This window comes from Roseovarius sp. THAF8 (assembly GCF_009363735.1).
Classification (GTDB): Bacteria; Pseudomonadota; Alphaproteobacteria; order Rhodobacterales; family Rhodobacteraceae; genus Roseovarius.
Window position 1 is genome coordinate 1 of sequence record NZ_CP045414.1, and the last position, 51,921, is coordinate 51,921.

At 51.4% G+C, this 51,921-nt stretch carries 49 protein-coding genes and 4 pseudogenes; 31 read left to right on the plus strand and 22 right to left on the minus strand.

Features of this window, described 5'->3' with window-relative positions; all coding sequences use genetic code 11:
- Nucleotides 1-318: 318 nt before the first annotated feature.
- From FIU85_RS21550 to FIU85_RS21560, 3 genes are all read left to right on the plus strand, one after another.
- Nucleotides 319-1,302 (plus strand): site-specific integrase, encoded by a 984-nt coding sequence (locus FIU85_RS21550; RefSeq protein ID WP_172978965.1) that lies wholly within the window; start codon nt 319-321, stop codon nt 1,300-1,302.
- 53 nt (nt 1,303-1,355) lie between these two features.
- Nucleotides 1,356-1,724: a hypothetical protein gene (locus tag FIU85_RS21555; protein ID WP_152498456.1), complete on the plus strand. Its 369-nt coding sequence runs from the start codon at nt 1,356-1,358 to the stop codon at nt 1,722-1,724.
- Between the two features lie 236 nt (nt 1,725-1,960).
- Nucleotides 1,961-2,380, plus strand: coding sequence for a hypothetical protein (locus FIU85_RS21560; protein ID WP_152498457.1), 420 nt, complete (start codon nt 1,961-1,963; stop codon nt 2,378-2,380).
- Here the strand turns inward: FIU85_RS21560 and FIU85_RS21565 are convergent.
- The 7 genes from FIU85_RS21565 to FIU85_RS22180 all read right to left on the minus strand — a co-directional run bounded on the left by FIU85_RS21565 (nt 2,343) and on the right by FIU85_RS22180 (nt 7,221).
- The gene (locus FIU85_RS21565) at nt 2,343-2,804 is read right to left on the minus strand and encodes a type II toxin-antitoxin system YhaV family toxin (protein WP_254703096.1); all 462 of its coding nucleotides are present in this window, start codon (nt 2,802-2,804) and stop codon (nt 2,343-2,345) included. The genes FIU85_RS21560 and FIU85_RS21565 overlap by 38 nt on opposite strands.
- Entirely contained in the window at nt 2,801-3,130 is a 330-nt protein-coding gene (locus FIU85_RS21570; RefSeq protein WP_152498458.1) for a type II toxin-antitoxin system PrlF family antitoxin, read from the minus strand. The genes FIU85_RS21565 and FIU85_RS21570 overlap by 4 nt, the downstream gene beginning before the upstream one ends.
- 109 nt (nt 3,131-3,239) lie before the next feature.
- Complete coding sequence (locus tag FIU85_RS21575) at nt 3,240-3,551, minus strand: nucleotidyltransferase domain-containing protein (RefSeq protein ID WP_152498459.1); 312 nt, start codon at nt 3,549-3,551, stop codon at nt 3,240-3,242.
- A complete protein-coding gene (locus FIU85_RS21580; protein ID WP_152498460.1) occupies nt 3,544-4,491 on the minus strand; it encodes a hypothetical protein in 948 nt (315 codons plus the stop codon). The genes FIU85_RS21575 and FIU85_RS21580 overlap by 8 nt, the downstream gene beginning before the upstream one ends.
- 372 nt (nt 4,492-4,863) lie before the next feature.
- On the minus strand, nt 4,864-6,006 hold the full coding sequence (locus tag FIU85_RS21585; RefSeq protein ID WP_172978966.1) for a helix-turn-helix domain-containing protein: 1,143 nt from the start codon (nt 6,004-6,006) through the stop codon (nt 4,864-4,866).
- A gap of 173 nt (nt 6,007-6,179) precedes the next feature.
- Entirely contained in the window at nt 6,180-6,563 is a 384-nt protein-coding gene (locus tag FIU85_RS21590; protein WP_172978967.1) for a hypothetical protein, read from the minus strand.
- A gap of 238 nt (nt 6,564-6,801) precedes the next feature.
- Nucleotides 6,802-7,221, minus strand: a complete 420-nt coding sequence (locus FIU85_RS22180) for a hypothetical protein (protein ID WP_172978968.1) — start codon at nt 7,219-7,221, stop codon at nt 6,802-6,804.
- A 378-nt stretch (nt 7,222-7,599) separates the two neighbouring features.
- Between FIU85_RS22180 and FIU85_RS22185 the strand changes: the two genes are divergently transcribed.
- The 6 genes from FIU85_RS22185 (at nt 7,600) to FIU85_RS21615 (ending at nt 11,276) form a co-directional block, all read left to right on the plus strand.
- The gene (locus FIU85_RS22185; protein ID WP_172978969.1) at nt 7,600-7,764 is read left to right on the plus strand and encodes a hypothetical protein; all 165 of its coding nucleotides are present in this window, start codon (nt 7,600-7,602) and stop codon (nt 7,762-7,764) included.
- Between the two features lie 27 nt (nt 7,765-7,791).
- On the plus strand, nt 7,792-7,977 hold the full coding sequence (locus FIU85_RS21595; protein WP_152498463.1) for a hypothetical protein: 186 nt from the start codon (nt 7,792-7,794) through the stop codon (nt 7,975-7,977).
- Between the two features lie 70 nt (nt 7,978-8,047).
- On the plus strand, nt 8,048-8,827 hold the full coding sequence (locus FIU85_RS21600) for a hypothetical protein (RefSeq protein ID WP_152498464.1): 780 nt from the start codon (nt 8,048-8,050) through the stop codon (nt 8,825-8,827).
- Nucleotides 8,828-8,875: 48 nt separating this feature from the next.
- Nucleotides 8,876-9,274 carry a hypothetical protein gene (locus tag FIU85_RS21605; RefSeq protein WP_152498465.1) on the plus strand — a complete coding sequence of 133 codons (399 nt, stop codon included), beginning with the start codon at nt 8,876-8,878 and terminating at the stop codon, nt 9,272-9,274.
- 335 nt (nt 9,275-9,609) lie between these two features.
- On the plus strand, nt 9,610-9,957 hold the full coding sequence (locus FIU85_RS21610) for a helix-turn-helix domain-containing protein (RefSeq protein WP_152498466.1): 348 nt from the start codon (nt 9,610-9,612) through the stop codon (nt 9,955-9,957).
- Nucleotides 9,957-11,276, plus strand: coding sequence for a type II toxin-antitoxin system HipA family toxin (locus FIU85_RS21615; RefSeq protein ID WP_152498467.1), 1,320 nt, complete (start codon nt 9,957-9,959; stop codon nt 11,274-11,276). The genes FIU85_RS21610 and FIU85_RS21615 overlap by 1 nt, the downstream gene beginning before the upstream one ends.
- Before the next feature lie 632 nt (nt 11,277-11,908).
- On the opposite strand, the gene FIU85_RS21620 is transcribed toward FIU85_RS21615, so the two are convergent.
- Complete coding sequence (locus FIU85_RS21620; RefSeq protein WP_152498468.1) at nt 11,909-12,352, minus strand: hypothetical protein; 444 nt, start codon at nt 12,350-12,352, stop codon at nt 11,909-11,911.
- Between the two features lie 222 nt (nt 12,353-12,574).
- Here FIU85_RS21620 and FIU85_RS21625 point away from each other — a divergent pair, with 222 nt between their 5' ends.
- The 3 genes from FIU85_RS21625 to FIU85_RS21635 all read left to right on the plus strand — a co-directional run bounded on the left by FIU85_RS21625 (nt 12,575) and on the right by FIU85_RS21635 (nt 15,654).
- Nucleotides 12,575-13,492 carry a MobA/MobL family protein gene (locus tag FIU85_RS21625; protein WP_172978970.1) on the plus strand — a complete coding sequence of 306 codons (918 nt, stop codon included), beginning with the start codon at nt 12,575-12,577 and terminating at the stop codon, nt 13,490-13,492.
- 1,061 nt (nt 13,493-14,553) lie between these two features.
- On the plus strand, nt 14,554-15,240 hold the full coding sequence (locus FIU85_RS21630) for a ParA family protein (RefSeq protein ID WP_152498470.1): 687 nt from the start codon (nt 14,554-14,556) through the stop codon (nt 15,238-15,240).
- A complete protein-coding gene (locus tag FIU85_RS21635) occupies nt 15,241-15,654 on the plus strand; it encodes a hypothetical protein (protein WP_152498471.1) in 414 nt (137 codons plus the stop codon).
- Between the two features lie 699 nt (nt 15,655-16,353).
- Here the strand turns inward: FIU85_RS21635 and FIU85_RS21640 are convergent.
- The gene (locus FIU85_RS21640) at nt 16,354-16,680 is read right to left on the minus strand and encodes a helix-turn-helix transcriptional regulator (protein ID WP_152498472.1); all 327 of its coding nucleotides are present in this window, start codon (nt 16,678-16,680) and stop codon (nt 16,354-16,356) included.
- A 60-nt stretch (nt 16,681-16,740) separates the two neighbouring features.
- Here FIU85_RS21640 and FIU85_RS21645 point away from each other — a divergent pair, with 60 nt between their 5' ends.
- Complete coding sequence (locus tag FIU85_RS21645) at nt 16,741-17,067, plus strand: nucleotidyltransferase domain-containing protein (RefSeq protein ID WP_152498473.1); 327 nt, start codon at nt 16,741-16,743, stop codon at nt 17,065-17,067.
- 74 nt (nt 17,068-17,141) lie between these two features.
- On the opposite strand, the gene FIU85_RS21650 is transcribed toward FIU85_RS21645, so the two are convergent.
- The gene (locus FIU85_RS21650; RefSeq protein WP_172978971.1) at nt 17,142-17,669 is read right to left on the minus strand and encodes a hypothetical protein; all 528 of its coding nucleotides are present in this window, start codon (nt 17,667-17,669) and stop codon (nt 17,142-17,144) included.
- Here FIU85_RS21650 and FIU85_RS21655 point away from each other — a divergent pair.
- Nucleotides 17,650-21,240, plus strand: a complete 3,591-nt coding sequence (locus FIU85_RS21655) for an ATP-binding protein (RefSeq protein ID WP_152498475.1) — start codon at nt 17,650-17,652, stop codon at nt 21,238-21,240. The genes FIU85_RS21650 and FIU85_RS21655 overlap by 20 nt on opposite strands.
- A gap of 104 nt (nt 21,241-21,344) precedes the next feature.
- On the opposite strand, the gene FIU85_RS21660 is transcribed toward FIU85_RS21655, so the two are convergent.
- Nucleotides 21,345-22,172, minus strand: coding sequence for a hypothetical protein (locus tag FIU85_RS21660; RefSeq protein WP_152498476.1), 828 nt, complete (start codon nt 22,170-22,172; stop codon nt 21,345-21,347).
- A gap of 246 nt (nt 22,173-22,418) precedes the next feature.
- Between FIU85_RS21660 and FIU85_RS21665 the strand changes: the two genes are divergently transcribed.
- On the plus strand, nt 22,419-22,988 hold the full coding sequence (locus FIU85_RS21665; RefSeq protein ID WP_152498477.1) for a gamma carbonic anhydrase family protein: 570 nt from the start codon (nt 22,419-22,421) through the stop codon (nt 22,986-22,988).
- Nucleotides 22,989-23,124: 136 nt separating this feature from the next.
- Here FIU85_RS21665 and FIU85_RS21670 read toward each other — a convergent pair whose 3' ends face one another.
- Nucleotides 23,125-24,021, minus strand: coding sequence for a LysR substrate-binding domain-containing protein (locus FIU85_RS21670; RefSeq protein ID WP_152498478.1), 897 nt, complete (start codon nt 24,019-24,021; stop codon nt 23,125-23,127).
- 143 nt (nt 24,022-24,164) lie between these two features.
- On the opposite strand from FIU85_RS21670, the gene FIU85_RS21675 reads away from it, so the two are divergent.
- From FIU85_RS21675 to FIU85_RS21695, 5 genes are all read left to right on the plus strand, one after another.
- On the plus strand, nt 24,165-25,772 hold the full coding sequence (locus FIU85_RS21675; protein WP_172978972.1) for an FAD-binding oxidoreductase: 1,608 nt from the start codon (nt 24,165-24,167) through the stop codon (nt 25,770-25,772).
- Nucleotides 25,769-26,986 (plus strand): CaiB/BaiF CoA-transferase family protein, encoded by a 1,218-nt coding sequence (locus tag FIU85_RS21680; RefSeq protein ID WP_152498479.1) that lies wholly within the window; start codon nt 25,769-25,771, stop codon nt 26,984-26,986. Before FIU85_RS21675 ends, FIU85_RS21680 begins: the two co-directional genes overlap by 4 nt.
- A 259-nt stretch (nt 26,987-27,245) precedes the next feature.
- Entirely contained in the window at nt 27,246-28,226 is a 981-nt protein-coding gene (locus tag FIU85_RS21685) for a tripartite tricarboxylate transporter substrate binding protein (RefSeq protein WP_152498480.1), read from the plus strand.
- A gap of 105 nt (nt 28,227-28,331) precedes the next feature.
- On the plus strand, nt 28,332-28,880 hold the full coding sequence (locus FIU85_RS21690) for a tripartite tricarboxylate transporter TctB family protein (protein WP_172978973.1): 549 nt from the start codon (nt 28,332-28,334) through the stop codon (nt 28,878-28,880).
- Nucleotides 28,880-30,412 (plus strand): tripartite tricarboxylate transporter permease, encoded by a 1,533-nt coding sequence (locus FIU85_RS21695; protein ID WP_152498500.1) that lies wholly within the window; start codon nt 28,880-28,882, stop codon nt 30,410-30,412. The genes FIU85_RS21690 and FIU85_RS21695 overlap by 1 nt, the downstream gene beginning before the upstream one ends.
- A 102-nt stretch (nt 30,413-30,514) precedes the next feature.
- Here the strand turns inward: FIU85_RS21695 and FIU85_RS21700 are convergent.
- Both FIU85_RS21700 and FIU85_RS21705 read right to left on the minus strand, forming a co-directional pair.
- A pseudogene (locus FIU85_RS21700) lies at nt 30,515-31,222 on the minus strand (helix-turn-helix domain-containing protein); the annotation flags it as partial.
- Between the two features lie 49 nt (nt 31,223-31,271).
- Nucleotides 31,272-32,401 (minus strand): IS3 family transposase gene (locus FIU85_RS21705; protein ID WP_152498482.1). Its coding sequence is split into 2 segments (ribosomal slippage): nt 31,272-32,158 and nt 32,158-32,401, totalling 1,131 coding nucleotides; the frame shifts between segments, so codons are not numbered across the junction.
- A gap of 763 nt (nt 32,402-33,164) precedes the next feature.
- On the opposite strand from FIU85_RS21705, the gene FIU85_RS21710 reads away from it, so the two are divergent.
- The 3 genes from FIU85_RS21710 (at nt 33,165) to FIU85_RS21720 (ending at nt 34,989) form a co-directional block, all read left to right on the plus strand.
- Nucleotides 33,165-33,812 carry a hypothetical protein gene (locus tag FIU85_RS21710; protein ID WP_172978974.1) on the plus strand — a complete coding sequence of 216 codons (648 nt, stop codon included), beginning with the start codon at nt 33,165-33,167 and terminating at the stop codon, nt 33,810-33,812.
- 150 nt (nt 33,813-33,962) lie between these two features.
- Nucleotides 33,963-34,355: an H-NS family nucleoid-associated regulatory protein gene (locus FIU85_RS21715; RefSeq protein WP_152498484.1), complete on the plus strand. Its 393-nt coding sequence runs from the start codon at nt 33,963-33,965 to the stop codon at nt 34,353-34,355.
- A gap of 256 nt (nt 34,356-34,611) precedes the next feature.
- Complete coding sequence (locus tag FIU85_RS21720) at nt 34,612-34,989, plus strand: YqaA family protein (RefSeq protein ID WP_152498501.1); 378 nt, start codon at nt 34,612-34,614, stop codon at nt 34,987-34,989.
- Nucleotides 34,990-35,018: 29 nt separating this feature from the next.
- Here FIU85_RS21720 and FIU85_RS21725 read toward each other — a convergent pair whose 3' ends face one another.
- Nucleotides 35,019-36,338 carry an MFS transporter gene (locus FIU85_RS21725; RefSeq protein WP_152498485.1) on the minus strand — a complete coding sequence of 440 codons (1,320 nt, stop codon included), beginning with the start codon at nt 36,336-36,338 and terminating at the stop codon, nt 35,019-35,021.
- A 7-nt stretch (nt 36,339-36,345) separates the two neighbouring features.
- Nucleotides 36,346-36,603: a metal-sensing transcriptional repressor gene (locus tag FIU85_RS21730; RefSeq protein WP_152498486.1), complete on the minus strand. Its 258-nt coding sequence runs from the start codon at nt 36,601-36,603 to the stop codon at nt 36,346-36,348.
- Nucleotides 36,604-37,103: 500 nt separating this feature from the next.
- Here FIU85_RS21730 and FIU85_RS21735 point away from each other — a divergent pair, with 500 nt between their 5' ends.
- From FIU85_RS21735 to FIU85_RS21745, 3 genes and pseudogenes are all read left to right on the plus strand, one after another.
- Entirely contained in the window at nt 37,104-37,829 is a 726-nt protein-coding gene (locus FIU85_RS21735) for a HupE/UreJ family protein (protein ID WP_152498487.1), read from the plus strand.
- Between the two features lie 16 nt (nt 37,830-37,845).
- Nucleotides 37,846-38,484 carry a transmembrane anchor protein gene (locus FIU85_RS21740; RefSeq protein WP_152498488.1) on the plus strand — a complete coding sequence of 213 codons (639 nt, stop codon included), beginning with the start codon at nt 37,846-37,848 and terminating at the stop codon, nt 38,482-38,484.
- Nucleotides 38,485-38,836: 352 nt separating this feature from the next.
- Nucleotides 38,837-38,974, plus strand: a pseudogene (locus FIU85_RS21745) (proline racemase family protein); the annotation flags it as partial.
- Between the two features lie 447 nt (nt 38,975-39,421).
- Here the strand turns inward: FIU85_RS21745 and FIU85_RS21750 are convergent.
- From FIU85_RS21750 to FIU85_RS21765, 4 genes and pseudogenes are all read right to left on the minus strand, one after another.
- Nucleotides 39,422-39,682, minus strand: coding sequence for a hypothetical protein (locus tag FIU85_RS21750; protein WP_152498489.1), 261 nt, complete (start codon nt 39,680-39,682; stop codon nt 39,422-39,424).
- A gap of 256 nt (nt 39,683-39,938) precedes the next feature.
- Nucleotides 39,939-40,967: pseudogene (locus FIU85_RS21755) on the minus strand (IS30 family transposase).
- A 142-nt stretch (nt 40,968-41,109) separates the two neighbouring features.
- Entirely contained in the window at nt 41,110-41,901 is a 792-nt protein-coding gene (locus FIU85_RS21760; protein WP_152498490.1) for a hypothetical protein, read from the minus strand.
- Between the two features lie 361 nt (nt 41,902-42,262).
- Entirely contained in the window at nt 42,263-42,883 is a 621-nt protein-coding gene (locus tag FIU85_RS21765) for an IclR family transcriptional regulator (protein WP_152498491.1), read from the minus strand.
- A gap of 339 nt (nt 42,884-43,222) precedes the next feature.
- On the opposite strand from FIU85_RS21765, the gene FIU85_RS21770 reads away from it, so the two are divergent.
- The 4 genes and pseudogenes from FIU85_RS21770 to FIU85_RS21785 all read left to right on the plus strand — a co-directional run bounded on the left by FIU85_RS21770 (nt 43,223) and on the right by FIU85_RS21785 (nt 47,131).
- On the plus strand, nt 43,223-43,852 hold the full coding sequence (locus FIU85_RS21770) for a hypothetical protein (RefSeq protein WP_152498492.1): 630 nt from the start codon (nt 43,223-43,225) through the stop codon (nt 43,850-43,852).
- Nucleotides 43,851-44,285 (plus strand): annotated as a pseudogene (locus FIU85_RS21775) (IS5/IS1182 family transposase); the annotation flags it as partial. The gene FIU85_RS21770 and the pseudogene FIU85_RS21775, both read left to right, overlap by 2 nt.
- A 1,127-nt stretch (nt 44,286-45,412) precedes the next feature.
- Nucleotides 45,413-46,225: a GSU2403 family nucleotidyltransferase fold protein gene (locus FIU85_RS21780; RefSeq protein ID WP_172978975.1), complete on the plus strand. Its 813-nt coding sequence runs from the start codon at nt 45,413-45,415 to the stop codon at nt 46,223-46,225.
- 273 nt (nt 46,226-46,498) lie between these two features.
- Entirely contained in the window at nt 46,499-47,131 is a 633-nt protein-coding gene (locus tag FIU85_RS21785) for a metallophosphoesterase (protein WP_254703095.1), read from the plus strand.
- A gap of 55 nt (nt 47,132-47,186) precedes the next feature.
- On the opposite strand, the gene FIU85_RS21790 is transcribed toward FIU85_RS21785, so the two are convergent.
- The gene (locus FIU85_RS21790) at nt 47,187-48,254 is read right to left on the minus strand and encodes a hypothetical protein (protein WP_152498495.1); all 1,068 of its coding nucleotides are present in this window, start codon (nt 48,252-48,254) and stop codon (nt 47,187-47,189) included.
- A gap of 229 nt (nt 48,255-48,483) precedes the next feature.
- On the minus strand, nt 48,484-48,708 hold the full coding sequence (locus FIU85_RS22640) for a nucleotidyltransferase domain-containing protein (protein ID WP_152498496.1): 225 nt from the start codon (nt 48,706-48,708) through the stop codon (nt 48,484-48,486).
- An 801-nt stretch (nt 48,709-49,509) separates the two neighbouring features.
- On the opposite strand from FIU85_RS22640, the gene FIU85_RS21800 reads away from it, so the two are divergent.
- The gene (locus FIU85_RS21800; protein WP_152498497.1) at nt 49,510-51,417 is read left to right on the plus strand and encodes a hypothetical protein; all 1,908 of its coding nucleotides are present in this window, start codon (nt 49,510-49,512) and stop codon (nt 51,415-51,417) included.
- Nucleotides 51,418-51,921: the final 504 nt, after the last annotated feature.

The window sequence follows — 51,921 nt, forward strand, 5'->3', positions numbered from 1 at the left end:
CCAGAGGGCGCAGGAACGGCGAGGCCGGCCAACGGCGAGAAGAACACGTCATCAAACAAACGTCGAATTCCTGCATCCGCCCCAGGTCCAAGATTCAGAGGCCATTTCCGTCTGACGAGACTTCAGAGAGCTTGAAAAGCCCCCTGCCCTACTGAATCTCGGGGGTTTCTGCATACATGAGAACTTAAATCTCAGAAGTATAAAATTGTTCTGATAAATAAAGTAAACTTCGTTTTTCAATCTACATATTACCTAAGAGACAAGATATTTGAGTTTTACCGGATGTTGTGTACACTCAATATAAAAAATAGAGGCAGCATGACCACGATCAGCGATACAAAAAACGAAATCATCCCGGCGGCTCCCGCACACCTTGCAGATCTTCATGTACAGGCAACGGAATATGTTGCCTCCTCTCAATCTCCCTCAACGATCCGCGCATACGCGTCTGACTGGAGGATTTTCGAGCAGTTTTGCGCTGCCAGGAAGCTTAAGAGCATGCCTGCTTCGGTTGACACGGTAGTATATTTTATCACCCACGAAGCCCAGTCCGGTCGCAAGGTAAAGACTATAGAAAGGCGGCTGTCTGCTATCTCGGATTATCACCTGAAGATGTCAGAAATACCGCCGACCCGCCAGAAAGACGCGCGTGCACTGCAGGCAGCAATGAAAGGGATAAAACGCACTCTCGGCGTGGCGGTAGAGAAGAAGCACCCTGCCACCGATGATCTCATTCTCCAAATGCTCTCGAAGATCCCAGGTGTCAATCTCATAGACATTCGCGACCGAGCCCTGATCAGCTTCGGTTTTGCCTCTGCAATGAGGCGCTCGGAGCTTTCCGACCTCACCTTCAATGACCTAGAGTTCAACGACAAAGGCGTCGTCGTACGGATCCGGAAGTCAAAAGGCGATCAGGATGGCGCAGGTCAGACAATTACCGTTCCGAAAGGTCGTATCATTAAACCAGTCAGGGCTTTAACCGATTGGCTAGAAGCTGCGGGTATCGAGGAGGGACCGGTCTTTCGCCCAATCGTCAAAGGAGCGAAGCGCTGCCGCGAGATGAAGCTTTCGGGCGATGCGATGGCTCGGATCATCAAGAACCGAGCGTGTGATGCACAGCTCGATCCAAAGCTGTTTTCCGGCCATTCCCTGAGGAGCGGTTTTGTCACGACAGCAGGTATGAACGATGCGCCTATCAACTCGATTATGGACCAAACCCGGCACAAAGACGTGAATACCGTTCGTGAATACTTCGCTGATCATGAGAAATTTAAGAACCACGCGGGATCAAGCTTTCTATAAGGAGAGCCTAAAAAGCTCAGTTTTTATTTATTATTCTTTTTTTGGAAAATATAATGTATAATATGTATGTTATTTCGCATCGGAAGACCGGTTTTTTTACGCAGAAACCATCACCAACGTGGAAGTCTTCCTTTAACGCTCAGGTCAACACCGCCTTGATCTGCGAGAAGCTTGTTTCACGGAGCGCGAAGGCGCTGCGTGAGCACGTTGTACTGCAAGACCATAATTTTCAGAACTATCCGCATTTTCATTCGGCAAACCCGGATCTCGATGAACTTGCGCTTCCTCGCCTCAGTCAGGTGAAACAGGCTTATGATCGACGCATGGCAGTCTTCGATGACGCGAAGAACTTCAAGCCGCAGAACTATCCAACGGAATCCGAGACACCGGTTAAATCTTCCCTTATCCCGAAGCTGAAGTAAAATACACTTTGAATTATTTCAAAGCGATAATTTCTCAGAGAAATATTATTTTTCGAGTGAAAAATGAGAAAAAATATAGTATTGACTTGGGCTTGCAATATACAATATATGATCTACCCAATGAGCGTAGGCGCTCAGGTTTAAAAGACGTTTGCACAAAAGGGTCAGGTTCTTGCCTGGCCCTTTTATTCCGTGAAGTGTGTCACTTGTTAACAACCGTAACCAAAGAGATTTAGTTGTCTATTTCCGTCTTTAAGCTCAACCGGATCGATATCTCAACGTCTTCGGGTTTCCAGGAGCTCGATGCTTTGGCCGAGGAAGCTTTTCCCGAAGATCCTGACCGGGAGATGTTCCCGGTTCTGATGTGTCGCCTGGCATTTACCTTCCATGTCGCATGCGATTTGGCCGAGGGCGTTAGAACCCTGGATATCCTGCCCCGCTTTGGCAAATTCGTCTCCGATCCGAGCCGGACCCCTGGGAAAGCAGGCATGCGCATCAAAAACCTCCCCAAGGAGCATCAAGACAACGTTCACCTCCGACGTCAGTGCAGTCTTCTACAGAAGATCGATAGCCAGGAGCTCGTAGATCAGATGCAGTCAGTCATTGCTGATCAGGGGTTCACTCAGGAGGTTTCCAGCCGTCCTTGCACGCCTTAAACAGGTCGTCCAAGCTGTCAGGTGGCTCTTCTGATTCAAGCATCTTTCGGAAGACAACGTATGGATCGTTCCTGTCGCCCCTTTTGCGCATGCCTTTCTCGTCATTCATCCAGACGATTGCGATCAGCTTGTCCTTCTCGGAGTACCGGAAATAGAGGCGGAAGCGATTGCCGCCGAATTTGGCCCGTCTCCAGTGCTTGTAGAGAGGACCCATAGTCTTTCCCTGGCGGAACTCTGGGCCAGCTGGATCGGTAGGGATCCTCTCCATGATCAGCTTCGAGACCTGGTTGAAAAGTTTGACGTTCGTGTTGCCTGGATTGTCTGGAAGCGCCTTCTGAGCCGCTGCATCGAGCGTGATCATCTGACCGATGAAGAGCGGATGGAAGAGCAGCCGCCATCCGTTCACGATGGTCGGCTTACTCAAATTGCGACGTCGCCTTCGATTTCCTCATCCAGATCAACGTCTTCCTGGGCAGCGGCCTCCATTCGAGATGCGATACCCCTCGGCATGTCGAAGAGAGTGCCGTTCGATGTGATGTCCTTGCTGACAAGTCCCAGGAACTGACCAAGAACAGGATCATCACCCATTGCTTGCAGGTGGGCTTCCACGACCTTCACACGGAGCTCACCGCCTTTGATTTTGCAGACGAGCTTGGTCCCTTTCGCAATACCCAGCGCGTCGCGAAACTCTTGAGGCACGGTGATTTGCCCCTTTGAGGAGGCTGTCGTAATTTTCTCAATATCAGCCATAGCTCGCGCTCTCCCGATAGCGAGTGTGGAACATCAGTGCTCCTAGAAGTAAGGCTGAAATCTTACTTTGTCAATTTCTCAAGACAAAGCTCTGATCTTGAGAGAACCCTCAAACCAACCGAACGCCCTCCCTCCAGGCGATATAACTCAAGGTGTTCACAACACCCTTGCAGCCGTCGAAATCGCTCTTTCTGCATGGAAAGAGATCACCAGGAACGCCTGATCTCCGTTTAAGCTCCCAGAGAGTCTTCAGGTTTTCATGCTCTGCCTGAGCGTCATCATTCAGCACGATGAGGAGATCCCAATCTGAATTCTCCCGGTGATCGCCTCGGGCACGGCTGCCGAAGAGCCAGATCTCCGCCACATCCAGCTCCTGCACGACGAGATCGAGAAGGGGCTGGCACTCGGAATAATCAGTCATCTTGCTGATACCGTTTCCTCAGATCATCCGCTCGAACTCTCCAAAGATTACACTTGGACAGGATCAAGAACCTTGCGACGTGCTGTGTATTATAGACTTCGTAAGGACCAAGACGCGACGTCGAACTAGAGAACGCATGTGCGGTCATCGTGTTGCGTAGGTACTCACAGAAATTAATGGCATCAGGTACGGGAACTTCCCGGTCGCGGATTTCGAGACCATCCGAATATTCGCACAGAGTGTCGATTATTTCATAGATCGGGACTTCGGTCTTATCACCTCGTGTCACCCAATCGACGGTCGCTGAGCGGCTTATTCCTGCTTGTTCCAATCGCTCCTTAAAGGGCTCCAAGACTTCCGGATTCCAGGCAAATCTATATTTTCCCGATCCCTTGAGAGATCGCGGTTTCTCGCTGCTTGCTTGGACTGTGAGGCGGAGTTCTTCGATGGACGAGTATGCGAGGTTGATCGCTACTGATGTTCCGACATGGGATGCGAAATCTTCGGTGTGTTTCTCGAACACTTGCCCCTTCCAGGGGTGCATTGACCAGGGTGTCACATGCTCGATTTCGTAACTCATTGCAAGCTTATGGATTGCGTACACAAGCGCCCTATCGTCCCACGCCGCTGCCGCCATCGCGACAGCAATTGGAAGGGGATCGCGATGCGTAAATTGCTTAAAATAGGGATCTTTTTGGAAGACAGACTCGAAAACTTCTCCGCGTGTGGAAGGATCGCTTGAAAGAGGAAAAGCGTGTGTTGGCAGGCCCTTCTGATCAAGGCAGCCTTCTAGGACAATGCAGGCTGCACTGATCAATTGAACGATATTTTTTGCCTGCTCCTGCTCTTCGGTTTCAAGAACGAGTAACTGCCCGTATTCCTCTCCGTCACGCAAGTATTCAAAGTCCTGAAGCGCATTAGCGCGAGAAACTTCGGACATTCCAGTTTCCGTGAATTTATACCTGTGCGAAGGGTCGGTAATAGCACTGGCAGACCAGTTCGCCTTTCGGCAAATGGCTTGGACAAGTTCGATCTCCTCCGGCGGAAACACAAAGAAACTACAGAATTCAGGCATGACACCTCTCGAAGAGGTTAAGGGCGGCACCGGATGGAGAAAGGTTCTTGTCTTGGTTCGGGTGAAGGTGTGGTCCGCCGACCCTTAGGACCGACGGGCCACTCAATCCACTCACTTCCGGGCTCATTCCCGGCGAACCGGCCTTCTGACTGTGTTCGTCAGGAGCGTCAAACAGAAAAATATTAGTTCTGAATGACTTGAATATCACCGAGTGAAGAGGTTTCTCGATCAGCTGGTTCATACCGCCACCACCTCCCTCTGCTCTGCGCCTGCCAGATCCGGCCTCCGACGAAGACAGACATCGAGCAGCCCCTGGAGCATCCGGATTCGCCCAGCATCTGAGCTCCCCTGAGCAGCGGGGGAATTGGTCCCTGCATCGATGATGCTTTGAAGCGAAGGCGCGTTTCGCCAGTAGGGCTGCCAGCCCGCTTTGATCTTCTGGCAAGCTACCTGGAACTGCGCAGGGGTAAGCTTCTCGACCAGGCCATTGGCCAACCCGTGAGCTGCTTCCGGTGATAGCTTGCGAAGGCCCTTCTCCGACCAGAACCGTTCGATCCAGGCCTCGACGTCATCTGCATCCAACTTCTCAGGTGTCGTATCCAAGCCCGCGTACTTCGCTAGCAGCTCCTTCGCCACATGAATGGCCTGCCGATCCGGGTTTTGGATATTTCCTCCAAAATGATGGTTCAACAAGGAGATCATCTCACGATCTTCCTTCGAGATCTCCTCGATCCTCGGCTTTGAAGGGATCCATCTTTTCCTGGTGAGAGGTAGGTGGTGGACTGTTGCCCCCTGCCCTGCCGTGTCGGATTGCTGGTGAACCGGCTCGGGCTTGGCTTCCTGATCTTCTGAGAAAATATCGATTTCTCTCTCTCCCTGCTCGGCATCGAGATCGCCGGTCTGGGGGATAGAGGGGGAATCTAAGTTAACTTGGGTAAGTTCTCTGTCCATTGATTGAACACCTGGATCACAATGATTGGACACCTGATCTGCCGACGTGTCCAATTGCTGAACACCTGAAGATGCCTTTGATGTCCATTTACTGGACACCTGGTCTTGCGGGTTGCCCTGCTCGGCATTGCCCAAGAGAACAGTATACGTATTCACCGATTTTCTGGTCTTTCCCGAGTGAATTCGGATGTACCCGAGGCGTTCCAAGGTATTTAAATGCTTCAGCAGCGTGGTCCGAGATTTGATACGAGTTTCTTTCGAAAGCGTCTCAAGAGACGGGAAGCATTCACCCGTCTGGTTGTTGATAAACTCCAGAAGGATAAAGAAAAGAGTAATCGGGCCCTGCTCTGTTAGGCGCTCGTCTCTCCTCAGCTTCCTTCTGATTAAGTATGTTGTCGGCCTTTTCGCCGGTTCTTGAATACTGCTCACTGCTCTGTCCTCATTTATATTATGAGCAGGCAAGCCTCCCTCGATGCGAAAATTGTATTTTTTCGCTTGTTCTGATTCTGGGAGGCTGGTAATCTCAACTTGCGACAGATGAGATTTATCGGCCCGCTGGGTTGATTAAGGCCCTCGGAGTTTCTCCGGGGGCTTCTCTTATTCTAGGCGTCTGTCTGGGTTACCTCCTTCTCCTGTTTTAGTGGAATTCTGTATGACACCTGGTCATCGTTAATCGTGACCTCGATCCAGCCAGAGTCTTTCAACAGGCTCAATTGCTTCATCGCGTCTTCAGAAGACTTTATCTTCGCTACCTTCTTGAACTCGCCGAGCGACAGGCTGTGCTTCATCACATCTCGGTCTGCATCGTGCTGAGAAGCTCCAATCATAAATATGAAGCTTCCGCGCACATGTACCGGCAAGCTTTTGTCTCCTACCACGGACATCTTTGTCGTAGAGATCCTCGCGATCAGGCTCTGGTCTGTGATGTCGTGGTATTTGACTGCCATGTAGTCTGCCTTTCCGACTCTAGATTCGACTTCCTGCATTGTCGCTTGTGCCAGCTTTCCTGCAAAGCCCCTTATCTGTCCCAAACCGGCCTATTTTGGTGATTTTGAATGCCTGAACACCATCAATAGTATGTTTTCTGTATTTTCTCAGATTTCTACAGGTCACACCTTTCGGAGCGAAAAAATGACTTTTCGCTTGATTCCGGTCTTTGTAGGTGGGAAGCTTCTCGGGAATTGTTGTTGAGGGCTTCCCACCGGGAACATCTTCTAAGGACCTTCAGAGTTGGCGCTCTGGGGGTCCTTCTCGTTTCAGGCTTATGTCATCGCTCGATCCTCTCCGATTCTGGCGCTCGGTATCTTGGCATTGTCGCTTGCCGGTGTGCTCAGGCCAAGGGCCGTCCTGTGCTTTCGTTGAAATCTGGTGATTTTCGCCTGGCCGAACACCATTTCTGGTATTCTTGCCGCCCGAACACTCAGGAAGAAAAACAAAGGATACCTGTGACGAAAACAGCAGTTTTCGCTTGCTTTGTCTTTTCCGGTGAGTATCCTGATTGGGAAACCGCAGGACTACTTCACTGTAGATCTCATGGAAGCTCGGGAGTTCCAGCTCCTGGGCTTTCTTCGTTTTGGGAAGCTGCTCGTTACCACCTCCATTTATTTGTTCTCGTTGGAAGTGATAATCACGAAGTTGACGCATTTCTGCAAGAGATTCCCGTAACTTACAGAGATTGCTCTTTCTTAAGTCAAATTTTCCAGAGACTTACATGCCGAAGCTGTGGTGGTCTCTCACGGCACGGTTTAGACTAAATGCAGTCCGGTAAATACTGTGATTACAATGGCTTCCGGAGCAGTCTTCAGATGCGATCACCGAAATAGGCCTTATTCGAACCTGCGTTTGAGGTAGAATCGGTGGCGGAAATGTTGTGAGTTTTGTGAGCTGGTTGGATGACAAATCGGGGTGATATCATGAATGAAGGGGAATGCTCTGTGAGAAGTTTTTTTGGTGGCGAGTATGTGTTTTATCGGGCTCCCTGCGCTGGCGGATCCAGTGCCGATCACGGTGCGAGGGTTGAACATGGATTCCACTCCTCGGGAAATCGAAGCGATCCTCGGGATGTGCAGCGAGATCGATAAACCGGGAGAAATCGGCTGTGAGAAGGATGGTGTCCCCTCTGGCGGGTACAAGATCGAAGAGAATGGCCAGATCTCCGGGATTCTCTTCAATTGTCACATGATCTGAGGCTGCGACTACAGTCCGAAAGAGATCATGGAGAAGCTCATGGAGACCAGGCAATTGGAAATCAATTGGGCCGATGAGATCTCAGGCAGCTATATCCTTGATGGTCCAGCTGGCGACCAGGTTCTGATCGCTGCCGTCGATGGAAGGTTCCACAAGCTCCAGCTCTGGCGTGAAGACTACGAAAAAAGCAGGCCCGAGCTTCTCCTGGATTAAATTTATTTACGTAGAAGACCGTTGCGGAAGCGGGATGGAGCCGCCATCGCTTTAGGTAGATTGAGGAACAATGGCAATCGAGACAATTTCAACGCGTAACAGTCGGGAAATTCTAAAGTTGATTGAACCCCGGCGACCTGAGGATGTCGTTCTCGGCGAAATGTCCCTTAGTAGCCTTGGTAATCTCCTCGAAAAACTTATGAAAATGCTTCATGGGTCTAGAGGCATGCCAAGATTTCCGGACCCTAAGCTGCGGGGATTGAAGATCCGTTATTATGAGGAGTTGGATGAAAATCCTCGCTTAGCCGTCTATCAGGCGTCAATGAAGTTAGAAGGCCAGCCTGTATGGGATCTCATAGTCAGGTATCATGAGACGGACGAGTTGAGTGCGGACTTCGTTCGGGTGAGCGACGTCATCAAGGCAACAGCTTACAAGAGCCCTAGTAAGGTTGGGACAAGGAAGACCTTTTTAGGCGCATCCGGCTTCTATCACGACGAAATCGAAAAACGTCTTGGAGAGAATGCGGCCTCGGACCTTATTCACATCGAGACGCTCTTGGATCACCTCAGCAGCGTTAGCTCTTCGCTGGACGACTGGGTTACCTCTGGCATGAACATGATGGCGTTCTGCGCCCAGTGCAAGCGAACTGGAACGATCACCAAGGCCCGCCTAAGGCGGATCCTCCAGTCAGGCAAAGACTTGGAAACGCTGAAGCAGGATCTCGTTTGCGAGGGATGCAGACAGAAAACAGACGAGGACTGCATTATGTGCACTTTTGAAGACTGGCCCAACGGGTGTCCCTACTGTCTTGGCAAGGCCTCGAACATGGTTCGTCCGGACCCGGCTTAGACATCAGGAATGATGATCCATCATGTCGCGAAGAGGAGGTCGTCCACAATGAACTGGAAGACTGGTTTTTTAAGGCTCTGGATCGTGGCATCTGCGATCTGGCTAGTGTTCGTCTTCGTAATGGAGCGTCCTGACAAGGAAGTTGTCCTCTGGTTCCGCCTCGATAAAGCGACGGCACAGATGACGGACTTGCTGAAGTCAACGGATGGCGACAGGATCTACATCCCGAGCAAGGATACGACCTACAGCCGGGAAAAGGTTCGAGGAGATCACGTAAGGGTCTGGGCTGAAAAGAAAGCGACTTGGGAGAAGGCTGAGAACAAGCTCGTAATCTTTTTCGCGGCAACGGGCATACCAATTTTCGGCAGCCTGCTTCTCGGCTTGGCCGGGCTCTGGATCATCCGTGGCTTTCGAAGACCAGCCGAAGCGGGCGAAGAGCAACAGTAACCGTTCATAGGAAAAGCCCCGTTCTTGGCAGGTCCTCTTCACTTTCAACCTTATTGAGTGATTAATCGCGCATGCTGCGGAATTCTGCGGTCCTGCGAAAGTAGGTTTCCTTCGATAATCCCCACGCTGCCTGGATTTCCTTTCGCGTCAGTCCTCGAACTTCGAGCTCTCCAATAATCTCTGCCGTGGCGAAGTACTGAACCGGTTGGTTCTTGGTGAGGCCTCCTTAAGAGACGCCTCCTGGGTAGAGAGCAAATTGAAAAGTTTTATCCTGTAAGATAAATTTTGCCTGTTTAGGCAAGGAAACAGGGCCTTTTTATCCTGCGCGATAAAATATGATTGATTTTGCCCGAATGAGCCCTTATTTATCCTGCATGATAAAGGAGAGCGGCGTGAAACAGTCGGCGGAAACACTGAAATGGGCAGAAAAGATCGGAGCAAGTATCCGAATCCGGCGAAAGGATCTGGGTCTCAGCCTGGAAGACCTGTCGCGCCTGTCCGGGTCAACGATTCCGACCCTATCGCACATCGAGCGCGGTACACGGGATCTCAAGCTGTCTACTCTTGTGTCCTTGTCGCGCGCTCTGAGAACCGAGCTTCCATCTCTTTTCCAGACTCAAACTCTCTCCTCTGAGACCTTTCCTGACACGGAGCAGGACGGCTACGACCTGGATGATGATTGATGGCCGAAGGCGAAACAATTACGGTCTTCTACGGAAAGTTTGCCGTCGGGAACCTTCATCTGTCCCCAGGCGGCGATCTTTCCTTCGAGTACGATCCAAAGTGGCTCGGGACACGAAACAACTTCCCGCTCTCTTTAACACTCCCCCTTCAGCGTGGCTCATTCCCTGACGAAATCATCACACCTTGGCTTTCGAACCTGCTTCCCGAAGAAGATCAACTGATCTCTTTGTCACGTGCTCTCGGGCTTTCGAGTTCCGATGCGCTCGCCATCCTGCGCGAAATCGGCGGAGATACCGCAGGCGCAATCTCGATTGGTGAGCCCAGCATCCGGGATGACTGGAGCTACGAAAGTTTGCAGGATTACTATGGTAAGGCGTCTGAGAGCGCGGCTCTGGCCCGACATTTTGACGACCTTGGCAAGCGGCCCTTCCTGGTTGGTGAAGACGGGGTGCGGCTATCGCTTGCAGGTGGTCAGAAGAAGACCGCGCTGGCCGTTATCGACGAGGAAGGGAGGCCAAGGCTTGGGTTACCACAAACAGGTGATCGGCTCGCTGTTCCGAAGAACGGTGCGCCTTCTACCATCATCATAAAGCCTGACAATCCTCGCTTGCCCGGCATCGTTGAGAATGAGGCATATTGCCTGACGCTTGCGGGCCTGATCGGGTTACCAGTTGCCGAATGTACCATCATGGAAGCGGAAGACCGGACCGCCCTGGCCGTCGCGCGGTATGATCGTACTCAGCGCAAAGACGGCACTCTTCGCCGTCTACACCAGGAAGATTTCGCGCAAGCGAACGGTATCTATCCTGGCCAGAAATATGAACAGGGGACCGTTACGGGCCTCGATATGACGCGCCTCCTGCTGACCGGTGATCACCTGCCGCCAGCGGACGCTCTCGCCCTTCATGATCAGCTGATCTTCAATATTCTTTGTGCGAATACTGATGCGCATGCCAAGAACTATTCAATTCTCCTGCGCAGCGGGACATCGATGGCCCCGCTTTATGACGTCTCAACAGTACTCTCATGGGATCATGTAAATCAGTATCATGCACAGAAGATCGCTGGCAAGAAACGCAAGCCCGTCGATATCGCGCCGCGTCACTGGGATGCGATTGCCGAGAGTGCCGGATTGAACGCCCCTTCCCTACGCCGTCGTGTCGCCGAGCTCATCGATGCTATGGTGGCGCATCGCGTCGAGGCAACTAAGCGCGTCGCCTCACTTCCAGGAGCAACGCCCGAGATCGTCGATCATGTTGCAGAACTCGTCGAAGACAACGCTTTGAGAATAGGCGGACGCCTCAGAGCTGATGCCTGAAGCGTTCCAGAACTCTCTTGGGGAGGTTCGCGAAGAAAAACCCCCCGGCGCTGGGCCAGGAGGTTGAATAGAGTTAGCTAGCAAACCTGTTAGCTAAAATGCGGATTAGCAGAGTTCATAGAGCTCGTATTCACCCGATGACATGTTCCAGCGAAGCATGTGAGGGCCACCGTCATATTCAAAACTGAGATTTCCATCTTCCCTTCTGCAAGATCTCTCTCCACTAACACCTCCAGATTTCCTTGAAGGGTCCGGTAGGCAGAGAGCCGTCGGCATCCCGCTGGTAGACAAGCTTCGGGCACATCATGTCGTTATCACAAATTGCGGCATGGCGAACAGACAGCATACAAATAGAATTGTCCTCCATCATTCTTCCGCTAGACCCGTGAATTAACCTTGGAGTCGGGTCTATCCTGCACTTTGGTAAGATGCCTTCTCAGGCTCGGCTCTATCTTCCCGCTCTGCAGGGTTCTCAATCACTCCAATGAAGCTCAGTAATCCTGGCCCAAAAAGCAGGGCGATCAGGATTACGGGGATAATGCTTTCTCTCTTCATCATGTAACTGCTCTCTTTCGAAAAGTTGTTGGGAAGGAGCCCCTCCCCTTCGTGGGGAAAGGCATTCTTAGTCCGTGTCAGTGTTCGCCGCCGGAATTGTCAACATTGGAACGCTCATGGGAGTTGCCCCGGTTGCCAAGGAACCCGAAGGGACTGCGATCCTGCTCGGGTTGAGCGGGGGTGTCGTTGTCAACATTGGTGCGGTCGTCTTCTGCTATCTGGAAGCCGAAAACTTCGACGAGTGCCTCGGCGCGAGATTTCGCTTTCTTGGAGGTCTTGGAATATCGCTCTTGGGCAATGATCTTGAATGCATCTCGCCAGATAGTGATGGCTACCTGTTCGTTGTTAGAAGTGCTGTCCATGAGCTCATGAAAGCATTCTCCGATGGCTTCATGGGCGATCCTTACTTGGTTCTTGAAGCGTCGGCGTTCTTCCTGTTTGGCTCGCTTTTGTTTTTCTCTGAGTTCTTGGATCTGCTTTTCCAGACATTCTGATTCTGAAAGGTTTTCTCGTTTCGTCAAATTATGCGCCTCCTCGAAAATATGTATATTATTTACATTGTCATCCCATGGCGCATGTCAAATGGCCTCGATATTTTAATTTGCAGTGAATGTAAAATATTTGGAAGGACCCCTATAAGTTCCTCGAATTAAATACTCTCTAGACTTGGGCCTATCTTTCATCTAGCTTGTGAACATACCTATTAAATAAACTGTCTTATTATTTAAATGGGAGCCCCGGTTATGGCTGGACTTTACCGCGTTCAAATGGGTGTTATTCAACGCTCCAAGGGCCAATCAGCTCTTGAGAAGTCGGCTTATCAGCGTCGAACTTCTATGCCTGACGGTTCCAAAGACTGGTCAAAGAAAGCAGAAGATCTGGTAGGTGGCGGAGTTCTCCTGCCACCAGGCGCAAAGGGCTACTATCGGAATCCTGAAGTATTGTGGAAGACCGCCGAACAAGCGGAAAAGAGATGTGATGCGCAACTGGCCCGTGCCTTCGAGATCTCTATTCCTGATGAAGTCCCTCGTGAGAAGTGGAAGGAGTTCACCGAGGAGTTGATGGAATTCTTTATCGAGCGCGGCTTTGCGGTCGAGTACATGATCCATGAGGCGGACGGCAAAAACCGGGCAGAAAAGAACCCTCACTTTCATGCATTGGTGACCATGCGGCATGTGAGCGAGATCGGTTTTGCCGACAAGAAGGACCTCGGATTTAATCAGACCATGAGGTCCGAGGATGGCCATTTCTTCAGGCGTACCATGGCGGAGAAGATGAATGACTTCTTCGACAAGAACGGGATCGATCTTCGCGTTTCCCATGAGAAGAAAGAAGACCGGCTAAAAGTTCTACCGCGTGCCCGCCCGTCTGTTCTTCATGAGATCAAAAGGGTCCGCGATGCCCGCATCGAGTGCAGAAAACGCGGTGGCGATCCGAACGAGGAAGGCTTTTTTGTTTCCAAGGATGCCCAAGAATTCTTGCTAGATTATCGGGAGCAGAAAGCCAACATTTTCGAACTGAATGAGCTTGAGAGGCGGCTTGAAGCCGCTCTCGAGCGGGTAAAGGTAGCGAGCCAAGAGACCCCTGCCCCGGAAGCTGAGGAAGAAACTGGGACCGACTTTGATCCTATCGCACCCTCCGAAAAGGCTCGACGCAAATGAGGAAGAGTTTTCGATTCCTACACGGAACGGTCCGCCAGTAGCTTTGGGATAAGGCGAATACTGCGCTACATGCCTTGGAGAGGGAAATCGAGACGCTGGTGCTTGAGGAATAGGCGAACCTCACTGGCTTGGGATAAACCCGTAGGTGGCAAATAACAAAAGGACATTGCCGAACTTTCGAAGTAGCCCTCTTCAGACCTGGACGGCCCTTGGTAGGTATTTTTGAACGAAGTCTACATGTTCTTCATTATGCGTATTCTTTATTTCGTCCAAAATACCTTCTCCCTTCATAACCTATATTGTGGAACCTTGCCTCGTTAAGAAAATGACGTAATCCAGATATTAGAACCATCTCACGAGGATGTACTGTCGTTCGTAAAATATAATATTAGAAGTGAATATTTTAATATTCAGAACCTTGTGTAAAAGTCCCCTGCCCTTTTAGTTCAACCAGCACCTTAATTCATGGTTGTAGGCGTTTGAACACGCAATCTTTTCTCTAGTTTTCAGTCTATCTGTCGTTTTGCCGGAAAAAGTTGCCGTACAAGCATTTCATGCCATTTTGAGGGATGCGAGGTACCTAAGCTGGGTTTCGGGGTCTGACAGCGATTGCTCCCAGTGGAACCGACTGGTTGCAGCAGAACCATGTGGTCACGACAGCACCAGGCGTAACCATTAGAACCAACTGGCATCATATGAGGCGCTTGTTTCCAATCGCACCAACAGGTAGCATCAGAACCACGTGGAAGCGGTTGGTACAGATGGTAACGTTAGAACCAAGTGGCAATAACCGTGACCAAGGGTAGCGATAGGGGCAGTAGATGCAGGTGGTAACATGTGTGCGCAGTCGCGAACAGCAGGTAATAAGTGAGCCATGTGCTGCACCTAAAAATAATATTTTCAAAAACCCTTGCTATAAAGGGATTTGGGAACGTATATCATGTGTGTAACGAGTGGGGCAGAAGTTCGCAGATGTTAACATGTGACACAGGTGCAGGTGTTAACACATGTAAGCACTCGGGGCCGATGGTAACAATAAGCAGAGCGAGAGGAGCAGTATTATGCCATGTTTAGTAGTAACATCCGCGAAGGGTGGGGTTGGAAAAACGACCGCATCGCTAATTCTCGGAACGGAGTTCGCCCATGCGGGCTACGAAGTAAAGGTCATCGATTGTGACCCGAACAGATCCGCGACGAGATATTTTCGGGCATGCAATGAGAATGGAAACCGTCCAGAACGCCTGGAACTCGTTGAAGAACAAGATAAAAGCACGATTGTTAAGACGATCCGTGACCTCGATAGAGATGGAACAATCGTTATCGTTGACCTTCCTGGTGCTTCATCGCAACTGATGTCGCGTGCCATCTCCATGGCCGACCTGGTGATCACGCCGACAAAGCCACAGAAGGTCGATTCAGAAATCGGATATGAGACCACCGAACTCATCCGTGAAGAGGAAGAGGTTCTTGGACGCAAAGTCCATCATTCCTTTGTCCTTAATGAGACGTCGTATGTGGCGTCGAAGGAAGCGAAAGGGGTAGAGCAGGGGCTGGTTGCACAGGGTATCGATCTAATCAAACCAGATCTCACGAAGCGTGTGCCATACAGCTGGCTGTTCACATTTGGAGGCGACCTGCGGACCATGCCCCCGCACAGTGGCACCGAGAAGGCGCAGATGCAGGCGGCATTGTTCCGAGATGCAGTCTTGGAGCGGCTGACAAGAATTCTGAATGAGGAGGCAGCTTAAATGGCCGAAAAAGCAGAAGAAAATAACCCGTTTGGCGTCAAATCGTCGATCAAAACAAAACCGGAGGCCGAAGACTCGGAGACGCAGGGAGCCACTCCGGTTCCACTTCGGTCGCGTCGTAAGGATGACGTTGATGAGAGGATGATCAAGCGTACTGATGAGGTCGCCCTGAGGACGGGATATGCCAGCTACGATGAGCGGAGGGCCAGTGAAAAGACTCGTACGCACATCAAGCGTAACAAAACGGCTGGCTCCGAGCATCTCGGTGCGAGGGTAGGGCCCGAGTACCTGGAGTTCATCAATCGACTCTGTAACGAGCGCAGCCAGACAAAGCGCGTGATCGTTGAGGAGTGCATCGATGCTTGGTGTGAAAAGAACGGTTTGCCGAAGCCAACCGAGGTTTCGTACGATTGAACCTTCGATAAGCTATTAGGTCTGATAGGGTGCATTATCAGACCTAATAGAAGAGGTAGTCTGGAAAGCGCAGGAGCGGGGCAGGGGGCTTGTTACTGGCATCGAAAAAAGCAAGTGTAACAAGCCTCTAAAAATCTAAAGCCGGAAAAGTGGGCCGAAAAGCGCCCAACCTTAGTGATATTTAAGTAAGTTCCGAATGAACCAACCCAACTCCGTTTGAGCGATCCTGTCGGCCAGACTGGAATATGACTGTCGCTTTGGTGTTCCCGTAGTAGAGGGTGTGGAGGCGATAGTGAACGGAGAAGCATTTTCGTCGCCCGAGTCTTGGCGTCTTACTTGGATAGCTTGGGCAAGAAGTAGGTCAGTGATCCATACTCCGTCCGCCATCGTCCCGCTTGCGGGTTCGATTGCGCTCCTTGTAGAGAACCTTCCCGGCGCAGGGGTTTTTCTGGTTACTTCAATTGTGCTGACCGGAATGGTTTTGTCCCCGATCCTTTAACCCGAGTTTAACGGTGATCAGCTAAATGTTTCTTGTTGATACGCTGGATAAGCGGCTAACTCAGAATGATCCGCCGGACAGGCGGCTTACGTAGAGTTCCTGACCTGCCCCAATGGCAGTTTACCTTAGTTATCTGCCCCATGGGTAGTTTTTGAAACCTCGTCGCTTGCACCGGCGGGGTTTCTTCTTGTTGCCGTCTATTAGACAGCCAGTGCCACCCTGGCGTCAGGAAAGGCATCTGCATAGATTTCGGAACCTGATACAGCCAGCACAAGATGCCCACCACAGGCCTCCATGTAACGGATCACATCCTCTAGCTTCGGTAGGTCTCCACTGGCCGCTTCTATGCGCTCGATCTCGTCCATAGTCAGGTCAGAAGACGACGCCAGGTCGTGCTGTGTCAGCCCGTTATCTTTGCGAACGCTCCGCAGCGCCAGGGCTATCCTGCGGTTTTCACGGTTCTTGTGCGCGGCTTCTTCTACGTCCGGTCTCAGTTCGTGGAGTTCTGATCGAAAACTATTGGGCATGAAGTTGCGAACCTATATTGTGATGCATCATGATACCCTGAAAGTGCAAGATCCGAAGCGATGAAACGTTGGGGACGCATAGTTGCAAAGCGAAAGCCGTCTGCTCGCGACTTTGAGAGGCACGAGAAGGCCCTCAAGGCCTGGGAAAGCCTGCACCAGAAGCTAAAGGAAGCGGGCATCGAACATGTCCTGTTCGGGTCCTTGAAGACCGGTGACTTCCGGGCGCATTCCGACATCGATGTGATGGTCTTTGGTGATCTAAGTGATGCTGAAATCCTGTCCACGGAAGATGTATTTTCAGCCGTTTTCAGGGAATATGGCGTGAAGCCCGATTATCTGTTCGCAAAGCATCTGACAGAAAAGGACGTAGAGAGAATTCTCATGTGAGCTCCTTGTTCATCGATTTATCGCGTTGAGATCAGGGGGAGCCTCCGCCTGATGAAGACGGGGGTGTTTTTTCGTTAGGCAACAGCGGTTGCGGCGCTGGTGAACTGCGCGATGGCATTTCCTATCAGCTGCTCGAATGCTTCCTTACCGATTTCCTTGTCGATGAAGCAGTTCCGAGAAACCTGTTTGGAGCCAATCAGTTTCCTCGTAAAGCAAAGCGTGAATTCCTTCGCGAGAGAAAGAGGCTTGCCGTCTTCAAGGATCACCACGAGATAGCCATCATCGACGGGCAGGTGGGAAACCTGGATGGTCGCCTCAGTGTCATCTTGCATCCGGGCCGGACGAAAACCTTTTTCCGAAGAGGCGAAGAGGACTTTAAACTCCTTTTCCTTCGAGATCTGAGTCTGCCGAGGGGCGGGTTTGGTGACCGGATGAGCCGTACGGGCCTGGCGCTCGTCATGTTGAGTCCGTTCGATCTCTTCTTCGGGGACAAAATCGAGGCGTTTCGATGTGGGTTTCGGCAGCAAGTTGTTGATGGTATGCTCTCCCCCACCACAACAATTTGAGCCATAGATTATTTCAGTGCTGAGTTTCAGAACCATCAAGAAGCTAATCTCCGATCTCTTCAGGAAATCATCAAAAAAAGAAGATGGAAGATCACGCTATGTCGATCTAGCACCAACAAGCAACGCAGATCCGAAGGGCGTCTATTCAAACGCGTTGGCTTTCGCAACGACCAACAACAAAGTCTATAATATCGCCCTCACCGGTCCCTACGGCTCCGGAAAGAGCAGCATCATCAACACATTCCTAAAACGTTATGACGGCAACTATTTATCGATCTCTTTGGCTTCTTTCCTTCCAGATGCAGAAGGAAAGAAGCTGGCAATTGATCCGCAAGAAATCGAACGCAGCATCCTCCAGCAGATGCTCTATGGACCAGATGCCGACAAGCTTCCGTTGTCGCGTTTCAAGAGAATTCAAAGGCCCAGCAAGCAAGCACCCCTTATGTCGTTGCTCGTCCTACTCGGGTGTTTCTCGGTCTGGCATCTATTCCAAAACCGAAGTGACATCGCATCCAGGGAGTTCTTCAACCCTTTCGAGTTAAAGAACTGGCTCAATTATGCGACCTTCGGCATCGGCCTACTGTTTTTGTGGCGATTGTTGCACCAGCTCTACGTCAAAAGTCTCGGCATTTCCGTTAAGAGTATCTCGCTAAGGGATGTCGAGATGTCGACAGATGCTTTAGACAAGGAATCCATTCTCAATAGGCACCTGGACGAGATCATCTATTTTTTCCAGTGCACGCAATATGATCTCGTCGTTATAGAGGACCTAGACCGCTTCGAGCGTTCCGAAATCTTTGTCACCCTTCGCGAAATCAACGGCCTAATCAATGCGAACAACGGCGTTTCGCAGAAAGTACGGTTTCTATACGCTCTTCGCGACGACATGTTCGCCAACAAAGATCGCACGAAGTTTTTCGAGTTCATTATACCTGTTGTCCCAATCATTAACACATCGAATTCAATTGATAAGGTTCTCGAAGAAGGTCAACGATTGCAGCTCGAGGAGAGTTTAAATCCCCGTTTTCTGCGTGAGGTTTCACGGTATCTCGACGATCTCAGGCTTATCAAAAACATCTTTAATGAATACGCAACCTACACCGACAACCTTAAGCAAGATGAACAGGACGTTCTTGATCCGAACAAGCTCTTAGCAATCCTCATCTACAAGAACATCATGCCTGATGATTTTGAATTACTTCATCAACAGAAGGGTAAGATCGCCACGATCCTTCAGCGCTACGAAGAATGCATTGCCGTTGTTGAAACTGAGAAAAGGGATGCCATCCGAACAATCAATGAAGGTCTCGCTGACGCCGAGGCACAGCATCCACGCAATCTTAAGGAGTTGCGCCGAACCTATGCGATGGCAATCGTGGAGCGATTGGACAACAACTGCTCCAGCATACGCATAAGAAATGCTGCCGTTCATATCAGTCAGCTCACGGATCATGAGCTGTTTGAAGAAATCTTATCCTCGACAAACCTCCAGCAGCGGGGGCCAAACGTGAACCGGGCATTGGATCTCTCTAGTGTCCAATCTGAGGTCGATCCAAATCTGAGCTATTCTGAGCGAAAAGAACTTATCGAGAGACGTTCATCCGAAGGCAAGGCTGATGCTGCCAAGAAAGTGAAAGACCTAAAGGATCAAATTTCGTCTCTACGACGCTTGAGATTCAGCGATGTGATGCAAGCTAACGCGATAACACTGGAGAGTGATCTCGCAGAGCTTGGTGAGAATAGAAACTTGATGGAGTACCTACTCTTCGAAGGTTTTCTCGACGATACCTACTATCAATACATCTCTCTTTTTCACTCTGGCCGACTTTCCCCGGCTGACAATAATTTCCTCAAGCAAATTCGAGGCTTTAAGAACCCTGATCCAGACTTCCATATCGACAACCCTGAAGAGGTCATCGTTGAGATGCGGGGCGAGGACTTTCAAAGAAGCTACGTGCTCAACCGTCACCTGATGGATCACCTGCTGGAAAACTCAACGAAGCATAAGGCGCGTATTGATCATGCAATGCAATACATTGCAGAGAATTTTACGACTGCTCAGGACTTTCTGGAGAGCTACTATACAAGCGGTAAGAATGTTCATGCGTTAGTGAAGGCTCTGTCCGGCGGGTGGGCTGGTTTCGTGGAAGCGGCTGTGGAAACGAGAAATGCGCCCAACCATGTGGCTCTTCTACTGAGCTCTCTCCCTGCAACCTCGTTCAAGGAGAAATGCGCTCAAAACCGCGCCCTGCGAGAATATTTAAGTGATCGACTAGTCGATGTATTGAATACAGGACTCGATTTTGAGCTGGGAAAATTGAAAGCCCTTGGCGTTGAAGTGCTTAGCCTAAAAGAGATTGCTCAACATACAGCGGCGTCAAATTATGTAATCGAGAACTCTCTGTATAGCATCACATTCGAAAACATCCATCGAGTCATGCAGGCGAGTTGGCAGGCACAAGCTCTGGAACCTCTCGAAACGCGGAATTTCTCAACGATCCGCTCATACTCGCCGGAGTATCTGAGTCAGCATATCTGGAGCAATTTTCAAACGTACCTAGACGACGTGCTGTTGCCGCTTGAAAACAACACAGAAGAAGATCTTGACGCCATTCGGGTCGCCCTTAACCACAGCGACGTTGCGGACGAAAGCCTGGCCGCCTTCGTCATCAAGCAAGTTGCAGTCTTCGAAGACCTGGAAGACGTGCCCGAAAGATTCTTTTCACTTCTTTTCGAATACAACCTCATAAAGCCGAAGTGGAGCAACGTAATCCGCTATGTGGGTATCAAAGGTTACAACGGCGAAGTGTTAACGGCGTTTCTACAGGACAATGCCAACTCCAAAGCGCTCCTTGCCGATAAATACAGCCGCAGCGATGAGAGTTTAGCCATTAGCTGCTTCATTGTAAGGAATGAAGGTCTCTCCGATGCTGAGTTGAAAGCATATCTTGAGATAGTGCCCACCAGCTTCAAAGACTTCCCGAATGATGTGAACCTAGAACGCCGTCAGATTTTAGCGGCGTCAGGTGTTATCGCGCTCAATGCAAACAGCGTAAGCACGGCGGCAGAAAATGACCAGACTTTGGCCGCCTTGCTCGTAAGTCGGATCACCGAATATCTAAGAGACAAGGACAGCTTCGCAGTCGAAGAGCGTACCCTGAAGTCGTTACTAGACGCGCGCCTGACCGATGATCAAAAGCTTGCCATAGTACTTGATCTTAACAGCTCTAGCGTTGCAGCGGACGCAGAATTGGCTGCCTCGGTGGGTCCGATACTGGATCGGTCCGAAGTTGACCTTACAGATTTTGACTTCAGCTACCTTTATGCAATTGTCCAGAACAGCAGCCCCACAGAACGCCAGATCTCTCTTTTGAATAAATGCCATCAAAAAATGAGCGAGGATCAAATAAGGCAGATCCTGGCCGGATTACCAACCCCATATGCATCAATTGCGGGCTATTGGGTGTATCCGAAATTGAAGAACACCGAGCAAAACAAAATTCTTGCTGACTGGTTGCAACACCGTGGCGTAATATCCTCTTGGAGCACCACAATTCTGGATGAAATTCGAATTAACACCTTCAGACGCCCTCGCGAAGGTGCTTAAGTTCCGCTTGTTGCCCTTTTGGCCGGGAAGCTTGCGCCAGCACCAAAGGACCGAAACCCAATGATTTTGTCGCATGCTGCGACTCTGCCCTACTGTCATCAGTGCTAGCCAGAGGATTTCATGATTTCGTCGATCAGATCGCCGTAGACTGACTTGGCCTTGTCCATAGCGGCCTCAGGGATCGGGCCCCAGTCCCCTATCATCACGTCCAATTTCTTGTCTACATTGGTTCGCTCACCTGGCCGGTGGGCTTCGAGCGCCTCCAACAGCTTCTCAGAATAGAGATCTTCGACGCAGAGGACCGGGAGCCCGAATTCCATGTCACGTTCCCCCGAGATCTCGATCCGATCTTCGCGCCGGAATTCCAAGGTAATTTGCTGGTTCGGATCGCCCAGAGCTAGACTGACGTCGTGCATACCGGCCTTAGGCTCCCGGATCACTTTCAGGTCGCCCTTAAAGACCGGGTAGGGGGCGTCTCCCAAAAGCCCCGTGAGTACCTCACGGAATCCGTTTCTGGATCCGCAATAGAAAACCAAGTGATCTGAGTCCACATAGTTACCATGCTGCATGTAGACTGCTGCTTCGCCGCCCAGGTAACAACTGTTCTCGGCTAGGAAGTCACCATCGAGAGACTTAAGGATGGCCGCCAGGCGACGGGGCAGGGGGAACGGAATTGGGAAGTAATCCCTGATCTCCTCGTACTCAAAATAGGCTACCAAGTCGTCGTAGCAGGCTTGGCGATCCACTTCGCTATGATAACGGACCTGTTTGCCAAGCCTCTCGAACCGTTCGTCGATAATTTCCTTTAGTCGAGAGAGCGGAACATTCTTTGCGAACTCATTCAAGAAATCGCGTGACCAGTCACGATGGTTACTCCACTGCAAAAGCTCGTGACGTTCCCAGGTCGTTCGGTCGTCGTTATTCTCATTCATTAACGCTCTCCCTAAACCAGCAATAGTACCGATAACTGTATCAGACCAATCGGAGTTAGCTTAAGCCTCCGTTGAACCTGACTTAACGCTTGTCGCTGGCGTGAATTGTAAAACGATTGACAACTTGAAATTAACAATTTTAAAGCGGCCAATATCCAGACTGGAGTTACTCAATATGCAGCTGGCATTCTCTGATAAGATTCAGCACAGAGTGTTGTGATGCCGTTCAGCTAAGGAGCAATACCCGTGACTACACATCTCTTCGCTTTGGAAGACGTCGGACCTCGTGGACCCACTGAAGGAGAAGCTTTTGTTGCGCCAACTGCAGTTTTGATTGGAGACGTGCAGATTGATTTTGACGCTAGCGTTTGGTTTGGAGCGGTGCTTCGAGCTGATGATGATACTATATATTTAGGAGTAGGGTCAAATATTCAAGATAACAGCGTGCTGCATGTTGACCCCGGGTTTCCCATACACATCGGGGCAAACTGCACGATTGGCCATCGTGCGATGATCCACGGCTGTTGCATTGGTGATAACACTTTGATCGGTATGGGGGCCACTATTCTAAATGGAGCCAAGATAGGCAAAAACTGTTTGATTGGCGCGGGTGCGCTGGTCACCGAGGGCAAGGAAATTCCCGACAATACACTAGTGGTCGGAAGCCCAGCCCGTGCAGTGCGTAGTATCGACGCTGCAGGCGTGGCTGAGTTAACAAAATCCGCAGAGCTTTATCAGCTCCGCTGGAGACGATTTGCCAAAGGACTCGAACGTGCCGCTTTGCCCGTAGGAATTACCACTTCGAAAGACCTTTGAAATTTGTACCAGACTGAATTCCGCAAAAAAGATCCAGGAACGAATTTTTGCTGCTAAGCAGTGGAAGTATAGGTTTTCCAAAAGTAGTGGCTGGATGCGGATTACCTATATTTACGGATGAATTTGCCGCTGATCACTATGTTTTAGAGCTTTTTCTTACCTCGTCTTGTAACCAATCCAAGAAGGTCCGAAAAAACGGATGACCTTCCGTCTTTTTGGGGCGGATGACATAAAATGGGCAGACGATCTCAACGTTGTCACGAAATGCGACTGCGAGTCGGTTTGATGCGAATTCGCGGCTTAACAGCTCTTCAATTCCAATTGCGATACCCAGCCCGCTCATCGCGGCTTCATACATCATTGATGCATTTTCAAACCATTGGCCACGCGACGTGTCTAATGGCACACCATTTGCCTCTGACCATTGATCCCAATCGTTGGGTCTAGTGTCGCAATGCAGTAATGCGTCTTGCCAGTCTTCAGTGTCACCGAGCAATGTCTCAGGTGGAAGGTAATCTGGACGGCACACTGGAACCAGGGTCGTGTCCAGCAGCCGTGTCGAAATATAACGAGGATCACCCGCGCGGCCCGAAAGGATCGCCAGATCAATGCCTTTTTCTTCAAATGGGATGTCATGGCTGAGTGTTGTGACAATCCGAAGCTGAGCGTCAGGATGCGATTGTACGTAGTGCGACCAACGCGGGACAAGCCAGCTGACAATAAAACTAGGATAAGCGCTTATTATAAGCGGGCGATCAGTGCGTTGCTGATTTAGGTCCAGCGTAGCTAACCTTATTCGGTCAAAGATATCGTTAAGGTTGTCAAAATAGATCTGCCCTTCGCGAGTCAGAGAAATATGCCGGTGCATGCGGTGGAATAATTTGCAGCCCAGATAAGCTTCCAAAGAATGTATGGAGCGACTGACAGCCGCTGGCGTCACACTCAGTTCATTAGCAGCTTTAGCAAAGCTGCCTATGCGTCCCACCTTAACGAAGGTTCGCAGCCCATTAAGCGGTGGGAGTCCCGGATCCATACGCAGCCTTCAGGTAACAAAAACTCAACTAATTGCTAAGATTAAGTATGTTGTAAGTCAATGGTTGTTTTCGGACATTCAGCGCACAACGAATAACTAATGGATGATTGTTCGTTAGCGCAAATTTGCTGAGGAGGCTTGTTGTGAGCGAGAGACGTAGAAAATTTTATGCATGGGGCTTTGAGGATCAGAGCGCAACGGCCGAAGAGATGGCCCCGGTTCTAGATACTTGGCATCGCACCTTTGGCGTCGACTCTTTCGATGTAATGGCTGCACCAACCCTTGACAGCATCGACATGCCTGAAAGCAGAATAAACGTTTTCCCGGAGGCAATTAAGGATATTTGTCGCACTGATCGGTATGAGCGCGCCTTGCACAGCTATGGCCGATCATTCCTGGACAGCGCTAAGATGTTCCGTGGTGATTTTAGAAACGCCCCCGACGTGGTTGCTTATCCGCGCACTGAAGATGACGTCCGTGCAATCATTGACTGGGCGGGTGACATTGGTGCTGCGGTTATTCCATTTGGCGGTGGGTCGAGTGTAGTCGGCGGAGTGAACCCTGAAATTGAGGGAAGCTATGCCGGTGTCGTGACCATCGACATGTGGTATCTAAATAAAGTTTTGGAATTCGACCCAGTGTCCCGTTCGGCGCGTGTGCAGGCCGGGGTGTATGGGCCCGATCTGGAAACACAGTTGAAAGATCACAACGCTACACTGCGGCATTATCCTCAAAGTTTTGAGCTTTCGACGCTTGGTGGCTGGATCGCGACGCGGGCTGCCGGGCACTACGCGACACACGGCACTTATATTGATGACTACGTCGAGAACATTCGGATGGTATCGCCAAGTGGAATTAGCGAAAGCCGCCGCTTGCCTGCTTCTGGTGCGGGTCCGTCGCCCGACCGATACGTGATGGGTACTGAAGGGTCAGTGGGCATTATCACCGAAGCTTGGATTAGGGTTCTTTCCCGGGTCAAGCACAAGGCGACCAAGACAGTGACTTTTGCCGAGTATGATCAAGGCGTTGAAGCGGTACGTGCGATCTCGCAATCTGGGCTTTACCCAGATAACTGCCGGCTGATCGATGCGCTTGAAGCTAAGCTGACCGGATCATTTGATGGAAGCCGTCCAATTCTGGTTCTTGGATATGAAAGCTCACATTACCCCGTCGATCAAATCATGGATCTAACAGTTGACTTGTGCCGCGAGTTCGGAGGCACGCCAATAGATGAGACAGAACAGGGACGCAACAGCGTAGCTGGTCAATGGCGTAACGCCTTTATTCGAGGGCCATACTATCGCGAGCACATGACCGCACGCGGTATATGTCGTGAGACCTTCGAAACGGCTGTGTGCTGGAAAGATTTCAAAGAGCTGCATAGCACGGTCATCGAAACAGTGAATGCAGCGATCAAGCGTGTGACCGGCCGGGCAGGCACTGTTACCTGTCGCTTTACTCATGTCTACCCCAATGGTCCCGCACCGTATTTCACCTTCCATTGCCTGCCGGATCGCGAACGGATGGGTGAGCAATGCATGGAGATCAAGATTGCAGCCTATGATGCCGTGATGAAGGCGGGGGGAACGATAACACACCACCACGCTGTCGGTAGACTGCACATGCCATGGTACGAAGAACAGCGTCCTGCACCGATTGGCGCAGCATTCTCGGCGGCAAAACAAGCGTTTGATCCCAAGTCGATCATGAACCCTGGTGTGATCATTTCTGAACAGGTGGGGATTAGATGAATTCGCCACTTGAAGGTTTGCGGGTCCTCGATCTGTCGCGCATTCTTGCTGGGCCAAGCTGCGCCCAGACATTGGGAGATCTGGGAGCTGATGTCATCAAAATCGAAAGACCGGATAAGGGTGATGATACTCGCGGCTGGGGCCCGCCCTTTCTAAAAGATCGTGACGGTAACGACACGCTCGAAAGCGCCTATTTCATGTCGACCAATCGCAACAAGCGGTCCCTGACCATCGACATTTCTTCTCAGGATGGTCTCGAGATCATTAATGACCTCATCGACAAGAGCGACGTTCTGATCGAGAATTTTAAGGTAGGTGATCTTAAGCGCCGCGGCTTGGACTGGGATACGGTCCACGCCCGCAACCCAAATATTGTCTATTGCTCCATCACAGGGTTCGGGCAGTCAGGACCTTATGCCACACGGCCCGGCTACGACTTCGTCGTTCAGGGTATGGGCGGGCTAATGAGCATCACCGGCGAGACTGAAGGGATGCCGATGAAGGTGGGGGTGCCGATTTCCGACATCATGGCGGGAATGTATGCGACAGTTTCTATCTTAGCGGCTCTGAGGGAGCGTGATCAAACAGGTTCCGGGCGGCACATCGATATATCGCTGCTCGATTGTCAGGTCGGATGGTTGTACAATCAGGCCTCAAACTACTTGATCGGGGGTACGGAGCCACAACGGTTGGGCAATGCGCATCCCAACATCGTTCCGTATGAAACGTTTGCGACAGCTGATGGACACATCAACCTTGCCGTCGGAAACGACAATCAGTTTGAGCGCCTTTGTCAGGCTATCGAGCGACCTGATCTGGTGGACATTTCAAGGTCAGCAACAAACACCCAACGACTTGTCAATCGCAATGCGATACTAATCGAAATCCGCTCAGAGTTTACTAAGCGTTCTTCGTCCAAGTGGCTGGCCGATCTGCAAACGGCTGGAATACCTTGCGGGCCGATCAACACCCTTGCCCAAGTTTTTGATGATCCTCACATTCAGGCACGCGGCATCGTTCAAGAGGTCGAACATAGCGCCGCACCAGATGTGAAGGCCAAGATAATGCGTACCCCCATTCGGATGGAGGGTCACGAACTCGATGTTCGTCTGCCACCTCCTATGTTGGGCGAGCACACTAATGAAATCTTATCCGAGATGCTCGAGTATGAGCCCACTAAAATTGCAAAGCTACGGGAGAATGGGGCGATATAAATGCGGCAATCTTACTCTACCTGAAACTTCTGGAAAGACACGCCGAGGGGGCGGCTAACCCAAACAGGAGGGTCGGGAAAGTAACTAAGATTGGCAAATGATTCAATGTCACGCGAAGTTCTTTTGTCCCTGTGGAACGCTTTGTGATCGGTTGACGAAAGTTTTCAACGCAATTCGGTGAAGTCTACGCAGGTGCTTGCCACGGAAATGGTCGAAGAGAGAGAGCTAGTATGTTGCTAGCCAAAAGGGAGGAAGACTGATGAGGTCGAAGTTGAAGCTGAGTGCGGCATTCATGGTGAGTGCTTTTACTTTAGCAACTGCCACTGGAGCTGTTGCAGAATACCCAGAACGCGCCATTCAAGCTATTGTGCCCTGGGGAGCGGGGGGCGGTGCCGACGGTGTTGTTCGGAAAATCATGAGCATCGCTGAACGTGATCTGCCAGTGTCCATCTTTGTCGAGAATCTGGATGGGGGCGTCACCTCTATCGGAATAAATCGACTCATGAACTCGTCTGCTGACGGTTACACCATTGGTGCTTTAACCTACGATAGCATCGTGACTGTGCCATGGGAAAAAATTCTACCCGGCTACAGTCTCGACAAGCTTGATATGATAGCTTTGGTCACCACCGAACCTAATGCGATGATCGTTGGTAGCGATACAGATTATACTTCCTTCGACGAACTTGTTGCAGCGGCAAAGGAAGCGGAAGGAGAAATCAACGTCGGCATTATGGGCCTAGGGTCCATGACACATCTGACACTTTTGCAGCTTCAGGAAATGACCAATACTAGATTTCGCGTGGTTTCATTTCCCGACGGTAGCGCAGGTCAGAAAGAAGGCGTCCTATCCGGCGAGGTCGACGCGGCGGTCACCAGTCTTGGGGATTTTGCACCCTTGCTGGCATCCGGGGACGCGCGTGGACTTGTCGAGTTCAGCGCGACCGAAAATCCGGGGTTTCCTGATGTACCTACAAGCGAAGAGGTAGGGCTGAACCTTCAGACGGGGAGCTTCTTGTTGTTTGCTACTCCGGCCGGAACGCCTGATGCGGCGAAACGGGTTCTGGAAGAGGCGATCAAGACCGCTTGGGACAGCGACGAGTTTCAGGATTGGGCGACAAAGGTCGGTGTGACGGCCACTTGGATGGGGAGTGATGAGGTTACGGAATTCGCTACTAGCTTTCAGGCTCAGGTTTTCGAAATTCTCGAAGATCTGACTGAACGTGGTATCCTCGAATAGCGGCATTCCTCAATGTCAGAAACTCACCCCAATTTTCAAAATTGGAGGCGGGCGGCGGTAACACCGTTGCCCGTAATACTCAACTTCGCGATGAGGGGAACTTTAATGCCTGAAAAGCTCTCGTATTTCCGGTCTGGTGACTGGATCCTGCCATTAGTTATTTTCATCTCTACTACAGTCTATCTTGGTGAGGCTTTGCAGAACGGTTCCTTTTTTCGTTACGGGCTACCTAGTGCGGGATTCATGCCAATCGCTCTTAGTGTTGCAATGTACCTCTCGCTATTGGCAGTTATCGCCGGGCAAATTAGGCGGCACAAGGTCAGACATGACAAGGAGTCTGCCCCTAGATCCTTAGAAGAGATGCATGATCTCGAGCCTTCCGTTCGTCCCATTGGTAGCAGTGCATATGTTTCGCTGGCCGCTGTTATATTGATTTCCCTCTTGTACGTATTGTTGTTTCGAAAGCTTGGGTTTGCAGTGGCCACCTTCTTATTCTCACTGGGATTGCTGTCTACTTTCCGGTTCGGATGGTCGAAAGGCTTTCTCGGGATTGCACTGAATATCGTAGTGGCCGCGGCAATAAGTCTATTCGCATATTTGTTCTTTGCCGTTCTTTTCGGCATTCAACTCCCAAAAATGGAATTGCTGACATGATGGAACAGTTGCTGCACGTTCTTGGGGGCTTCGAAACAATCGCGGAGCCGGCGGTGTTCGGGTATTTGGTAGCCGGCTTCCTGATCGGGACTCTTTTTGCGGCGATCCCTGGGTTGACAGGCACATTGGCGATAGCATTGATCTTGCCGATTACCTATTCGATGGACATTACCCCGTCGCTTGTCATGTGCGCCGCTATTTTCATGGGAGCTCAGTATGGCGGCAGCATCACCGCTATTACTGTAAACATTCCTGGCGCACCTTGCGCTGTTATGACTGCATATGAAGGCAACATATTAATGCGTCGGGGGGAGGGTGCTCGCGCGTTGCGCAGTGCGGGCCTAGCGTCGATGATGGGAGGCGTGGTTGGTGCCGTACTACTAATGACACTAGCACCTGTAATAGCTCAAGCGGCATTGTATGTACAAACTCCCGGGAAATTCTCTCTGATCCTCTTCGCCTTTTTCGTAATCATTATTTCGAACGATCAGTCCATTGCAAAGGGCATCGTCGCTACGCTGCTTGGCCTCATGGTCGCCACGATTGGAATTGATGTGGCAAGTTCCAAGGCTCGTCAAACCTTCGGACTGCCCTCCTTAGTCGAGGGTATCGATTTGATGGCCGTCATCATCGGGGCTTTTGCAATTAGCGAGTTATTGGTTCAGGTTACGGCAAGCTCTCGGGATAAGAATACTTCGAATTACAACTCAACCGAGACGGTGAAGTGGAGTTGGCGTGACTTCCTGCCACGCCGTTCCGACTATAGCTTCATCGGCACCTACCGCTACATAAAGTTCGCGATGATTGGCTACTTCGTTGGCGTCTTGCCGGGAGCAGGGGGAAGCAGTGCAGCGTTTGTTTCATATGCAGAGGCGAAACGCAGTTCCTCACATCCTGAGGAATACAACAATGGTTCCATAGAAGGAATATCTGCCTCCGAAAGCGCTAATAACGCGATGTGCGGTGGTTCTCTCGTTCCGATGTTAACTTTTGGCATACCGGGAGATACTACATCCGCGGTGATACTCGGCGTCCTTATCATTAACGGCCTGCAACCGGGTCCACAGATGATGACTGAGCAATTCGCAGTGATAACACCAATGATGGCAGCTTTGCTCATCGCAGCACTACTGATCCCGATCACTCTTCTGGTTTTGGGCCCCTGGTATATGCGGCTTGTTTCAATCAACAAGGCGGTGCTTTTTTCGAGCATTGCAGTTGTTGCCATGGTCGGTGCATATGTATCAACTTTTTCAGTGTTTCAGATGGGAGCCGCGCTTGCCATCGGGGTTGGTGCCTATTTCATGCAGCGCGGTGGGTATCCAATGGTCTCCTTTCTGCTGGGTTTCATTCTCGGGCCAGACCTCGAGGTATACATGAGGCGTAGTCTTGCCATTACTGACGGAAGCCCCTCCATTTTCTTCACCAGTCCGGATAGTCTTTTCTTTCTTGGACTAATTGCGGTGTTTTTCTTCTTCATGATCGTCCGTCCGTGGATTTCTTCGAGGCGAAAACACCTGTCACCGGAATGACCGCCTCCGCTACCAATTTCCCCATGTAAGGCAATGGAAAAACCTGGGAAAATTGAACTTTCATGTCGTAGTCTTCGGGGGTTTTTGGAGGAGGAAGTTCAGCCCATCCGACCTATGTGACCGTTCCACCTTACCGTTCAGCTGCGGCGTCCCGCGCTTGATGTAAGAATGGCGGATGCCAAGATCCTCGACATGCCAATGGAATTTGGCCTGGAACTCATGGCCATTATCCGCCCTGATTTCGGGGATGCGAAACGGGAACTTTTCAACGACGTGGTAAATAAAGTTGATCGCATTGGCTTGGGTGTGCTTTTCGTGAAACCTTCAGCGCCCGAACCCGCGTTGCGTCATCGATGGCGGTGTATTGGAACCGGCGCACCTTCTCGCCTTTCTTGTCAATAAAGGTCAGGAACTTAACATCCATCTGGATGTGATGTCCGGGTAGCTGCTTCTGATAACGTTTGGTTTGAACCTTGCGCATGCGAGTGCCGCGAGGGAGGCGGTTCAGCCCATTGCGGCGCAGGATGCGCGAAACCGTGGCGTCAGAAAGTTTGATGTCGTGATAGCGCTCCAAGTACCAGACGATCCGCATCGGGCCGAGGTGATACTTGCGTCGAAGGTAAAGGACCTTGTCCTCGCGCTAACGCGGCGTCCGATTGGCATGCTACTTGGGGATGGGCGGCGCGTTGATCAGGCCAGCTTCGCCACGCTCCGCATAGGCTTGACGCCAACGGTAGAAGCTGGATCGACCTATCCGAAATAGCGGAAAGCCGTCGCGACGTGACCGATCTTCTCCGCATGTCGCAGTATCCGTAACTTGCTGGACCTGTCGCGGGATTGTGCCGCTCCAGGTTCTCATTTACGCGGCCTTCGCCTCGAAGGCCAAGGGGCTTTTCCAGCCCAGGGCTGAGTGGCGTCGGCGTGGATTGTAGAAGCCATTGATGTATTCGAAGATAGCCAACTCTGCGTCGCGACGCGTCGACCACGACCGCTGCCACAGCAAATCGGCCTTGATCGTCTTGAAGAAGGTCTCAACAGCCGCATTGTCGTAGCAATTTCCCGTGCCGCTCATCGACACCTTGAAGCCGTTCTGGCGCAGGATCTTCTGGTAATCGTGAGAGCAGTATTGGCTGCCGCGGTCCGTGTGATGGATGCAGCCCTTCGGTGGTCGTCGCAACGCAATGGCCATGTTCAACGCCCGGATCGCCAGGTCACGCTTCATCCGGTTACTGACGGCCCAGCCGATCACGCGCCGGGAGTGCAGGTCGAGGATGACCGCCAAATACAGCCAGCCCTCTTGGGTCCAGACATAGCTGATGTCACCCGCCCATTTCCGGTTCGGACGAGCTGCCGAGAAGTCCCGGTTCAGCAGGTTCGGTGCGATGTTGAAGCTGTGGTTGCTGTCCGTGGTCGCCTTGAACTTCCTGTTTCTCCTCACCGCAATGCCGTTGTCACGCATCAAGCGCCCGATGCGGCGGTGGCCGACTTGCAGGCCCAACTCTTTCAATTCCTCGGTCATGCGTGGCCGGCCATAGCTGCCAAGAGACAGGGCGAACTGTTCACGGATGTGAGCCAGCACAACCATGTCCTTGCGTTGGCTCTGGCTGAGGGGGCGGCTTCGGAAGGCGCGATACCCTCGCGGGCTGACATCCATGATCTGGCACAGCCGTTCGACGGGCAACATGTCGGCGTTCTTTGCGATGAAAGCGAACCTCATTTGCTTTGCTCCGCAAAGAACTGGGTGGCCTTTTTTAGCACGTCCCTCTCCTCCCGAAGCATGCGGTTTTCTTTCCGCAGCTCGGCGATCTCGCGCTCAAGATCAGACTGGGCGGTCGGCCTCTCAGGGTTGCGCCGATCTTGCTGTATCCAACGGCTCAGCGTCGAGAAACCGATCCCGAAATCAGCCGCCACCTGCTTACGCGGCAAGCCGCTGGTCAACGCTACCCGCACTGCTTCGGCACGGAATTCCTCGGTCGGTCGTGATGCCATCTGTGTTCTCCTTTGCGACACGATACGTGGTCAAAGGAGCGGCACAATCCCGCGACAGGTCCATGCGTTGGATCTCGCGTTGATCCTAGGTCATAAACATCTCCTTCTTCCCAAACCTGGGAGTTTAAAGAAACTGTCCCGCGAGAAACGGCATATCTGCAAAGGATCTCGGTGAGCGTTTTTGTTCCGTAGATCAGAAGATGGAACCGCGCTGTCGGACCCTGTTCGGTCTCAAATATCCAGACATTGGAGACGGTATGGAATTCCCGATGGATACTCCTGCGTTCACCGACAGCTGCAATTGTGCGAGACATCTCTGCTCGCTTTGGAACGCCTGCTTACTGGTATTTAGCATATCCTCGATCATGCCGGGAGCATTCCGCCTGAACTCCTGGGCGCGATCGGCTCCTTGCTGTGCCATCCCCCCGATCAACGCGCCGCCGAAGTCCTGAGCCATCACTCCACACGGGAGCAAGGCAACGAGACCGACCGACACTATTCGAAGTCCTCGAACCTTCAAGCCGTTCACCATCCCATCTTCCAATAAAAAACTAGATCCATCACGAACATTGGAACCGAAACACCCGCAGCAATCAACTGCCCCTACCATCTTCGCAGATGATGGCAACTATAGAGATTTAACGGAAATTAGGAATTCGTATACCGACCGCTGCCGTTTTGCTTCCGTCAGAGAAGCCCGTATAATCACGCTATGAGACGCCTTCACCCAGATATTTTGGATCTCGATCCTATTGAGCCACCAATGGAAGTCGATTGCATGCCTGATGGGGAAGAGATCGATTTTGCCAACACGGTGGAGGCTGCTGGCATGCGGAACGTCGTGACCGGAAATATTGGTGTTCGGTACACGATCATTCCTGGTGAAAGAGATCTTTTCGAACGGGGCGAGGGGTGTCGTATTTTGGGAATTGGAGATGACAACCTGCCGACGGATCCGAGAGATCGAGCATGTGAAGTCATCAGGCGTCTTGCCTACGGCTTCCATGACTACGCCGCTCGGGAGGTTGCGGGCCGCTATCACAGGGACTTGAAGAGAGAGCTTGAAGCAGGGCAGGGCCAGCAGCCGAATGTCGAGATGGTAAACGACCGCGCGAAGCTTCTCATCCACCGGATCCATGCGCGTCTGATCAGACAGGACGCCTCGCTGATCGAGGGAGCCAAGCGCCGCCTGGCGGAGAACCCGCGATATCATCCAGAGGACAGGGCCGCCTGGGCAAGAGTCCTGGACCAGGATCCGGATGATGTAGCCCGGCAGATCGTGGTCAGGTCCGAGGAGTGGAGGAGGCTGCGAAGCATGACGCCATTGATGCTTCCTGAGCCTTATAAAGACATCGACACACGCCGGAAGTTTTGGCGGCTGGCGAAGAAGGGTTTCAACGATCAGAAATAATATTCTCAGGCGAAAAACAGAAATATAATGTTTGGCAGCACTTAATAAAAATAGCTTAGGCCTAAAGCATAAACTGTTTGAGAGCTGTAAATATAAAAAGTAAGCAATATTAAGAATAGCAAGGAATTCGCAAGCTGCGGGAGAAGTAATATGGGCACTGAAAAGGCAGAAAAAATCAAACTCGACGACCTGGACCTCGACGACCTTCAGGCCCTTAAGAGCCGGATCGATACTCAAATACATACCTTGAAAGAGCAGAAGCGTGAAGAATTCATGAAGCGAATGGAAGAAGAGGCAGAAAAAGCCGGAATCCCATTCGACGAGATTATCAATCCGAAGAAGTCAAAGGCAGTTCTGGGCAAGGCATCGGACAAACGTTCAAATGTGAAGCCGAAGTACCGTGATGCGAACGGCAACGAATGGACGGGCCGCGGCCACGCACCTGCATGGGTTCTGGCGTATGTCGGGGTTGAAAGCTTGGACAAAAAGAACCCTAGCCACCAGAAGAAGTTAGATGAACTGCTGATTGAAAAGGGCTCATGACTAGTAGTTCTGATTGGCGTACGTTTGACACGAAGTGGATGAATTTACGCAAGGCGAACTTTTCAAACCTTCGCTGCGACTGCGAACTTGATTGAGGAAAGGGCGGGAAGCCGTCTTTCGCTGCATTTGGTCTCAAGGTCAGCTATCAGGCGAGAGCACATATCAAATTAGCGTGCAGCATGGGTGCTCTTCAAAGGAATGCGGCTTGTTGGCCTATCTCACTCTGTTTCTTTCGGCACTTGTCGCCGCGACGCTCATGCCGATGCAGTCAGAGGCTGTGTTGGCCTACCTATTGACGGACCCAAAAATCTCGATCGGGATGGTGCTTACGGTAGCGACATTTGGCAACGTGCTCGGATCCACCGTGAACTGGGTCTGCGGTAGGTTTTTTCGCGGTTTTCAGAACAGGCGATGGTTCCCGATTTCGGCCGATGTACTGGCTCGCGCCGAGGGTCATTATCATCGCTACGGGAGATGGAGCCTGCTTGCCAGCTGGATGCCGGTTATTGGCGATCCACTGACCGTGGTTGCAGGTGTCATGCGGGAGCCTCTGGCGGGCTTCGTGGTTATCGTGACGATTGCTAAACTTAGTCGATATCTCGTTGTCGCTGGATTGACGCTGGCCTGGTTCTAACCGTTCCATCGTGGTCAGGCCGATAGCGATCAAAAATGCGTGGCCCACCTCGGATGACTGTCGTCTATGACAAGAGCATGAGCGTGCCTTGTGCCATCGCGAACGTGGGGATGGTCAGCTGGCAGATTGTCATGGCGGTGCTCGACCACGTCAGGATCACCGGCAGGCCATAAAGCCAATGCCATAATGATGCCCGCAGTAGCGAGCACGGCAAGGACAACAAGTGCGGCAACCACTCCGAACTGAGTCATGAGCCACCCCGATAGGGGATAGGTCAGAAGCCAGCAGGCGTGAGAAAGGGCGAATTGCGCCGCGAATACTGCCGGTCTGTCTTCCGGGTGCGCAGAGCGGCGGAGAAGGCGTCCAGAGGGCGTCAGGACAGCGGAATACCCCAAGCCGACAAACAGCCAGGCAACGAGCAAAGCTGGCCAGGTCAGGTCGGACGCAATAACGCACAAAGCAAGTGCCAGGAGTGTCAAAACCGTCAACGCTGCACCGCTCAACATGACGGGTCGGTCAGTGAGGCGGTCAAGTATGCGCGGCAAGACGAGTGCGGCCAGCATGGATCCTGCCCCGAAAGCAAACAGCGTCCACGCCAGCGCGCTTTCCGGCAGGCTCAGTGTGCCTCGTACCATCACCACCGTGTTCACCAGAACCATCGCGCCCGCCGACGACGCCGCCAGGTTCAGAGCCAGAAGTCCGCGCAGTCTTGGCGTGGCAAGATAAATTCGAATACCGCGGGTCGTTCGGTCATAGATCCCATGCGGTTCTGACGGCTTCGGGCTGGGCAGAAGCACCGAGAAAACCAGAATTGCCGATGCTGTGAAACCGGCCACGGTCCCCAAGAACAGAGTATTGTAGCTCATCACCGCGAGCAGCAAGGCCGCAAGGGTCGGGCTGACAATATTCTCCAAATCATATGCCAGCCGCGAGAGCGACAGCGCACGGGTATACTGGCGCTCCTCTGGCAAGACATCCGGGATCGTGGCCTGGAAGGTCGGCGTGAAAGCGGCTGACGCTGATTGCAAAAGGAAAATCAGGACGTAGACCTGCCAGACCTCGGTAACGAAAGGCAAACACAGCGCAACCCCGGCGCGGATCACGTCCAACGTCACCAATAATGCTCTGCGGTTCACTCGATCCGCGAATGCTCCCGCGATGGGCGCGATCCCAACATAGGCGATCATCTTGATCGTGAAGACCATGCCCAGAACCATCGCGGCTCCATCTCCGGCAATATCATAGGCCAGGAGCCCAAGCGCGACGGTAGCGAGGCCAGTGCCGAGTAGCGCGACCACCTGGGCCAGGAAAAGATGGCGATAGGTGCGGTCGGCAAGAATTTTGAACATGATCATCTCAAAGGTAACGGGCGATGGCTTTCATTTCAGACCTGTCGCCTGCCTCATCACTGTCGAGACAATGATCCATGTGATCGTGGATCAGCGTCTGTTTTGCATTTCGAACCGCGCGCTCTACGGCTTGCATCTGTTGAGCCACTTCGAGGCATGGTTTGCCATCCTCTATCATGGCAATGACGGAGCGAAGATGCCCTTCGGCACGTTTCAGCCGGGAGATGATTTTGGGGTGACTTGCATGAAGATGGTCTTTTGTCATATGCAAGGGCTATCCTCCCCGTGGGGATACCGCAAGATGTCACGCAAGATGCATCAAAAGGGACGAGAGCAGTGGGGCTGGTGATGAGAAGCCGGATCAGAACATCGGTCACAGCGAGGGTTGTCGCTGGTCTTACTTGTATCGCCCTATGCCTCTGGACCATATCGCCAAGCGCGTCTCATATCCCCAAAGTTGTCGAGACCTTGCAGGAGCATGCCGAGATGATCGCCTCGCATGGCCACTCCCATGGATTTGAAGAAGACCTGATTTGGTCCATGCATGGCCACAGCCACGACGTGGCGGATCATGACCATAGTCAGGCGGTTTTGACACAGGCTCGGCCTGACGCGACGGCGGTTGAGACCAGCACTACCTGGCATGGGCGTGCCCTTGCATACTGGTCGGCACCATTATTCCTCCTGGAGCGCCCACCAGGCGTGTGAGCACGCCCATCTTGGGCGAAACATACACGCAAAACGGAAAATCCAAGGAGAAAACACATGCACTCCGTTATCGCGGATCGCAGGTCTTGGCGCACATCTCGCGTCGCTGCCATCCTAATCGCGCTCCTGGCAGTGATGCTCTATGCCACGGCTGCCGCAGCGCACAACGTTACCGAGGGTGACGCTGGCTACATACAGGAAATCTGGGGGGTGAATCTCATCCCCTTCGCCTATCTCGGAGCCAAGCACATGGTCACGGGATACGACCATATCCTGTTCCTGCTTGGCGTCGTCTTCTTCCTCTACAAGATGAAGGACGTAGGTATCTACGTGAGCCTCTTCGCACTCGGTCACTCAACCACGATGCTTGCGGGCGTCTGGTTCGGCTGGGGCGTGAACGCCTATATCGTCGATGCAATTATCGGCTTGTCGGTCGTCTACAAGGCGCTCGACAACCTCGGAGCCTACCAACGCTGGTTCGGGTTTCAGCCGAATACAAAAGCCGCAACTCTGATCTTTGGCTTCTTCCACGGCACAGGTCTGGCTACCAAGATCCTCGACTACAATATCGCGTCGGAGGGTCTGTTGCCGAACCTGCTGGCCTTCAACGTCGGTGTCGAGATTGGTCAAATCATGGCGCTCGCCGTGATCCTCATCGTTATGGGGTTCTGGCGGAAATCCCCGAAGTTCTATCGGCAGGCCTACACCGCGAATGTCGTCATGATGTCCATGGGGTTCATCCTCATGGGCCTTCAAATCACCGGCTACTTCGTTGCCGCGTAACTTACAGGAGACTTACATGTTCAACTCAGAGAAACCGAACCTCGAAGATCTGCCGACTACCAAGCAGCTTTTGCGTTCAACGGCCATTGCCGCCGCTTCTGCAGCCGCGATCCTGGTAACGGTCGTCCTGCCCGCGGAATACGGGATCGATCCTACGGGCGTGGGTGGTGCCATTGGTCTCGCGGAGATGGGCGAGATCAAGACACAACTCGCAGAGGAAGCCGAGGCCGACCGGTTGATGGATATCGAAGCCGAAGATCAGTCAAGCCTGCTGAAAGAAATCTTCGGGCTATTCGTCGGTAGCGCGTACGCACAGGATGCCACAGCCGAAGAAAGCGAAGAGTGGCGCGATCAAATCACCTTCACACTCGAGCCCGACGCGTCCGCCGAGTGGAAGCTGGTCATGACCAAGGACCAGACCGCCGACTACCGCATGGTGGTTCAAGGAGGCAGGGTCAACTTCGACCTTCACGGCCACGGCTCCGGCCAATCGGTGACCTATGAAAAGGGTCGCGGCTCTACCGGGAGCGAGGGCGAGATAGTGGCCGCGTTCGACGGTGAGCACGGTTGGTTCTGGCGGAACCGCGACGACGCGCCACTGACCGTCACGATCCAAGTGCGCGGCGACTATGCCGAAGTAAAAGACAACACCTGATCAAGATACCACATCCCTGCCTATCAAGCGGCAGGGATGTGCATTTTCTCGGTTCAGGACCAAGACGGCAGCCCGTTTCGTGGCATTTGCATTCAATGCCGGAGTTGACGCTCTGAGTCTTCTAACGTCATCGGCGAAGCAGACATTCGTCGCTGAGCAATCGAAGGTCAGCCATGGGCCGGAAGCGAACATTTGTGAATATTCAGAGCAGCGTTTGCTATTCAGACAAGGCTGACTTCCAATTGTTCCCGAGCGAGGTCTGCTTTGGCTCTCGCCAACGCTGATCTTCTATTTCGCGGCATCCGCCAGACTCGCAATAGCCTCCAAAATGCCCGACACTACCCCAACCCGGGTGGGTGAGACCAAGGCGATCATCCCCGAAATATCCGGTCGCGGCTGGATCACTGGCACGCATCAGCACATGCTCGATCCTGCCGACCCGTGGCCCGAGGGCTACCGGCTGAGCGATACTTGGCCGGATGTGAAGTAGAACTGAACGAAAGCTGGCGTTCGCGTAAGGCGTAGCATCGGGCACTTTGGGGGGAACCAAGTGTGATAGGTGCGCCCATTCCTTTTTTTGTCAGTCTCGTGATCGAGCAAAGGGGCAGGGGAGACGTACTTTATGCGGCAGGTTCACCTACTTGGGAGAAAATTGCCGACTTCGCGCTTCGTTTGTTCGCCGGGATAGGCCTGACATGGCTAGTCTGCGTTACGATCTGGCATTTGCACGTTTAAGTTCGGCTGGTTTGTCTAATATCCATTCTCCAGCTTATGGTGAACAAAGGTTTTCCTCCATATTCCGGAGGTTCGTCCAAAACCAGTCCTCGGTTGAAGTCGCAGACTCTATATCGCCGTTTTCAAGATTAATTATAATTGCTCCCCCGCCAAATTCGTTGAGACGCGGCTTGCTGCAACTGAGGCTGTACTGAAATCCCCATTAACCGGTGGAACCAACTTCACGCGCAAGCCTGGCTACAAATCCAATGACAGCCATAATATCTGCCGCCCCGTATGCATCGCGCAACCAAAGTTCAGCGGACGACTTATCACCATCAAGGATCGAAACTTGAAAGCTGCGCATGTCTAGAAAAGTATCATCTTCAGTGCGCATGGCCTCCAAAAGATCTATTGCGAACAAGGCGTCTTCGACTGATTTAAGTTTCAGACTGCACGAGAATTGAGTGTAATCGTCGGCCATTCTGCTCTCCTGTACCGTTTCAAAAACACATACAGAGAGCACCTTAAAATGATGTAAAATTTTGGCGCACCTGAACTTTATGATTATTTATCAGTTGCTTGGGCGGATCCATTATTTGGAACGCTGACGGTCAGCCAAAGAGACCTTACAAAAAGGCTGCACCAGGAATACCGGTGCAGCCAAGTGGTCGCCCAGAGGGAGATGACTGGGCCACCTCATCAATCTGATAGTGTGAGCGATACCTGAACCGCGACTCCTATTGCTTCTGAGGGTAGGGGGATCGTCCCATCTCTTCCATCATCTTTTCCCGGAAGACCTCTGCGGGTGTCTTCCACCCGAGGCACTTTCGAGGTGTCGCGTTGAGGTGGTCGCAGATCATTTTCAATTCATGATCTGAGACCGCCGTGATGTCGCGCTTCCTTGGCAGCCATCTTCGGGCGCGGCGATTGGTGTTTTCCACGGTGCCTTTTTGCCACGGGCTAGATGGATCGCAGAACCAGGTTTGCGTGCCGATCTCGGCCTGAAGGTGGGGCCAGCTGACGAACTCGGTGCCGCGGTCGAAGGTGATGGAACGACGCGCGACGTAGGGCAGATCCCGCACGGCTTTCATGATCTTGCCCATGACTGGTTTCGTGCGCTTGTTCGGGTTCTTCAGCAGAACTGTGAAGCGGCTCAAGCGCTCCACGAGGGAGGTCACGTTTGACTGACCGAAGCGTTGTTTGAACAAGACAAGATCGGCCTCCCAGTGCCCGAACTGACGCCGATGCGCCACATCGTCCGGGCGGAACAGGATACCGACATCACGGTCGAACTTGGGTTTCTGGCGCTTTCTGGCACGGCGGGGCCGACGGGCTTTCCGGTGCTAGGGCAGGTACCACCAGAGTTCCTGCGCCATGCCTTCTTTGGAATAGATATAGCGATAGATCGTCTCCTGACAGACGCGCAGTTTTGCGCCTTCATAGATCATACGGTTGCCAATCTGCTCGGGCGTCCAACCTTGTTTGATCCGCTGCACAACCGTCTTGCACAGCTCAGGATGCCGGATCAGCTTGCGCTCCACAGATCGACGCTTGTTCGTCTGCAATTGCGCCGCGTGGCCGAAGTAGCCCGCGTATTTCTTCGGGAAGGCATCATCGGCCCAGAAGTTGCGTTTGATCTCGCGAAAGATCGTCGATTTGTGGCGTTTCAGAACGCGTGCCATCTCTCTGACGGGCACCTTTGCATGCCACCAGCTCTCAATCTTACGGCGTTCTTGTAGTGATAGTTGGGTGTAAACGGCTCCCATGCCATGATCTCCCATTAGATAACTCATTGTTTTCTAATAGGAGTCGCACTTCAGGGTAGCGCGTTCCAGACCGGCGGGTTTTGTTGCATAACATAGATTATGTTAATGATAGATTCCTAAAGGGTTGAAAATATTGGAATTCCTATTCTCCTGTGAACCGAATTTTGGTTCCCTGAGAGAAGATCATAGGACGCTCTTCCTTTGGGTGCCATGCAACCATGTACCAATCCCTGGTCTCTGTATTGAAGAACAGATAGAAAATCGGAAGCTGATGATCGGTTCCGTCGAGGACCTTGCGGTATTTCTCAAGGGTTTCGTTTGAGAGATCATTTCCCTCCACTCCCTTTTTAGTGGCGTAGCCCTTAATGAGGATCGTTAGGATCTCGCCACGCGATAGCTTGGCCCCGTCCAGAAAGTCGATTTCCCATTCTTCATCGTATGCGTCTGAGGCGAAATCAGCTCCAGTGCTAAAAAACGACAATGCGAAAACGGTTTTCGAGAAGTCGATCTTATCATTCAGCTTCGATGCAGGGAATTTGAAGCCGTGCCTTCTCTCAAAATGTTCCGGATGGTAGCGATTGCGATTTCGAGGCCATTCCTTGGCGAGCCAGTCTATACTCCGAGACATGACGACATCCGGCTCCCGACCGCCTCCAACCGGACAAAGGTGGAAGAGATTCTCGTTCGATTGACCAAGCAAGTAGATGTAAATGTGGTCCGTCGATGGTGTAATGAGCGTAATTATCTTAATGCCATCTTCCTCGGCGGTGGAAAATATCTTCGCCTTATGCTGTTCCAGGTGGAGTTCAATTTCTTCTCTCGGTCCGGTGATGCAGTTCTCCGGAAGTTTGGCAGATCGTGCTTCAGACGAAGCCGGGAACGGAAAGAAAGTAACGCATGTGCAAAACAAGAATGCAGAAAAAATATGACGCATGTGTAGACCTCGATTTTATCGATGCGTCTGGATGCTAACTTGAAATCATGGCAAATGGGGAATTTTCACCTTCGATTGCGTATAGCGGAAATATTCCTTTGAGAGTGTAGATGCCTTTGGATCGTAAGATATGCGTTATCCCACTACGGCCTTTGTGCTGGTGGTGATCCGCTTCCGGTTAACAAGCACTGGAAGGAAATTGAATATGGTTGCGACATCATGCATTCGCACAGCGAAATCTTCACTGAAAAACTTGATAGATAAGCTAGGATTTACTCGATTAGCGGCGGTGTGTGTAAATGGATGTTAGTAGCCCCAGCTCTTGAAATACCTACAATCGCGTTCAGAGACTTCCTAGATCTTACGATGACACCAAATCTTCGTCTCCCAAGATGGTTTCGGATAGAGTTTTTGCAGCCGCTAGCAGGTGCGGTATAAACGCGGAAACTTCGTCGTAAGTGACCCTTGCCGTTGGAACTGACACACCCAAGCAAGCAATCAAATCGTTTTCAGGCGTCATTATTGGTACAGCACAACCAACGACACCTCGGACATACTCTTCGTTGGAAGTCGCCCATCCCTGTTTTCTAGTTTGTTCCAAAACCTTCATGAAGCTGGTCGGATCGGTTATCGTGTTCGGGGTGAACGGCGTGAGCTCAAGCGAATTTACGAGCTTTTCACGCGCTTGAAGCGCCAAGAGGCTGAGGTAGATCTTTCCGGTGGATGTACAGTGGATCGGAGCATCGGTTCCTGGGTCAAATTGAAGCCCATGGACCGTGGAGACGCGAACGCTATCAACATAGACAACGCGATTGTTCCGTACCAAACCTATTTCACACTGCTCACCGAGTTCACGAGACACTTCTTGCAGAACGGCATGTCTTCGAGCGGTTCTAAACGCACTGCTGATCGTTCGCGCCGAAAGAGTTACCAAACGATTTCCTACGGTGAACCGCTTAGTACCGGCAGTCATCGCAGCCATTGTCGTCGAACTTGTCGCAATCCGGTCGCGAGGAGAAAGCTCTACGTAAAGCTCAGTATGCAGGATTTCTGTTCACGCTTTTCAAACTTGTACTACGTTGCCACACAGATATGGAGACTGCGTGGCAACGTGCTTCTTACCGGAGCGATCTTACGCCTTATCTTAAGCGCTGGAAAAGCGCCCCCAAGACGCAAAAATGCAATTAATGAAATTTCGAATACGATGAGTATTCATAAACAAGATTGGTAAATCCGAATAAATTTCATTGGATCTTATATTTTAATTCCATGTTAATTTCTGCAAGTTATTAATAATTCTTGTTTATTACAGGAGCAAATCATGAATAAAATTGGCTCAGCAAGCAACGCCGCTTACAAGAAAAATATGGAAGATAGCGTCGCTCAAATGGTTTTCAACCTATATAAAATAAGTAACGAATTCATTTGTGAAGTAATTATTGACGGAACAATTAAGGATCGAGTGAGAGCAGTCACCGAACAGGAAGTGTTCTGTTTCTTCAGGTCGTACGACAAGAAAGACTTGTGGTTGACAAAATCACTCTATCGCAATGCAGACATGAATATTCTGCATTGGTACGGATCAATTCATGCTGACAAGGCAGAAGAGGACTTTTCCGTTGAGCTGTGCGGGCAGCTTCCCGATCTTAGGATCAGCGGTAACCGTATTGCCGAAAAGTATTCAAAAGGAGAAAATGATAGATCATGGAAGGCTGCTGTATTTAAAACCCCCACTGAGGACTTCATCACTACTCTACAATATAGCCAGTCCGGAAAATTTGAATGGGATGAATATAGCATGATCTGGCGCGAAACTGCAGAACACGCCATCAAGGATGCCGAAATGTTCGTAGACCTACAGCTTCCCATTATTCATCTCCTGTATCCCGTCGATGATATGGAAGCTACTCAAGAGAGTAATCTAAAGATACTCCTCGCCGCGTTTAGCTAGTGCGTTGATCGATATGAACCATGGTATCATCGTCGGGTTAGAAGCGTCTCGCTCGTTCAAGCAGGCTGAGCTCGGATCAACCAAGGCGATGTTTAACTGCTTGAAGTTCAATTTCGGTCTGCGCCCGGAACGTCTGATCGCCAAAACCACCTATGACGCCGACCCACTTCTAGGCCGGCGCGTAGACCGCAAGATCGCACCACTCATTCCGGTCTTCGACCAGGCGGGCCAGTTCGATGGCACGTGGTCTCGCGCCGACTTCGTGTTGGATGTCGAAAACGACAAATACATCTGTCCCGAAGGTCACGCCCAAAAACAGTTGCGACGCAACTACTCAGACCCCAACGGTGGATCAGCCGGAGAAGGCACCGCTCGCTTTCGGGCTCTGGAAAGAGTCATCCAAGATTGCCCATCGAAAGCTAGGTTCTGCCCTATTTGAAGGACGATTTGCCTGATCCTGTGGACAGAGGGGTATTTTGCAGTTCACTCCACAAGGTCCATCGCGACACTGACTTGCGCTCTCTTCAAGTTCCTACAGTTCCTGTGCCCAGAACTCTTCCAGAGGGCGCGTGTCCCCGAATTGATTTGATCAGACGCCTCGAATTACTTCGTAATTTACTTCCCAAACCAGACTAAATATTTAATATCAGTGTGTTACGCTCGCCTTTGCGGAGCGATACACCTCCTTTGTTGTCGTAGATTACTCCCCGAGGAGTAATGAAGCGGCGGCTTGCGCTCTCTGCAGGTTCCCAGAAATACGGTGCCCCGGGGCGTTCCCGGCAGTCTCGTTTCCCTGCGGCAGTTTGGCAATACGCAAGCTTGTGAACTTCTCGTAATTTACTCCCCAAGACGGATTAAATATTTAATAACAGTGTGTTACGATTGATTTCGCGGAGCGATACATCTCTTTTTTGTCGTAGGTTACTCCCCCAGGAGCAATGCAGCGGCGGCTTTCGATCTCTCTAGGTTCCCAGAAATACGGTGCACTGAGCGTTCTCGGAAGTCTCTTTTCCCTGCGGCGGTTTGGCGGATACTGAAGCATGTGAGCTTTTCATAATCCACTCCCCCAAGAAGAAAAATATCCATGATATCAGTGCCCTAAGATTACGTTCACAGTGTGATGTACCTCCAGTTTTACTGTAGATTACTCCCCAAGGAGCAATGGATCAGCAGCTTGCGCTCTCTCCAGGTTCCCAGAAATACGGTGCTCGGATCAGTACTGGAGAGTGCTTTTCCATAAACTCGTCCGAGGGGCGCAGACGTCTGCGGACTTGTCGTAATCTACTCCCTCAAGAAGAAAAACATACATGATATCAAAGCTCTAAAGACTCCATTTTCAGAGTGATGCGCCTCCAGCTTTACCGTAGGTTACTTCCCAAGACGTTGAGATCGAGGCACCATGGCGCAAGGACGATGTCGGCCAGACATTATGTTATACACAAACTATCGAGACGTGTATAAAGTTGCTGCATGCATCTCTCGGGCCCGATCATCGCAATTTACCCAGAGCTCTTACAACGCCATTTCAGGAGGCCATCAGTATCAGTCGAAGGCAGCCTGATGCTAACGCAGCGTGGCGGCAGCAGTGTCTGGGTTGCCCGAAAAAGGCGCGGCAAGAAGGTTGGGGAGATCTATCTTGGCGTCGATAATGAAGAAACCCGTGCAAAGGTAGACACAGCACGCCAGGAGCAGATTACGACTAAGGAATGGTCACAAGGCTGCACGACGCTTGTAGCTGCTCTGCGGGCGTCTGGGTGCGCCGCAACTGATACTACCTCCGCACGTGTTCTAAGCGCTCTCCGAGAAATAGGTTTTTTCGATCAGAAGGGTCTTGTAAGTGGCGTACAAGCGTTCAATCAGTATCCGCTGATGTTTGGACGTCTTAATCCAGAATGCACGCAGAAAGCACTTCTCAGCCTTGTCTCGACCACCTGTGGGAACGAGGTGGTCAGTCACCTTGTAGCGCAAGGGATCGATCTCAAACCTTCAGCAGGTGAAGGCTCTGACAATGGACGCAAATGGATTGCGGAAGGCAAGATCGAGGTTGAGTTCGTACATGTTGAAGGCAAAGAAACCTTCTTGCTGGAGAACAGAAAAAGCGCGGTCGCTCTTTATCGGAGCGGCGTCTTGGTCAGCATCCCAGACCCTGCTAGGTACGCGCTGCACTGTCTGCTTGCTTCCGACCAAGGATGCTGGAGCCAAGCAGAATGGTTGATCGGTGTCATTTCAGATGAGTGCCCTTTTGACCTCTATAAGGCCTACAAAGAATTAAAGTTGGGTTGGCCGGATAGCATTCAGAAGCTCGAGGCGACGCTGACGTTTATGCCTGAGAGCTCGATGATCCTGGACGAGATCCTCGACATCTTCGAATGACCGGAATGGCAAGCATCTGTCTGTTAAAAGCGACAGAAATGAAGTAGCCCAGAAAAATGTGGGGAATGTCACACTGACTGGCGGCAGAGCATTCCTCGGCCTTGCAATGAATTGGCTGCCAAAGTATCTCCTGCGCATGGCTTATTTGACGCTCATACCAACAGCTACCTGGTAATCGCCCCTTTACTGCGGGCGACGCATGATCGTCCGCTTATACCCATTCTCAAAAGCTGCTCATGTTGTCGCTCGCCTTGTTTCCAAGGAGAATTCGACATGATGAGACAAAACAACCTAAACATTAGGAACTGGTACACCGCGGACCTTCACCTCGGCCACGAAGCCATGATTCACTTCTGCAATCGGCCCTTTAAGGATGCCGAGCAAGCTGACGAAACAATCCTGCGGAATCTTCATGCGAAGGTCGGTCCTGGAGATCATCTCTGGATGTTGGGAGACTTCGCAATGGGGAAACGGAAGCTGGACAAGAAATGGCTGCGAGAGATGTTTGACCGCTTGCCGGGAGCTGAACAGCACCTTGTGGTCGGCAACCATGATGACGAGATCATCCAAAGCCTACCGTGGACTACGGTCAGCCACATCGCGGAGATTCGGGATGGTAGTCTGAAGCAATTTAATACTTTGTTTCACTACCCGATGCATACGTGGAACCACGCTCGCAGGGGCGCATTTCAACTTTTTGGGCACGTGCATGATAACTGGCTCGGGTCGCGAAACTGCGTAAATGTCGGGGTTGATGTCTTCGATTTTTACCCGGTTTGCTTCAATGAAATCGAGCAACGGTCAGCGTCGCTTCCAGTCAACAGGCATTGGAAAGAGATCGAGCCCAATTGCGACGTGATGTTTACTGATGAGGAAGTCTTTTCAGGAAAGATGGACGTTTCCTGAGAACGGTGCCAGCGAAGCATGGAAGCTGATTTCCGTGCTTTTCGCTGGCCCCGAATTAGAAAGTGCTAGAGATCCGCCAGAACCGGTACCTTTTCTGACCGGTTATCTCGGCGATCAACCCCGCCTCTTCAAGCAGGTCGATATATTTCAGTGCAGCATCTTTCCCGGTTCCTGAGGTCTTCAAGAGCGTTTCAATATTCAGAATAGGATAATCGACAAATGCCTTGGAGATACACTGGTACGTTGCGGTCTGCTTAAACTCCACTTCTTCAGATTTTTGTTTAAACAGCTCCACTGCGTTCAAATTAAGCAAGGCTCGATGGCAGGCGTTCTCGACCAAGCGATACCATGTCGCCAAGCGCTGCTCGATTGTACCCGCTCTCATAAAGGCTCCATGACCGCCAAGCGCCAGCGGAACGAAACCGAGCCCTCCCCGTCGTCCACGCGGCGCACAGAGTTTCTGTGACACGACTGCGGCTTCCATGAAGTCACTATCGCCAGAGACTTGGATGCTTTGCCATGAGAAGAATGCCAAGGCACCAAGCGTGAACCTATGCAGGCCCTCAGCGTCCTCGATGTATTCTTTCCATTCTTCATAGAGATCATCGAAAGTCCTACCGCCAGTCTGCCTGATCAGCTCCTCGTCGGTTCCCTCTTCGACTGCATGACGCCCCAGAACGTCCCGTATGTCATCGTTCAGGGGGTGAAGGGGGCTCATATACCTTGAATGCGCCCAGCGAGTTTCAACCACTGCCTCCTGGTCTCTCTCATGCTGGTAGTCCGCCAATACGAGGTGTTTATGCAGCGCATCATGTCCGAGCCTGTAACCGGCAAGCCAAGCAAGTTCGACAGCCTCGATGCGAGCAATGCGATCATGCATGGCTGGGTTGAGACGGATCCGCTCATCCAGGCAACCGGACATGTACGTAGCATCCGCAAGTGAACCTGAAAGATTCCGCTCTGCCTCACGCCAGTCGTTGTGATAGAATATGAAGCTCTTTTTTGACTCCGGATCAACATCATCCTCGGGGCCAGGAGGCAGGAACCACAGATTCTGTTGGTCTGGATCATCTCCATCGTAAATGGATGGCGGGCCAAGGTCTTCGTCATCCGGATTATACATTTACACGAGCTCCTTGCTTATAAAGTATGAGCAAGCGTTTAGCGACGCAAACATACAAAGTTAAAAGAAGACTGTGGGGCTGCCACAAGGCCAGTGCTTGAATCAGAATTAACGCCCTGCGCAGTCTATATCTGGATATTTGAGTTGGCTGGCACATACAGCAAGCCGCTGGATAGCCTGCTCCACCCCAAGAGTGTCGAAACTTGGAATTGCCATCCCGATAGGGCCCCTATTCCAGGATTTCATGGAGGTTCTTCTCAGTATAATACATCGCGTAGAGGTAGTCGATCTTCACTCCAAATTCCTGGTAAACTGCAGAGATCGCTCGTTCGGCAATCGTCATTTCCTGTGCGCTGAGGTCACCAAAGATCATGACATCGATGTCCGAGTGCGCTTTGAAGTCTCCGTTCTCCAGGAATCCAAAGAGAACATGTTCAATGTTTACGTCTTGCAGTAGTTAGTGAAGACTCTCCCATGCCTTTAGAGCTTGCTCGTAGTGCTTCCTATCGCGTTCTTTTATGAGCTTTCGATCTATCGACATCGCTCGCATTCAACGCATGGATGCGAATTCCACAACCAAACCTGGACCTGGAAGAGGCCATAGGCCTTTATTCTACCTTTTTCTGATAAGCTTTTGCCTTGCGAATAGATAGAAAGATAAACTTAATTTACCAGAGGCAGAATTTTATAAAAACTATATTGACGCGGTATTATTTTATTAGTATATATCTCCTTGTGAGACGCCGGATAGGCGGCTTAAGATGAAAGATGAGACGCTGGACAAGCGGGCCTTACCTACCCCATAGGTAGCTAATGACATTATATTTTCATCTGACCCACCCAATGGGTGGAACCGAGCCCCACTAGCTAAAGCTGGTGGGGCTCTTTATTGCAACTAATGCGCAAAATTATATTAAGAGTGCTCGATAAGTATAATTTTCTCAATTTGCGCAACTTACGTGCACTTCTGCAGATCATCGATGGTAAAAAAAGCACAATGTGAACCGAACAAATAATCGGCAGACAAGTATACTTTATCATTTTGATAAATTAAATAATTTGCATTTAACTTTATATTATATTAAATACAATATACTTAAAATATAAAAGGGCCAGGAAGGTGCGAGCTCCCCGACCCTATAATCATGATGATGTGAGAGTAATATAGGCTTCGAGCGACGATAAGTCAATAAAATCTCACGAGAATAAATAGAAAGGCACCTTCTGAACCCTTCGAATTGAAGGCTATTTAAGGATGTCGAGACGGGCAGGAAGTACAGCAAGAAAAGAAGGGCCGAACCGGCTCTCTTTTGACCTGTGTTATGACTTCAACAGCGTTTCTTACGAAGATCCACGCACCCAGATCCAAGCGCTTTTCGGACCTGTTATCGAGACTTCACCGTTCACTGCATGCCTTCATGACCAGTCAGTATCGCGTAACTCCCGGTACGACATGCCGAAAATTACGGATATGAAAGAGTGCGCCTCGAATTTGCTGAAGCATCAAGACCGCGAGATCTACCTGTCCGCAGGGATGTTCCCCCAGGGAGGTGGTGAAAACAAGCGTTGCCGCTGGAAGACAAACATCTGTGCGATCCCGGCGCTCATGCTCGATCTCGATTTTCACAAGACCACGAAATATGGAGAACGCACACCAGAACAGATGGTCCACGTCATCTTCAGGATTTGTCGAGATTTCAACCTGCCCAGTCCCGACATGATCGTGTTCTCAGGCGGCGGTCTTCAACTGTATTGGATTTTCGAGCCGATGAGCTTTTCGAAAAGGTTTCCAAAAGCTGATGACAGCAGGGACCAAAGAGAAATCAATTCCGACCGCTGGCTCACCGTTGTACGCCAACTCTGGCAGGTGTTTGCCCCGCTCGGAGCGGACTATGATGGGAACAATGTCGTGCGCCTGACCCGTTTGGTGGGTTCGAAGTCGGCACGAAACGGCAACATCGTGAGGATCGTTCACCTAGAGCCGTACCTGATGGACCCTGGAGCTGGTCGCGGAACCTTCAATGAGCTCGAAAGCGCCGTGCAGCAGGGCATCGAGGAAAATTTCGAAAACATCGATCATGACGGCAACGATGAGCGCAAGCGCGGGAAACGGAAGAAGCCATCACCTGTGGCAAAGGGTGAAGTCGCAGATGATCCAAGAGCGCCTCAGCCGGTGCGTGAGAGCTTCCAGGCCCGCAATAACGTCATTAACCTCCAATCAGTCAGAGAGCGCGAGGAGCACTGTCACAAGGAACTTTTGGATTACGGTTACGGCACGCAGGCCCGAAATCGCCTGACTGATATTTTCAAGCTTATCGAAGGCCGTCATGGCGGACAGATACCGCGGGGCTTCAGGAATTCGTACATTTACTCAATCGCGTCCCTGTTCGCCTTCTTGGCACCGCCTGCGGCCTTGGAAAAGAGGACACACGAGCTGGCTCAGGATCTCTGCGGCGATGACTGGACCCCCGAAGAGACGCATAACTCGATCAGTTCTGTCCTTAAACGCGCTGAAGAGGCTGCCAATGGCAAAACGCGATTGTTGAACGGCAGAGAAGTGGACCCTCGCTATTGGTACAATTCAAATAACTTCGCCGAGTTCTTGAATGTGAGTCTGGAAGAGATGCAGGCATATGATCTCAGAGCGATCATCAACGGTGCGCGAAGAGCGGAAAATGATAAAGCGAAAAACACTCGGAAGAACGCACAACGGGCACAGCAGGAAACACCCGAGCAACGCAGGAAGAAGCTTCTGATTATCGAAATCCAGGAACTCAGTGCTGGTGGCATGAGCATCAAGCAGATCGTTCGCGAAACGGGGAAAGCTCGGAACACGGTGAAAAGCTACATCAACCAAGAGAAGCCTGTCCTCACAGATATCCACGAAAATCCTGAGTTGGAGCTTAAAGTAGCACCTGAACAGGCTCAGGAGAAGCGTCAGGAGTTCGCTCAGAAGCCTGTTCGCAAGATCAAGAGCCCAATGCTTGCAAAGACCAAGAAAGCGAACAGAGAAGCAGCCCTCGGGCACCCTGCCCCAGCAAACGATAGTGGTCCGGGCGTTATCGAGTTCAGACGAGCTGAGCCACTTGACGATCCTCTGGTTCCAGATCCTGCCTTCGGCTCTCCGATGGAAAAAATGGCGACCACTGGTTGCCCTTTCTGAATCTGGTTTCGACCAATTGCTCTGACGGCGATGTCCGTCTTTTCATTTACACAACTCTACTGTGACGCCCTTTGAAGGCCTGGAAGCAGGCCCCAAATGGCTTTAATGAGATCTGACAGACAACCTCCCTGCCCTACCCTGAAAGGGTGCCTCCAAGGCGCTCAAAGCAATCTTAAGAAGGATTCATCACCAAGACAGGTAAAAAGGGACCATTCTCAAGCGAGTAAGAGAACTCAGAAATGCTGTATGGGATTCCTGCTGGACTTTTCAGGGCCGGTTCTCCTCCTCACCCCTGCCGCCCTTGACGCAAGGTCCCTAAAACCTGGAACGGCAAAGACCGGGAGGGGGAACTCTAAGGAAGGATTACAGTAAGGGGGTCAGATTTTTGACCCCCCTCTCTACAGGACCTGTTCGCCCAGATAATGAGGGCCGTAGTTAGCTGCAGCTCCAAAGGCTCTTCCATCGCCAGAGACAATCACAGAGCGGTATTCATCTCTGACCCAG

Excerpts from the sequence above, each read along its gene's own strand:
- FIU85_RS21550 (WP_172978965.1), top strand. The coding sequence starts at position 319 with ATGACCACGATCAGCGATACAAAAAACGAAATCATCCCGGCGGCTCCC.
- FIU85_RS21555 (WP_152498456.1), top strand. The coding sequence starts at position 1,356 with ATGTATAATATGTATGTTATTTCGCATCGGAAGACCGGTTTTTTTACG.
- FIU85_RS21570 (WP_152498458.1), bottom strand. The coding sequence starts at position 3,130 with ATGGCTGATATTGAGAAAATTACGACAGCCTCCTCAAAGGGGCAAATC.
- FIU85_RS21575 (WP_152498459.1), bottom strand. The coding sequence starts at position 3,551 with ATGACTGATTATTCCGAGTGCCAGCCCCTTCTCGATCTCGTCGTGCAG.
- FIU85_RS21580 (WP_152498460.1), bottom strand. The coding sequence starts at position 4,491 with ATGTCCGAAGTTTCTCGCGCTAATGCGCTTCAGGACTTTGAATACTTG.
- FIU85_RS21590 (WP_172978967.1), bottom strand. The coding sequence starts at position 6,563 with ATGCAGGAAGTCGAATCTAGAGTCGGAAAGGCAGACTACATGGCAGTC.
- FIU85_RS22180 (WP_172978968.1), bottom strand. The coding sequence starts at position 7,221 with ATGCGTCAACTTCGTGATTATCACTTCCAACGAGAACAAATAAATGGA.
- FIU85_RS22185 (WP_172978969.1), top strand. The coding sequence starts at position 7,600 with ATGGATTCCACTCCTCGGGAAATCGAAGCGATCCTCGGGATGTGCAGC.
- FIU85_RS21595 (WP_152498463.1), top strand. The coding sequence starts at position 7,792 with ATGGAGAAGCTCATGGAGACCAGGCAATTGGAAATCAATTGGGCCGAT.
- FIU85_RS21600 (WP_152498464.1), top strand. The coding sequence starts at position 8,048 with ATGGCAATCGAGACAATTTCAACGCGTAACAGTCGGGAAATTCTAAAG.
- FIU85_RS21605 (WP_152498465.1), top strand. The coding sequence starts at position 8,876 with ATGAACTGGAAGACTGGTTTTTTAAGGCTCTGGATCGTGGCATCTGCG.
- FIU85_RS21610 (WP_152498466.1), top strand. The coding sequence starts at position 9,610 with ATGATTGATTTTGCCCGAATGAGCCCTTATTTATCCTGCATGATAAAG.
- FIU85_RS21615 (WP_152498467.1), top strand. The coding sequence starts at position 9,957 with ATGGCCGAAGGCGAAACAATTACGGTCTTCTACGGAAAGTTTGCCGTC.
- FIU85_RS21625 (WP_172978970.1), top strand. The coding sequence starts at position 12,575 with ATGGCTGGACTTTACCGCGTTCAAATGGGTGTTATTCAACGCTCCAAG.
- FIU85_RS21630 (WP_152498470.1), top strand. The coding sequence starts at position 14,554 with ATGCCATGTTTAGTAGTAACATCCGCGAAGGGTGGGGTTGGAAAAACG.
- FIU85_RS21635 (WP_152498471.1), top strand. The coding sequence starts at position 15,241 with ATGGCCGAAAAAGCAGAAGAAAATAACCCGTTTGGCGTCAAATCGTCG.
- FIU85_RS21640 (WP_152498472.1), bottom strand. The coding sequence starts at position 16,680 with ATGCCCAATAGTTTTCGATCAGAACTCCACGAACTGAGACCGGACGTA.
- FIU85_RS21645 (WP_152498473.1), top strand. The coding sequence starts at position 16,741 with ATGAAACGTTGGGGACGCATAGTTGCAAAGCGAAAGCCGTCTGCTCGC.
- FIU85_RS21650 (WP_172978971.1), bottom strand. The coding sequence starts at position 17,669 with ATGGTTCTGAAACTCAGCACTGAAATAATCTATGGCTCAAATTGTTGT.
- FIU85_RS21660 (WP_152498476.1), bottom strand. The coding sequence starts at position 22,172 with ATGAATGAGAATAACGACGACCGAACGACCTGGGAACGTCACGAGCTT.
- FIU85_RS21670 (WP_152498478.1), bottom strand. The coding sequence starts at position 24,021 with ATGGATCCGGGACTCCCACCGCTTAATGGGCTGCGAACCTTCGTTAAG.
- FIU85_RS21680 (WP_152498479.1), top strand. The coding sequence starts at position 25,769 with ATGAATTCGCCACTTGAAGGTTTGCGGGTCCTCGATCTGTCGCGCATT.
- FIU85_RS21685 (WP_152498480.1), top strand. The coding sequence starts at position 27,246 with ATGAGGTCGAAGTTGAAGCTGAGTGCGGCATTCATGGTGAGTGCTTTT.
- FIU85_RS21690 (WP_172978973.1), top strand. The coding sequence starts at position 28,332 with ATGCCTGAAAAGCTCTCGTATTTCCGGTCTGGTGACTGGATCCTGCCA.
- FIU85_RS21695 (WP_152498500.1), top strand. The coding sequence starts at position 28,880 with ATGGAACAGTTGCTGCACGTTCTTGGGGGCTTCGAAACAATCGCGGAG.
- FIU85_RS21710 (WP_172978974.1), top strand. The coding sequence starts at position 33,165 with ATGGAAGTCGATTGCATGCCTGATGGGGAAGAGATCGATTTTGCCAAC.
- FIU85_RS21715 (WP_152498484.1), top strand. The coding sequence starts at position 33,963 with ATGGGCACTGAAAAGGCAGAAAAAATCAAACTCGACGACCTGGACCTC.
- FIU85_RS21720 (WP_152498501.1), top strand. The coding sequence starts at position 34,612 with ATGCCGATGCAGTCAGAGGCTGTGTTGGCCTACCTATTGACGGACCCA.
- FIU85_RS21725 (WP_152498485.1), bottom strand. The coding sequence starts at position 36,338 with ATGTTCAAAATTCTTGCCGACCGCACCTATCGCCATCTTTTCCTGGCC.
- FIU85_RS21730 (WP_152498486.1), bottom strand. The coding sequence starts at position 36,603 with ATGACAAAAGACCATCTTCATGCAAGTCACCCCAAAATCATCTCCCGG.
- FIU85_RS21735 (WP_152498487.1), top strand. The coding sequence starts at position 37,104 with ATGCACTCCGTTATCGCGGATCGCAGGTCTTGGCGCACATCTCGCGTC.
- FIU85_RS21740 (WP_152498488.1), top strand. The coding sequence starts at position 37,846 with ATGTTCAACTCAGAGAAACCGAACCTCGAAGATCTGCCGACTACCAAG.
- FIU85_RS21750 (WP_152498489.1), bottom strand. The coding sequence starts at position 39,682 with ATGGCCGACGATTACACTCAATTCTCGTGCAGTCTGAAACTTAAATCA.
- FIU85_RS21760 (WP_152498490.1), bottom strand. The coding sequence starts at position 41,901 with ATGCGTCATATTTTTTCTGCATTCTTGTTTTGCACATGCGTTACTTTC.
- FIU85_RS21765 (WP_152498491.1), bottom strand. The coding sequence starts at position 42,883 with ATGGCTGCGATGACTGCCGGTACTAAGCGGTTCACCGTAGGAAATCGT.
- FIU85_RS21770 (WP_152498492.1), top strand. The coding sequence starts at position 43,223 with ATGAATAAAATTGGCTCAGCAAGCAACGCCGCTTACAAGAAAAATATG.
- FIU85_RS21780 (WP_172978975.1), top strand. The coding sequence starts at position 45,413 with ATGCTAACGCAGCGTGGCGGCAGCAGTGTCTGGGTTGCCCGAAAAAGG.
- FIU85_RS21785 (WP_254703095.1), top strand. The coding sequence starts at position 46,499 with ATGATGAGACAAAACAACCTAAACATTAGGAACTGGTACACCGCGGAC.
- FIU85_RS21790 (WP_152498495.1), bottom strand. The coding sequence starts at position 48,254 with ATGTATAATCCGGATGACGAAGACCTTGGCCCGCCATCCATTTACGAT.
- FIU85_RS21800 (WP_152498497.1), top strand. The coding sequence starts at position 49,510 with ATGTCGAGACGGGCAGGAAGTACAGCAAGAAAAGAAGGGCCGAACCGG.